Source organism: Simiduia sp., assembly GCF_058345725.1.
In genome coordinates, this window is the sequence record NZ_JBTUOC010000014.1 from 1 (window position 1) to 57,481 (window position 57,481).

General features: G+C 55.6%; 52 protein-coding genes (1 of these 52 cut by a window edge). 33 read left to right on the forward strand and 19 right to left on the reverse strand.

The genetic code is table 11. The annotated features are described in order from the left end of the window. Positions 1–1,426: M3 family metallopeptidase (locus ACW8F6_RS03480; RefSeq protein ID WP_491574452.1), on the reverse strand; the 1,426-nt coding region annotated here is incomplete at its 3' end. 190 nt (positions 1,427–1,616) lie between these two features. Here ACW8F6_RS03480 and ACW8F6_RS03485 point away from each other — a divergent pair. The 3 genes from ACW8F6_RS03485 to ACW8F6_RS03495 are packed head-to-tail and all read left to right on the forward strand — an operon-like array spanning position 1,617 to position 2,474. Beyond that, positions 1,617–2,093, forward strand: a complete 477-nt coding sequence (locus tag ACW8F6_RS03485) for a hypothetical protein (protein ID WP_491574453.1) — start codon at positions 1,617–1,619, stop codon at positions 2,091–2,093. 12 nt (positions 2,094–2,105) lie between these two features. After that, positions 2,106–2,306: a hypothetical protein gene (locus ACW8F6_RS03490; RefSeq protein WP_491574454.1), complete on the forward strand. Its 201-nt coding sequence runs from the start codon at positions 2,106–2,108 to the stop codon at positions 2,304–2,306. Positions 2,307–2,321: 15 nt separating this feature from the next. Next, on the forward strand, positions 2,322–2,474 hold the full coding sequence (locus tag ACW8F6_RS03495; RefSeq protein ID WP_491574455.1) for a hypothetical protein: 153 nt from the start codon (positions 2,322–2,324) through the stop codon (positions 2,472–2,474). An 81-nt stretch (positions 2,475–2,555) separates the two neighbouring features. Here ACW8F6_RS03495 and ACW8F6_RS03500 read toward each other — a convergent pair whose 3' ends face one another. Then, on the reverse strand, positions 2,556–3,734 hold the full coding sequence (locus tag ACW8F6_RS03500; protein WP_491574456.1) for a dipeptidase: 1,179 nt from the start codon (positions 3,732–3,734) through the stop codon (positions 2,556–2,558). Between the two features lie 163 nt (positions 3,735–3,897). On the opposite strand from ACW8F6_RS03500, the gene ACW8F6_RS03505 reads away from it, so the two are divergent. The 4 genes from ACW8F6_RS03505 (at position 3,898) to ACW8F6_RS03520 (ending at position 8,692) form a co-directional block, all read left to right on the forward strand. Then, a complete protein-coding gene (locus tag ACW8F6_RS03505) occupies positions 3,898–5,523 on the forward strand; it encodes a CocE/NonD family hydrolase (protein WP_491574457.1) in 1,626 nt (541 codons plus the stop codon). A 152-nt stretch (positions 5,524–5,675) separates the two neighbouring features. Continuing rightward, on the forward strand, positions 5,676–6,209 hold the full coding sequence (locus ACW8F6_RS03510; RefSeq protein WP_491574458.1) for a GbsR/MarR family transcriptional regulator: 534 nt from the start codon (positions 5,676–5,678) through the stop codon (positions 6,207–6,209). A gap of 132 nt (positions 6,210–6,341) precedes the next feature. Further along, the gene (locus tag ACW8F6_RS03515; protein ID WP_491574542.1) at positions 6,342–7,691 is read left to right on the forward strand and encodes a cytochrome ubiquinol oxidase subunit I; all 1,350 of its coding nucleotides are present in this window, start codon (positions 6,342–6,344) and stop codon (positions 7,689–7,691) included. Next, the gene (locus ACW8F6_RS03520; RefSeq protein ID WP_491574459.1) at positions 7,688–8,692 is read left to right on the forward strand and encodes a cytochrome d ubiquinol oxidase subunit II; all 1,005 of its coding nucleotides are present in this window, start codon (positions 7,688–7,690) and stop codon (positions 8,690–8,692) included. The genes ACW8F6_RS03515 and ACW8F6_RS03520 overlap by 4 nt, the downstream gene beginning before the upstream one ends. Positions 8,693–8,755: 63 nt before the next feature. Here ACW8F6_RS03520 and ACW8F6_RS03525 read toward each other — a convergent pair whose 3' ends face one another. Genes ACW8F6_RS03525 through ACW8F6_RS03545 form a run of 5 tightly spaced genes read right to left on the reverse strand, consistent with a single transcriptional unit; the run spans position 8,756 to position 16,222 of the window. After that, positions 8,756–9,877, reverse strand: a complete 1,122-nt coding sequence (locus tag ACW8F6_RS03525; protein ID WP_491574460.1) for a heparan-alpha-glucosaminide N-acetyltransferase domain-containing protein — start codon at positions 9,875–9,877, stop codon at positions 8,756–8,758. Between the two features lie 45 nt (positions 9,878–9,922). Then, the gene (locus ACW8F6_RS03530) at positions 9,923–10,906 is read right to left on the reverse strand and encodes a hypothetical protein (RefSeq protein ID WP_491574461.1); all 984 of its coding nucleotides are present in this window, start codon (positions 10,904–10,906) and stop codon (positions 9,923–9,925) included. 6 nt (positions 10,907–10,912) lie between these two features. Further along, entirely contained in the window at positions 10,913–13,570 is a 2,658-nt protein-coding gene (locus ACW8F6_RS03535; RefSeq protein ID WP_491574462.1) for a GNAT family N-acetyltransferase, read from the reverse strand. Between the two features lie 19 nt (positions 13,571–13,589). Beyond that, positions 13,590–14,888, reverse strand: a complete 1,299-nt coding sequence (locus ACW8F6_RS03540; RefSeq protein WP_491574463.1) for an MFS transporter — start codon at positions 14,886–14,888, stop codon at positions 13,590–13,592. Beyond that, positions 14,888–16,222, reverse strand: coding sequence for a lysine N(6)-hydroxylase/L-ornithine N(5)-oxygenase family protein (locus ACW8F6_RS03545; RefSeq protein WP_491574464.1), 1,335 nt, complete (start codon positions 16,220–16,222; stop codon positions 14,888–14,890). The genes ACW8F6_RS03540 and ACW8F6_RS03545 overlap by 1 nt, the downstream gene beginning before the upstream one ends. Positions 16,223–16,909: 687 nt before the next feature. Between ACW8F6_RS03545 and ACW8F6_RS03550 the strand changes: the two genes are divergently transcribed. From ACW8F6_RS03550 to ACW8F6_RS03560, 3 genes are all read left to right on the forward strand, one after another. Further along, the gene (locus tag ACW8F6_RS03550) at positions 16,910–19,024 is read left to right on the forward strand and encodes a TonB-dependent siderophore receptor (RefSeq protein WP_491574465.1); all 2,115 of its coding nucleotides are present in this window, start codon (positions 16,910–16,912) and stop codon (positions 19,022–19,024) included. Positions 19,025–19,224: 200 nt separating this feature from the next. Further along, positions 19,225–19,689 carry a hypothetical protein gene (locus tag ACW8F6_RS03555; RefSeq protein WP_491574466.1) on the forward strand — a complete coding sequence of 155 codons (465 nt, stop codon included), beginning with the start codon at positions 19,225–19,227 and terminating at the stop codon, positions 19,687–19,689. Between the two features lie 25 nt (positions 19,690–19,714). After that, positions 19,715–21,169, forward strand: a complete 1,455-nt coding sequence (locus tag ACW8F6_RS03560; RefSeq protein ID WP_491574467.1) for a PepSY-associated TM helix domain-containing protein — start codon at positions 19,715–19,717, stop codon at positions 21,167–21,169. 361 nt (positions 21,170–21,530) lie between these two features. On the opposite strand, the gene ACW8F6_RS03565 is transcribed toward ACW8F6_RS03560, so the two are convergent. The 3 genes from ACW8F6_RS03565 to ilvB all read right to left on the reverse strand — a co-directional run bounded on the left by ACW8F6_RS03565 (position 21,531) and on the right by ilvB (position 26,845). Further along, positions 21,531–22,562 carry a hypothetical protein gene (locus tag ACW8F6_RS03565; protein WP_491574468.1) on the reverse strand — a complete coding sequence of 344 codons (1,032 nt, stop codon included), beginning with the start codon at positions 22,560–22,562 and terminating at the stop codon, positions 21,531–21,533. Between the two features lie 1,310 nt (positions 22,563–23,872). Continuing rightward, positions 23,873–24,655, reverse strand: a complete 783-nt coding sequence (blaOXA, locus tag ACW8F6_RS03570) for a class D beta-lactamase (RefSeq protein ID WP_491574469.1) — start codon at positions 24,653–24,655, stop codon at positions 23,873–23,875. Positions 24,656–24,976: 321 nt separating this feature from the next. Then, positions 24,977–26,845, reverse strand: coding sequence for a biosynthetic-type acetolactate synthase large subunit (gene ilvB, locus ACW8F6_RS03575; protein WP_491574470.1), 1,869 nt, complete (start codon positions 26,843–26,845; stop codon positions 24,977–24,979). A gap of 182 nt (positions 26,846–27,027) precedes the next feature. Here ilvB and ACW8F6_RS03580 point away from each other — a divergent pair, with 182 nt between their 5' ends. The 9 genes from ACW8F6_RS03580 to ACW8F6_RS03620 all read left to right on the forward strand — a co-directional run bounded on the left by ACW8F6_RS03580 (position 27,028) and on the right by ACW8F6_RS03620 (position 34,881). Continuing rightward, positions 27,028–27,699, forward strand: a complete 672-nt coding sequence (locus ACW8F6_RS03580; protein ID WP_491574471.1) for a YEATS-associated helix-containing protein — start codon at positions 27,028–27,030, stop codon at positions 27,697–27,699. A gap of 13 nt (positions 27,700–27,712) precedes the next feature. After that, on the forward strand, positions 27,713–29,728 hold the full coding sequence (locus ACW8F6_RS03585; RefSeq protein ID WP_491574472.1) for a VWA domain-containing protein: 2,016 nt from the start codon (positions 27,713–27,715) through the stop codon (positions 29,726–29,728). A gap of 128 nt (positions 29,729–29,856) precedes the next feature. After that, positions 29,857–30,405: a protein tyrosine phosphatase family protein gene (locus ACW8F6_RS03590; RefSeq protein WP_491574473.1), complete on the forward strand. Its 549-nt coding sequence runs from the start codon at positions 29,857–29,859 to the stop codon at positions 30,403–30,405. Further along, positions 30,392–30,700, forward strand: a complete 309-nt coding sequence (locus ACW8F6_RS03595) for an ArsR/SmtB family transcription factor (RefSeq protein ID WP_491574474.1) — start codon at positions 30,392–30,394, stop codon at positions 30,698–30,700. Before ACW8F6_RS03590 ends, ACW8F6_RS03595 begins: the two co-directional genes overlap by 14 nt. 22 nt (positions 30,701–30,722) lie before the next feature. Next, on the forward strand, positions 30,723–31,235 hold the full coding sequence (locus ACW8F6_RS03600; protein ID WP_491574475.1) for a rhodanese-like domain-containing protein: 513 nt from the start codon (positions 30,723–30,725) through the stop codon (positions 31,233–31,235). After that, positions 31,235–32,068: a sulfite exporter TauE/SafE family protein gene (locus ACW8F6_RS03605; protein WP_491574543.1), complete on the forward strand. Its 834-nt coding sequence runs from the start codon at positions 31,235–31,237 to the stop codon at positions 32,066–32,068. Before ACW8F6_RS03600 ends, ACW8F6_RS03605 begins: the two co-directional genes overlap by 1 nt. A 21-nt stretch (positions 32,069–32,089) precedes the next feature. Then, on the forward strand, positions 32,090–32,776 hold the full coding sequence (locus ACW8F6_RS03610) for an MBL fold metallo-hydrolase (protein ID WP_491574476.1): 687 nt from the start codon (positions 32,090–32,092) through the stop codon (positions 32,774–32,776). Between the two features lie 84 nt (positions 32,777–32,860). Beyond that, positions 32,861–33,706, forward strand: coding sequence for an AAA family ATPase (locus ACW8F6_RS03615; protein ID WP_491574477.1), 846 nt, complete (start codon positions 32,861–32,863; stop codon positions 33,704–33,706). After that, positions 33,706–34,881 (forward strand): vWA domain-containing protein, encoded by a 1,176-nt coding sequence (locus ACW8F6_RS03620; protein WP_491574478.1) that lies wholly within the window; start codon positions 33,706–33,708, stop codon positions 34,879–34,881. Before ACW8F6_RS03615 ends, ACW8F6_RS03620 begins: the two co-directional genes overlap by 1 nt. 45 nt (positions 34,882–34,926) lie before the next feature. On the opposite strand, the gene ACW8F6_RS03625 is transcribed toward ACW8F6_RS03620, so the two are convergent. Together ACW8F6_RS03625 and ACW8F6_RS03630 are read right to left on the reverse strand one after the other, a co-directional pair. After that, the gene (locus ACW8F6_RS03625; RefSeq protein WP_491574544.1) at positions 34,927–35,499 is read right to left on the reverse strand and encodes a substrate-binding domain-containing protein; all 573 of its coding nucleotides are present in this window, start codon (positions 35,497–35,499) and stop codon (positions 34,927–34,929) included. Next, complete coding sequence (locus ACW8F6_RS03630; protein ID WP_491574479.1) at positions 35,466–35,810, reverse strand: LysR family transcriptional regulator; 345 nt, start codon at positions 35,808–35,810, stop codon at positions 35,466–35,468. The genes ACW8F6_RS03625 and ACW8F6_RS03630 overlap by 34 nt, the downstream gene beginning before the upstream one ends. Positions 35,811–35,905: 95 nt before the next feature. On the opposite strand from ACW8F6_RS03630, the gene ACW8F6_RS03635 reads away from it, so the two are divergent. The 8 genes from ACW8F6_RS03635 (at position 35,906) to ACW8F6_RS03670 (ending at position 45,149) form a co-directional block, all read left to right on the forward strand. Next, positions 35,906–36,412, forward strand: coding sequence for a lactoylglutathione lyase family protein (locus ACW8F6_RS03635; protein ID WP_491574480.1), 507 nt, complete (start codon positions 35,906–35,908; stop codon positions 36,410–36,412). Between the two features lie 149 nt (positions 36,413–36,561). Continuing rightward, entirely contained in the window at positions 36,562–40,470 is a 3,909-nt protein-coding gene (hrpA, locus tag ACW8F6_RS03640; protein ID WP_491574481.1) for an ATP-dependent RNA helicase HrpA, read from the forward strand. 183 nt (positions 40,471–40,653) lie between these two features. After that, on the forward strand, positions 40,654–41,034 hold the full coding sequence (locus tag ACW8F6_RS03645) for an HvfA family oxazolone/thioamide-modified RiPP metallophore (RefSeq protein ID WP_491574482.1): 381 nt from the start codon (positions 40,654–40,656) through the stop codon (positions 41,032–41,034). Positions 41,035–41,049: 15 nt separating this feature from the next. Next, a complete protein-coding gene (locus ACW8F6_RS03650; RefSeq protein WP_491574483.1) occupies positions 41,050–41,940 on the forward strand; it encodes an HvfB family MNIO-type RiPP peptide maturase in 891 nt (296 codons plus the stop codon). After that, entirely contained in the window at positions 41,937–42,677 is a 741-nt protein-coding gene (locus tag ACW8F6_RS03655; protein WP_491574484.1) for an HvfC family RiPP maturation protein, read from the forward strand. Before ACW8F6_RS03650 ends, ACW8F6_RS03655 begins: the two co-directional genes overlap by 4 nt. 239 nt (positions 42,678–42,916) lie before the next feature. Then, a complete protein-coding gene (locus ACW8F6_RS03660; RefSeq protein ID WP_491574485.1) occupies positions 42,917–43,834 on the forward strand; it encodes a porin in 918 nt (305 codons plus the stop codon). 65 nt (positions 43,835–43,899) lie between these two features. After that, positions 43,900–44,310: a hypothetical protein gene (locus tag ACW8F6_RS03665; protein ID WP_491574486.1), complete on the forward strand. Its 411-nt coding sequence runs from the start codon at positions 43,900–43,902 to the stop codon at positions 44,308–44,310. A 140-nt stretch (positions 44,311–44,450) separates the two neighbouring features. Next, on the forward strand, positions 44,451–45,149 hold the full coding sequence (locus ACW8F6_RS03670) for an MlaA family lipoprotein (protein WP_491574487.1): 699 nt from the start codon (positions 44,451–44,453) through the stop codon (positions 45,147–45,149). Between the two features lie 56 nt (positions 45,150–45,205). Here the strand turns inward: ACW8F6_RS03670 and ACW8F6_RS03675 are convergent, their stop codons facing one another. Then, a complete protein-coding gene (locus tag ACW8F6_RS03675; RefSeq protein WP_491574488.1) occupies positions 45,206–45,511 on the reverse strand; it encodes a PilZ domain-containing protein in 306 nt (101 codons plus the stop codon). Between the two features lie 285 nt (positions 45,512–45,796). On the opposite strand from ACW8F6_RS03675, the gene ACW8F6_RS03680 reads away from it, so the two are divergent. Then, entirely contained in the window at positions 45,797–46,999 is a 1,203-nt protein-coding gene (locus ACW8F6_RS03680; protein ID WP_491574489.1) for a response regulator, read from the forward strand. Further along, on the forward strand, positions 46,992–47,477 hold the full coding sequence (locus ACW8F6_RS03685; protein ID WP_491574490.1) for an STAS domain-containing protein: 486 nt from the start codon (positions 46,992–46,994) through the stop codon (positions 47,475–47,477). Before ACW8F6_RS03680 ends, ACW8F6_RS03685 begins: the two co-directional genes overlap by 8 nt. Positions 47,478–47,494: 17 nt before the next feature. Here the strand turns inward: ACW8F6_RS03685 and ACW8F6_RS03690 are convergent, their stop codons facing one another. Beyond that, positions 47,495–47,926, reverse strand: a complete 432-nt coding sequence (locus tag ACW8F6_RS03690) for a tellurite resistance TerB family protein (protein WP_491574491.1) — start codon at positions 47,924–47,926, stop codon at positions 47,495–47,497. Continuing rightward, entirely contained in the window at positions 47,923–48,906 is a 984-nt protein-coding gene (gene dusA / locus ACW8F6_RS03695) for a tRNA dihydrouridine(20/20a) synthase DusA (protein ID WP_491574492.1), read from the reverse strand. Before dusA ends, ACW8F6_RS03690 begins: the two co-directional genes overlap by 4 nt. Positions 48,907–49,071: 165 nt before the next feature. Between dusA and ACW8F6_RS03700 the strand changes: the two genes are divergently transcribed. The 4 genes from ACW8F6_RS03700 (at position 49,072) to ACW8F6_RS03715 (ending at position 54,223) form a co-directional block, all read left to right on the forward strand. Further along, positions 49,072–49,560 carry a GNAT family N-acetyltransferase gene (locus ACW8F6_RS03700; protein WP_491574493.1) on the forward strand — a complete coding sequence of 163 codons (489 nt, stop codon included), beginning with the start codon at positions 49,072–49,074 and terminating at the stop codon, positions 49,558–49,560. A gap of 347 nt (positions 49,561–49,907) precedes the next feature. Then, on the forward strand, positions 49,908–52,055 hold the full coding sequence (gene fadB / locus ACW8F6_RS03705) for a fatty acid oxidation complex subunit alpha FadB (protein WP_491574494.1): 2,148 nt from the start codon (positions 49,908–49,910) through the stop codon (positions 52,053–52,055). A 12-nt stretch (positions 52,056–52,067) separates the two neighbouring features. Then, on the forward strand, positions 52,068–53,243 hold the full coding sequence (gene fadA, locus ACW8F6_RS03710; RefSeq protein ID WP_491574495.1) for an acetyl-CoA C-acyltransferase FadA: 1,176 nt from the start codon (positions 52,068–52,070) through the stop codon (positions 53,241–53,243). A gap of 617 nt (positions 53,244–53,860) precedes the next feature. Then, positions 53,861–54,223 (forward strand): hypothetical protein, encoded by a 363-nt coding sequence (locus ACW8F6_RS03715; RefSeq protein ID WP_491574496.1) that lies wholly within the window; start codon positions 53,861–53,863, stop codon positions 54,221–54,223. A 63-nt stretch (positions 54,224–54,286) separates the two neighbouring features. On the opposite strand, the gene ACW8F6_RS03720 is transcribed toward ACW8F6_RS03715, so the two are convergent. The 4 genes from ACW8F6_RS03720 to ACW8F6_RS03735 all read right to left on the reverse strand — a co-directional run. Continuing rightward, a complete protein-coding gene (locus tag ACW8F6_RS03720) occupies positions 54,287–54,883 on the reverse strand; it encodes an HAD family hydrolase (protein WP_491574497.1) in 597 nt (198 codons plus the stop codon). Between the two features lie 54 nt (positions 54,884–54,937). Continuing rightward, positions 54,938–55,321, reverse strand: a complete 384-nt coding sequence (locus ACW8F6_RS03725) for a hypothetical protein (RefSeq protein ID WP_491574498.1) — start codon at positions 55,319–55,321, stop codon at positions 54,938–54,940. Positions 55,322–55,412: 91 nt separating this feature from the next. Then, the gene (locus ACW8F6_RS03730; RefSeq protein ID WP_491574499.1) at positions 55,413–56,726 is read right to left on the reverse strand and encodes an NAD(P)/FAD-dependent oxidoreductase; all 1,314 of its coding nucleotides are present in this window, start codon (positions 56,724–56,726) and stop codon (positions 55,413–55,415) included. Then, positions 56,704–57,481: the 3' portion of a Na+/H+ antiporter NhaC family protein gene (locus ACW8F6_RS03735; RefSeq protein WP_491574500.1), read on the reverse strand. Its footprint extends 1,199 nt past the window's final position; only the last 778 of its 1,977 coding nucleotides appear in the window; its start codon lies off the right edge, out of view — the gene reads right to left on this strand; the stop codon is at positions 56,704–56,706. Before ACW8F6_RS03735 ends, ACW8F6_RS03730 begins: the two co-directional genes overlap by 23 nt.

A 57,481-nucleotide genomic window follows, 5' to 3' on the forward strand; every position in this document is an offset into this window, starting at 1 on the left:
AAACATAGGCATTCATCCAGGCGCCACCGCGCTTGGAGCTGCGCGCGTAGGGGTCGAACAAAAACAGTGCCAGGGTGTCGCCATTTTCTTCGAACACTTCAAAGATGCGCACGTCTGGGTGGTACACAGGCAGGTCTTTGCGCTCTTTAAAGGTAATGCCAAAGAGCCTGGTGGCGGCATAAAAGACGCCGTTTTGCAGCACGTTGTCCAACTCGAAGTAGGGCTTTAGCTGATCGGCATCGAAGTTGTAGCGCTTGGCGCGGACTTTTTCGGCGTAGTAGGCCCAATCCCAAGCGGCCACCTTAAACTTGCCGCCTTCTGCGTCCACCATCTTCTGCAGGTCGGCCTGTTCGCGCTTGGCGTTGGCCACGGCTTTCGGCGTGAGGGTTGCCAGGCGTTTGTTCACCGCTTCGGTGGTCTGCGCCGTTTGGGTTTCCAAACCGTAGGCGGCGTGGTTGGGGTAGCCCAGCAATTGCGCGCGTTCGGCGCGCAGTTTGACGACCTTTGCCAGAACTTCGCGGTTATCGAACTCGCCGCCGCGCGAACCGCGCGCCAGCGAGGCCTTCATGATGCGCTCGCGCACCGCTCGATTGGTCAGCGACGACAGCGGGGGTTGGCCGGAGGTGTTCATCAGGGTGATTACATACTTACCCTCCAGACCGCGCGACTTGGCCTCTTCGGCGGCACTGGCGATGGCGGCTTCAGACAGGCCCGCCAGTTCTTCGGCGGTGTCCACCACGACGGCTGAGTCGTTCACTTCTTTCAGTACGTTCTGGCTGAAGGTGGTGGCCAGGGTAGCTAACTTGCTGTTGTAGTCTTTCAGCTTTTCTTTGTCGGCGTCAGACAGGTTGGCGCCGGCGCGCACGAAATCGCGGTAGTAAATTTCCACCAGGCGCAGCGATTCTGGGTCTAGCTTCAGCTCCTTGCGCTGCTCGTAAATGGCTTTCACGCGCTTGAACAGCTTGGGGTTCAGCAAGATGGCATCGTTGTGGGCCGACAACTTGGGCGCCACGTCGGAGCGTATGGCCTCCAGGGTGTCGTTGGTGTTGGCCGAGGTCATGGCGAAAAAGACGTTGGACACGCGGGTCAGGATGGCGCCGCTGCGCTCCATGGCCACCAGGGTGTTCTCAAAGCTGGGCGCTTCGGGGTTGTTGGCGATGGCTTCCATCTCAGCCAGCTGCTCGGCCATGCCGCGCTCAAAGGCGGGTGCATAGTCTGTGTCTTTAATCTTGTCGAAGGGCGGCAGCTTGAAGTAGAGGCTGCTGTCGGCGAAAAACGGGTTGCTGGCCTCGGCAGTTGCCTGGGCGGACGCTTCGGTTTTGGGCTTGCTCATAGTGTCTTCTGATGTCGGTGCATCCTGTTTGCTACAACCAGCGGCTAATACCGCAATAGCGGTTGCCAATAGCAGGGGAGATCGGGAAATCATGGTCGAGTCCTCATCTGTCTTATTGTGTATGCGTTACCCGGCAATCCTGGCGGGTGTACGGGTGTCTATAGGACGGCTGGCGGCCCCAAAGCCCCAATAGCCGTGCTTCGGTTCAGCGGACTTTACCGGGTGTTGGTCGCAGGACTCAAGTTTGTATGGCCAAGGGCCTACCTCTAAATTGCGCGAGTCAATGAATCAACGAGTTTGTCTGGTATGCCCAAACTTGCTGTGTTTTCTCTATTTTGTGTTGTTGGTTGCCTGTGGTGGCGATGGCTTGTCCGGCCTCGATTTACAGGCGCCTATAACCGTCGACGCCCCGCTCCAGGGTGCGTCAATTAACAATCAAGTCGCACTGACTGTGCAATTTGATGAATCTATAAGTTCCGTCACACTCGGTGGCACCCTGGCTGCAGAGGGCAGCGTGGGTCTGGAAACGACTAGTCAAGATCGCGCTACCCTGGTTATCCGGCCATTAAATGCCTGGCCAGAGGGGCAAGCACAGACCCTGCTGATCACCGTGCTGGATATACACGGCAACCAAGCAGAAACACAGCTGCTGCTGAATGTGGACGCCACTGCGCCGACATTAACGAGCGCGCCCAGCGCGGTGATGGCCGCCGATGGCAGTATTTTGTTGCACTACGATGAAGACCTTGCTGACGGGTAATTGGAGGGCGATTTGGCAACGCAAGCGCAAACCCGCGTGCAGGACGCGCGGTTGCTGGTCATTGAGCCGCTGACGCGCTGGTCGGGTGGCCAGTCGCGTTCGCTGACGGTTACCGTGACCGATGCGGTGGGCAATAGCCGCACTAGCGAGTGGAGCCCGCAAGTGCCGTTGATCTTCGAAAACTTTCAGCCTGCCGATGTGGTGTTGGGGTAAAAAGACATGACGCTCATGGCGGCAAACGATGATGATGGCGACGGTATTGAGGATGCCAACCCCAGCGCGCGCATGCTTGCCAATCCGGGCGGCTATTATTTTGCCGACAATAAACTCATTGTTTCCAAAATCATTAACGGCCGTGTGCTGATCTTTAACGCCCTTTAATCGTATGCGTTTGTCCGGCGGGATTGCCCGCCGGTATCCTGCCTTTAAGTCTTCGGTCTGGTTTACGTCTGGCGCTCCATCTTAGGCGTCTGGCAGATTGTCCATTAAAAAGCGCAATTGGTTGCCCCCCATAACCTTGGTAATGACCGCCGGCGACATGCCTTCGTTGAGCAGTGCCTGGGTTAGCTGCACCAGTTGGCCCGCATGAATAGCTGTAGTCACCGCACCGTCAAAATCCGAACCCAGTGCCACGGCGTCTTCCCCCACCAGATCCACAGCGGCAATTAAGGCGCGCGCAATTCCGGTTGGGCTGGCATCGCAAATGGCACCGGCCCAGAAACCTATGGCGATAAGGCCGCCGCGCTCGGCGATGGCGCGCATTAGCTCATCGGGTAAGTTGCGCGGGCTTTGGCAGTGGTTGTGGGTGCCGGTATGGCTCACAACCAGTGGCGTTTGGCTGAGCGTTAAAACCTCGCGCACCACCGCCGGCGAGGAGTGAGAAACATCGATGACTACGCCCGCGCGGTTCATGGCCGCCACCGCCGCGCGGCCAAAATCGGTGAGCCCGGCCTTATGGCTGCCGTGCAAGGAGCCGCCTAGGGCGTTGTCGAAAAAATGGTGCAGACTCATCATGCGAAAGCCCGCGTCGACCAGGCGCTGGATGTTGGCCAAATCGCCGGCTAGCGCGTGTGAGCCCTCGGTGCCGAGCAGTGCGCCCACTTTTTTGTGTCCTTGTGCTCTGGCAGCCAAGAGTTGGCGCAGATCAGCTTGGCTTTTGATCAGTGTGAGTTGCTCTGGCGCTGTGGCCGCTAGTGTGTGCAGCTTGTGGGCCTGATAGAGCGCGCGCTCGGTAAGATCAGACCAGGTGCGCAGCGGCCAGGCTTGGGCCATGGCCAGCAAGGTGATGTTGTCGCGGCTGTCGGCGTTATTGCTGTGGTAATTCAAACCGGCTGGCGTTTTGGTGACGGTAGTAAACACCTGTAGGGCCACGTTGCCGGCTTGCAGGCGCGGCAAGTCGACATGGCCGCGATTGCTGGCGGCTAAAAGATCGCGATTCCACAGCAGCGAGTCGGCATGCCAGTCGGCAACGAACAACTGTTGGTGCAGCGTCTGTGCGGCCGGCGAGATGGTCAGTAGTCCAGCAGGTTGTACGCGATTCATCTGTCGCTCTGCGAGCGCCGGCCCCAGGGTCAATGCAACGGTTACAAGGGCGGTGATGCCAATGGCTGTGGCCAACAATATTCTGAATGATTTTTTCATCGTTATTTTTCTCGTGTATTACTGACTGGAACGTCAGTGTCTGACTCTTCAGTCAAAGCTGTAAATTGCCGGTTTCTTTTGGTGATTTGGGCGCAAGCGGCTAGCTTTAGCAGTGCGAAGCAGTCCCATCGCAATAAAAATAATAACCTTAGAGGGCAATACAATGAAAACGCTCCTGCGTATTTGGCAGTTGCTGGCAATGGTCAGCGCGCTGTTGTTTTCCATGCAATCACTGGCACAGCTTTGCTTTAATGTGCCACTGCCTACCAACCCACACTACCATTACGACGGCGACCTAGTCATCGCCTCTGCCGATAGTACCGCCATTGCCGCCAATGTGTTTACGCCTAAAAGCACACCGCCGGCGGCGGGTTTCCCTGCGATCATTTTTGTGAACTCCTGGGTGTTGGATGAACACGAATACCTGCTGCAGGCGGCGCGCTTGGCGAAAAAGGGGTATGTGGTGCTGAGCTATAGCGCGCGCGGCTGGGGTTGCAGCGGCGGCGAGGTGTCGGTGTTGTCGGATGGCGACATGGCGGATGTTACCGCTGTGGTGGATTACCTGCAGGCGCGTAACGACGTAGACATCGGAAATATTGGCATCAGCGGTATTTCCTATGGCTCGGGTATCAGTTTGAAAGGCCTGGCGCACGAGCCGCGCATAAAAACGGCGGTGGCCATGAGTACCTGGGGCGACTTGGCCGAAGCGCTGTACGGCAACGACACGCCGCGCTTTTTTTGGGGCAGTTTTCTTACGCTCAGTGGCTTAATTACCGCCAACTTGAGTGACGAAGTGCCACAAAACTATGGCGATCTACTGGCACACCGCAATATTGATCAGGTGCTGGATTGGGCGGCTCACCGCTCGCCCACGACATTTATCGAACAGATCAATGCCCGTCAGGCGCCGGTTTACATTGCCAATAATTTTGGCGACAACCTGTTTCAACCAAATAACATCCTGCGTTTCTTTAGTGCGCTCACCGGCCCCAAACGTATTGATCTGAACCAGGGTACCCACGCCAGCGCCGAGGGGTTTGGCCTGATTGGCTTAGACAACGAAACCTGGGATAACACCCTCGACTGGTTCGATTATTGGCTCAAAGGTATCGACACCGGCATTATGCACAAACCGGTGGTGAACCTGCGCACCGATCTCAACTACTCTGCCGAGGGCTACGAGCAATGGCCGCCGGCAGAGGCGCACACGCAAGTTTATTACTTGGGCCGGCGCGGATTGATCGGGCAGGGTAAATTGCGCGAGTCGCCCTACCAGCCCTGGTGGCCCAATAGCGATACCATTGTTTCCGGCTTGGACTCGGGTGCCTCCACCGGTATTCCTGCAATTTCCGCGCTGTTGGATGGCCACACCGGGTTGCCAGTGCTTTGGCCGCTGAGCTTGACCAATCGCCTGCACGGCATCGTATTTGAGTCAGAACGCCGACTTTGGCCGCTGAAAATTCGCGGCACGCCACGCTTGTCGCTCGAGCTCACCCCGTCGCGCTCGCGCATGCAATTGGTGGCCTATTTGTACGATGTGGACGCCTGGGGCGTGGGCAAGCTCATCACCCACGGACCTGTAACGCTGCACAATGCCGAGCCGGGCAAGCGTCAGACGGTGGCCTTTGAGTTGGTCACCGCCGCTTACGACCTGCCGGCGGGTCACCGGTTGGCGGTGGCGCTCGATACTTTCGATTTGCTTTATGCCGTGCCAACGCTGCAGCTATACAGCGTGACCTTTAACTACGCTGCCAGTTATCGCTCCACCTTGCAGATTCCCCATTTGTAACCGCGAGTGTTATCAGGGCACCCCGCACCTGCCGGCGGCGGGGTGTTGTGCCCTACCTTTGTTCGCCAGATTAATTGCTCTCGTGTTATTGCCTTAACGTCCGTTGTATTTTAAACTTTCAGAAAATACTGAAACTTTAAAAGGTTATACCCATGGCGCAGGCGCAATGGCAAGACTGTGTATTGCATTTTGGCGAGATGGCCAGCCGCTGGGGGTTTAACCGCTCGGTGGGGCAGGTGCTGGCACTGATCGTATTCAGTGAGGCGCCTTTGTGTGCCGACGATATTAGCGAATCGCTGGGTATCTCCCGAGGCAACGTCAGCATGGCGGCCAAAGAACTGCAAAGTTGGCGCTTGATTCGCGTGGTGCGCGAGCCGGGCGACCGCAAAGATTACTACGGGCCGAATGGCAGCCTGTGGGACATGGCGCAGCAGGTGCTCAGCGAGCGCCGCAAGCGCGAGGTCGACCCCACACTCAGCGTATTGCGCAGCCAGTTGATGCAACGCGACGGCCAAGCGCCAGACTATGCCACCGAGCGCATGCAGGAAATTCACGACTTACTGGAGCTCTTTACCCACTGGCTGGACGACGTCCAGCGCTTAAAACCGGAGCAACTGCAGGCGTTGCTAAAACTTGGCGCTGGGGTGGGCAAGGTGCTGGAGCTTAAAAATAAACTGATGGGCTAGCGGGCAGGTTTTTCACTCGGCGCTTTGGTTAAAAAAATAATAACGTCTCTTACGATATTTGGGTGCAACCCTTTCTGCACCCAGGGGGTGGCTTTGCCCTAAATTTAACCAGGAGAGGTTATGGAACCGGAATTGCTAACCACCTTGTTGCTGTCGCGCATCCAGTTTGCGCTGAATATCAGCTTTCACATTTTATTTCCGTCTATCACCATTGCATTGGCGTGGTTGCTGTTTTATTTCAAATTGCGCTTTCAGCTATCGGGCCACCCGGTGTGGATGCGTATTTACCGTTTCTGGGTCAAGCTATTTGCGCTTACTTTTGCGCTCGGCGTGGTGACGGGCATTACTATGAGTTTTCAGTTCGGCACCAATTGGCCGGGCTTTATGGAAACCGTGGGCAATGTGGCGGGCCCTTTGCTGGGCTATGAAGTGCTCACAGCCTTTTTTCTCGAAGCGACTTTCCTGGGTATTATGCTATTTGGTATGCACCGGGTGCCGGCGTGGTTGCACACACTGGCGACATTGCTGGTGGCCGTGGGCACCAGTCTATCCGCGTTCTGGATTATCGCCCTGAACTCCTGGATGCAAACACCGGCGGGATTTGTGATGGAGCAGGGGGTGGCCATGCCGGTGGATTGGTGGGCCATTGTGTTTAATCCCTCCATGCCGTATCGGCTCGCCCACGTGATGCTGGCTTCGGCACTGATGGCTTGTTTTTTTGTGGCGGGTATTTCCGCCTACCGCCTGCGCAAAGGCGATCAAAAACAGGCGCCGCGCAAAGCCCTGCGGGTGACGTTGCTCGCCGCCGCCGTCATCGTGCCACTGCAGATATTGGCCGGCGATTTACACGGATTAAACACGCTGGCGCATCAGCCGCAAAAAATCGCCGCAATGGAGGGGGTGTGGCACACCGAGCGAGGTGTTTCCCTGTTGCTCTTTGCCTGGCCCGATGAAACCACGCAAACCAACCACTTTGCCGTGGGCGTTCCGAAGTTGGCGAGCTTGATTTTAACCCACGACGTCAACGGCGAAATTCAGGGCTTGAATGAATTTGAACTGCATCCGCCGGTAAGACCGGTGTTCTTTGGTTTTCGGGTAATGGTTGGCGTGGGCCTGCTCATGTTGTTGGTGGCGTGGGCCGGCGTGTGGCTGGGTCGCAATCAGCGCACCCTGCCTAGCTGGTTCACCGGTGTGCTGGTGGCCATGACATTTTCCGGTTGGGTGGCCACGCTCGCGGGTTGGTATGTGACAGAAATCGGCCGCCAGCCCTGGTTGGTGTCGGGCGTGTTAAAAACCGCCGACGCGGTCACCGGTTTGGCGCCGGGCAATGTGTCGATTTCGCTCACCGTGTATGCGCTGATTTATGCAGGTTTGCTGGTGGCCTATCTACACACGGTGTTTTACATGGCCCGCAAAGCCGTGGCGGTTGAAGAATATGAAACAGACGATACCGCACTGCCGGTACAGGGAGCCATGCAATGAATTTAGAGATCACAACGCTGGCGTACATTTTCTGGGGGCTGCTGGGCGTATCGGTCTTTGTGTATGCCCTGCTCGACGGTTACGATCTGGGGGTGGGCATGTTGCTCTCGGGCAGTGAGGCCGAGCGCGATCGCATGGTGGCCTCTATTGGCCCATTTTGGGATGCCAATGAAACCTGGCTGGTGTTGGCCGTGGGTATTTTGTTAATTGCCTTTCCCGCAGCCCACAGTTTGATTTTGCGGGAGCTGTACCTGCCGGCGCTGTTGTTGTTGGTCGGTTTAATTCTGCGCGGTGTCTCGTTTGATTTTCGCGCCAAGGCCATCTCGCCATTGCGCCCCTTGTGGGACAGTTGTTTTCGCATCGGCTCCGGCTTGGCGGCGCTGGCGCAGGGGTATATGTTGGGTCGGTATGTCACAGGCTTTGCGGGCGGACTGCCCGCTTTGGCGTTCGCTTGCTTGAGTGCTTTATGCGTGGCAGCGGCTTATGTGTATATCGGCAGCGCCTGGTTGGTGATGAAAACCGAAGGAGCGCTGCAAAGCCGGTCGCTGCGTTGGTTGCGACTATCGGGTGCGCTCACGCTTTTGGGTTTGCTGTTTATTACGGCATTTAATTTGGTGGGCCGGCCAGAAGTGGCACAGCGGTGGTTATCGGGTGCTGGTTTGTGGCTGCTGATCCTGCTGCCGCTGTTGGGCATGATGTGCCTCTGGTGGATTGAACGCGCCCTGCAACAGCTGTACGACACGCCCGATTGCCACGCTACGGCGCGGCGCCCATTTACGGGTGTGGTAGGTCTGTTTTTACTGGCCTTTTCAGCCTTGGGTTATAGTTACTTTCCCTATGTGGTTCCCGGTCAGCTACTGGCCACCGAAGCCGCCAGCGCGGCGGCTTCGCTCACGTTTATTCTGTGGGGCGTCATTTTTGTGTTGCCCATGATTGTGGCTTATACACTGTTTTCCTACCGCGTATTCTGGGGCAAAAGTGAAGACCTGCGGTATTACTAGTAGGTAGAGATTGTAGGCTGTCTGGCCATTCGCCACGGTAGCGTGGCGATGGTCGAGCAGGTATTAACTCTCCGCAATAGCGGCGGCTTGGCGGTTGCCGTGAAAGGATCGGCCTAAATCAATCACGCGTTGCACGGCAAAGGTTGTTGCCAGGGTGCACACCATGGCCAATAGGGTTTGTGTGCTGTTGAGGGTTTGGTAACCCACCAGTGCCATGCCCCAACAAATGAGTGTCCACTGAATGATGTAAAGGCTCGTGACCCGGCGGCTGCAATAGTTCAACAAGCGGGTTACTGATGTGGGCTTTTTCAGCAGGCTGTGAATGGCCCACAGCAATAGCAAGTTGATACCCAGTAAATAGAAGACACCTCCCGGCCCCAAGTGGAAAAAGTCGCCAAAGTGATAGGCAAAGTCTGCGTAACACAGTGTGCCGCCAACGATTAACAGGGGTACAGCGAGCAAAGGCAGGCGGGCGAGTATTCTGGCACCTGGACCGTATTCATTAATGAGCTTGCCCATAAACATGCCAAATAAGATGAAACTCATCCACGGAAACACCGGAAAGTACACCTGCCAACTATCGGCAAACAGCAGCCGCAACAGGTAATCAAGACCGGCAATGCCCAACTGCGCGCCCGCAAAGAGTTTCGCGCACACGGCCAGCATTAGGCCCAGTGTTAGTATGTATCGCTTTTTGGTGAGCAGTGGGTGGGCCAGTGCCAAAAGCAATAGCGATATACCGGCCAATTGCAAAATATCGCCAGTGAGCAACAGATATTGGTATTGCGCGAGGGAGAGCGGCCCCTGCCAGCCATAGGCCTGAATAAATGCCTCTGGCATAACACCTGCGGCGATGGGCAGTACGAATTTCAAACTGTTCAGCATAAAGCCCAGGGTAAGTATGAATAGCCCGCGCAGGGCGCGGTAGCTGGCGGACTGATTGCGCGCCATGACCAGCGATACACCCATACAAATTAAAAACGCAGCGCTGCCCTTGCCAATTACGTGCACCACTGTACCGAGCCACGATTGCGTTTGGGTGCTGTGATCTGCGTACATCCAGAGTGTGTGAACCAGCACCATGAGCAAAACCGCGAGACCCCGGCCCGCGTCTATGGCTTGAATGCGCCCGGCTGTGAGCGCTTGTGCGGAGGGCGATTGGTCAGTGTGTGTTGGTCTTGTCATAGGTGCAATCAGTGTCATCGATGGGCCCCGAATGGCATGGTAAAGTTAAGTGGCCGGGCGATAAAAATGCTCAGCCGTGGATGAGTGCGAAAAAGGCGAGGTTTGCAGGCCCTTCGCAGTAGAATTATTGAGCGGGCAGCTGGCACAGGTGTCGCCGCTTACTAGAAAATCTTTGCAGCAGGCGCGGCGCAATAAATTACCGCTGAGCACTGGCGGCACTGAAGTGTGTGTGCTGTTGCGCCTATTTGAAAAATCTGAGCAGGCTTTTCGCGGTTGCCAAAAACTTAAGGGGTTGCCTTTTCGATCAGTTAGCCCTGCAGCTAGGCACCAATTGCGGCCGGTTTTGGCGAGCCAGTGATCATCTAAGCCTCTGGCCTCGGCAAAGGCTTTTAGGCCGAAGATGAAGGTGTCGGCAACCAGGCCGCGGCTATTGGGTTTGTTAATCCTTGGGATTCTTACTGAATCTTTTTCCTGGTCTATGTTCGACTCAGTTCTGATTGTGTTGTATCCCCGTGTTTGAGGGCGTTGACTTTTTTCATACTCAATAAACGCCTGCAATAGTTGGTCAACAAAAGGCGCGAAGGAGGCTGCAGTAATCGCCAGTGCGCGGCAATCGGGCTGCATCGCATAGGCGCTGGACGGGCTTGCCAGAATGCGCAGGCTACTGTCTGTCAACAGTTTGAACGCCATGCGCTCAACCGGCAGGGCGGTATCAAGCCCGTGCACTGCTGCAATAGCCATGTAGACAGGTTGCCAAATCATTTGCCGCCAAACGGCGGTGGGCCAATAGTCGGCCCGCGCGTTTGGGCAGCGGGTTTTCACTTGCGCAAACATTGCGTCTAGAAGGCAATGCAGTAGCGCGTGCTCGCCTTCAATGATGTGGTGCAAGGGCAGCCGCAGATTAACCGCGGCATTGCTATCCGCCAATTGAAGGCCGCCGTGCATGGCCTGTGCAACAAGGTTCAGTTGGTTGCGCCAGCGCGCCGGCCTGGTTTGCCCGAGCGGGTGACTGGCGAAATGCGGACTCATGGGCAGTCAGGCCGGAATTGTTGTGTTGTCTGGCGTTTTGGCTGAAGTGCTTGAGGCTGTCGCGGCTGTTGGGTCTGTGCGCATTTCAATGGCGCTGCGTCTGCGAAAAGCAGCCAGCGGGTTGGTCAGGCGCCCGTGCAGCGTGAGGCTTTCGGCTGGATTTTCCAGATTCACCATTTGCAAGTTGTTTTTCAGTTGCAGGCGGTTTAAGCACGACAGTGAAAAATCATCGGCAAAGAGATCGTAGTGTTGAAAGCGCTGTGCCAATGCCGGGTGATCGTCTTGATATTGGTAAACGCTTTCAGCCACCAACTGCCAGAAGTCCCGGTGGCTGAGCTCGGTATGCTCGTCCACTATGGCGGCCAGGAAACGGAAGTAGCAATCGAAAACATCGGTAAAAATAGCCAGCAGCTCCATGTCTTCTGGTAGCGTAATGGCAATGCGCGATACAGATTCCGGTAGTGCCATGTCGCTGTTCTGCAGGCAAATTTCTTCGCCAATGTCTTTCATAAAGACGCCCGTAGGACGGTGGTTTTCCAATACTAAAATGAGATTTTCGCCGTGGGGCATGAACACCAGTTTGTATTGGTAAAAACAGTGCAAGAGTGGCGTGAGGTAGGCGCGCAGGTAGTCGGCTAGCCAAGCTTGGGTGGAAAGCCCCGAGGCTTTTATCAACGAGGGTAGCAAGGCCTGGTTGTGTTCATCTACGTGCAGCAAAGCTGCCATGGTCATTAGGCGTTGGTTTGGCTGCAAACGCGTGGTGGGATTTTCCCGCCAGAGTGCGGCCAGCATACGGCGATAGGGGTTATCGCCCACCAGCGCGCGATCGTAATAGGGTAGCTCGTAGCCGACGGAAGCCACTTCGCGCAGCATATCGAAGCCGAGTGATTGCAGGTAGCTGTCGCCATCCACCAGCTCGCGCAACCACTGATTAATGGCGGGCGTGGCGCGCATGTAGTACGCGGATAAGCCGCGCATAAAGCCCATGTTCAGTATCGACAGTGCCGTTTTCACATAGCGCTTGTGCGGCTGGCTGGCATTAAAAAAAGTACGTATGGATTGCTGGGCAAAATAGGCGTCGTCGCCGTAACCCAGCATAATGAGTTTACGGCTGGCAAGTTCCGGCGCGTAGACACTGGCAAGTTTGTTAAACCACTGCCAGGGGTGCACGGGCATAAGCCAATAATCACCGGGGTTGAGGCCCTGCGCGAGCAATTGGTTGTCGAACAGTTCGCGGGTACTGAGATCCAGCTCCTGTTCAAAAAGTGTTGTGGCATCTAAATCCGGGGTGCAGGCAAAATGTGCGCGCGATTTGTGCGCAGCCAGCCACAGCAGTGTAATGGGGGCGCCGGTTTCCGGTGCGAAGGCGCGGTAGTCTGCGGCATCGAAGCCGATGCGGCCATTGTTGGCAATAAAGCAAGGGTGGCCCTCGGTCATTGCTGCCTCGATGGTTTGGAAGTCCGCTAGCGCCAAGTCATCTGCGTTCATGTGCGGCCTGTGCAGTTTGAAGGCTGCGCTGCACAGGGTGCTGGTAATTTCCTCGAGATATATTGGAAAGCGCTCTTTGGCGATACCCAGATAACCGCGAATTTCCAAAATAAAAGCGATGGCATCCAGCGGCTGTGGTTCATTGTTAATAAAGCGGCTGATGGAGGCTGCCTCTATGTGCCAGTGATCGAGCGATAAGCGCCGGGCCTGGAAGCGGTAATACACGGTGGCTTGTGCGCACTGTACTTCGGTGGTTGCGCTCTTTGTGCTGCCGGATAAATTAGTTGGCAAGGGCGTGAACTGGTACCAGTGTAGGTCTTCGGCATGGATTTGCTCTGTGGTGCCGGACTCTGTACCTGCAGCTGGCATACGCTCCGGCTCAAGGATGCGTTCGTGTGAAAGCTCCGACAGCGCCTTGCGGATAAGGTTGCGATTCACCTGGGCCCAGATTTCCGGTGTTAGCGATTCGCCCGCAAGCGCCGGTGTATCTAACATGGCTTGTGGTCCTTGGCGCAGATTATCCGCCTTGTGTACCAGTACGTCTGGGGCCGCAATGCGCTCGGCTACCGTCAGGGCGGCGGAAAACTGAGCGCGAGTGCAGTGGGCGAGGTAGGCGGTCTTTTCGCCCAATTGAATGCGCTGACTGTGAAAAAATCCCACGCGCTTATTGAGCCTATGGATTTTGTGATTGCGAAAATCCGGCTCTACCACCACGCGCTGGATTGAGGCGTCAGAAAAAAGAAAGGCCATCACACTCTGCATCACTGCCAGAGAGAAACCGTGCTGCGGCGTGTCGGTCGGCGCTAGCAACAGGTGCATACCGATGTCGCCCGCTTGTGGTGTGTAGCAATCGGCAATCGGGTCTTGGTCAACGCTATAGCGCTCCACTAAAAACAGCGGAGGGCCATTGTCGCAGTCCATGTCGCAGCCTAAAAACACCGCGCGGCCGGGTTCTGCCAACATCGCCTGATAACTTGCCTGTACCTGGGCTTGTGAAAAGTGCTGCATACCCCAGTAGCTGGCATAGGGTTGGCTCACCCAGCTGTGTATCAGTGCACTATCGGTTTCTGGATTAAGCGCGCGAAATCTAAATTGCTTACGCTGATAACTGCCACTGGCAATTGGGTTGGATACACCGGCGGTTTGTGGGTGTGTGAAAGTTACCATGTGATTCATAGTGGCCTCCTGCATGTGTTTATTGGGGGGTGGCTTGAGGGCTTGCCTCAAGTGGCGACGGCGAAGGCTCAGTGGCCGGGGTTGTAGATGATTTACTGTGCGTTTGTGTACCGGTATTGGCGGCTTGAATCTGCCTAAAAAACAGCCCATAAAACAGCCCCAGCGCGATTGCAAAACCGATAAAGGCCGCGCCAAAGGTGTACACCAGACCGAGTGAGTCCACGACCAGCCCCACGCTAAAGCTCGCGCCTATAACGCCCAAGTTTTGAAAGAAATGCACTTTGCTGAAGTCGGCCGCATATTGTTCGGGCTGGCTGCGTTCAAACAGAATGACTTCCAGGCGCACCATGAATTGGTAGAGCCCGTAGCCGAACAAGCAGCGGCCAATTACAATCAGGCTACTATCGCCGCTGCCCTGTAGCACTAAGCCCACCATGGCCACCACCGTGCCCAACAATATTTTTTGAAAATGCCTGTGCGCGCCTTGAAAGAAATGGCTATAGGTGAGGCAGCCGAGCGCAATCCAGGCGGGAATGCTATAAACCAGCGCACTTAACAGTTTGTGATTGATGCCGCTAATGTGCTCCCAGTAGAGTGAGAAGTAGGGTCGCGCCATAAACGCGCTGAAGTAGAACAGCGCAGAGACCATGCACACCTTGAGTACCCAGCTATTAAAGCCTAAGCGCTGGTAGAAGGATGTGGGTAGCGCTTTGTACGGTGAGCCAGTTTCAGGTTCCAGTGAGGCAGTGGCAGCGGTTTTTTTCCAGGTCAGTTTAAGGCGCGCAATTAGCCACAGGCAAATGAGTACTTGCACAGCATCGGAAGTGGCCATTACGTAGTACACCGACTGTGCGGCGAAGTATTGAATAATCCAGCCGCCCACCAAGGCACCGCCAATGGCGCCAAAGTGCACTAGTACTGAAAACAGCCCAGCCACATTTAGATGTTGATCTTTTTCTTCCAGGCGCAGCACATAGGGGTAGATCAATAGGTAGCTGGCTTTAAAAACCAGCATCAATTGCGATGCAATCCAAAAGCCCACGAGTGAATCGGTTTGAGCGCAGTAAAGGCCGAGGGTGCCGGCGGCAATTTGGGTCCCAACCCATAGGTGCACTTCATCCACCCAGCGGGCCAGCCGCGCCCACAGGGGAAAGGCCGTCATCACCGTAAAGCAGCAGGCAGCGATATAGGCGCCTACATGGGCGGCGGAAGTTTCTGCAAATGCCTCGGCAAAAAATTGCGGGTAAAACGGCAGTAGCAGTGTGTCGGCCACAACCGATATTAGCGTCAGCGCAATGAGCGTGTACTTTAGCGACATCAGGCACGCACCTCTTGGCCGGCCGGTGCGTAGCTAAATGCCGTGTTGGTTTCTGGGTTGGCAGAAAATGTTTGAAAGGCGATGCGCTCTTCGATGGGGTAGGGCGCGTAGCCGAGAATTTCTCGTAGAATGCAGCTATTGCGGTAGCAGGCCATGCCTAAGTCTGGCGTGGCAAAGCCGTGGCTGTGTAGCTCGGCGTTTTGCACAAACAGGGTTTTTCGATCATCGATACTGTAGTGGCGATCTACCGAAAAGCGGCCCGGTGCCTCCCAATTAATGTGGTTTTGAATACCGCGAATAAATTCTGGCAGTCGGTATTTATAGCCAGTAGCCATCACCACAAACTGGGTGTCGATCTCGAAGGATTGCCCTTGCTCTTCCTGTAAAAACGTCAGACTCAGTGCGCCGGGCTGATCGCGTACCCGTTGTAGCGAAGCATTGGTGGTAATGCGGGCATCGAGGGGGCCATTAAGCCGTTTGATATACATCAAATCGTAAATGGCATTGATCAGTTCGCTATTGATGCCTTTGTAGAGTCCATGTTGTTGTGTGAGCAGCTTGGCGCGAGTTGCCGCCGGTAGCTCGTAGAAGTAATCCACATAGTCGGGCGAGGTCATCTCCAAGGTGATCTTGGTGTACTCCAGCGGGAAAATGCGTGGCGAGCGGGTGATCCAATTCAGTTGGTAGCCTTTACCGTCGATGTCCTGTAGTAGGTCGTAAAAAATTTCGGCGGCACTTTGGCCGCTGCCCACCAAGGTGATGCTCCGTTGCTTTTGCAATTCATGTTTTTTAAACAGGTAGTCCTGGCTGTGCATAACGCGCTCTCGTGGGCGAGCACAGGGGGCGGGCAAGTTGGGCACTGGACCAGTACCAAACACCAAGCGGCGGGCGAAGTACTCAGTAGTTTTTTGAGTGGTTGGGTGTTGCGCCAGTACCCGGTAGCACTGCTGCTGATCTTCCCAGCTGATGTCTAGGGCCTGTTGGTTGTACACCACGTTGTTCAGCTGTGCGGCGGCCCATTGGCAGTACTGATTGAATTCTCGGCGCATCAGGAAAAAGTTTTCCCGAATGTAAAACGCGTACAGGCGCCCTTGTTGCTTGATGTAATTCAGAAAGCTCAGCGGGTGGGTTGGATCTGCCATGGTCACCAAATCTGCCATGAACGGGGTTTGCAGGTGGGCGGCTTCCAACATTAGGCCGGGGTGCCAACTGAACTCCGGCTTGCGCTCCAAAAACAGGCAGTCCAATTCCTTGAGGGTAGATGACAAGCAGGCCAACCCCAGATTAAAGGGCCCGAGCCCAATTCCGATAAAGTCATGCACGCGCGGCTGCATTGGATCTACCTCCTGATAGTGAATGGCCATCTGAGTGGCGGCAATGTCCTGGTGGTGACGCGAGTGCCACCGGGCACATCAGAGCGATGCGCAGTAAGATGCGTATAGTAATGATAATAATAATGATTCTCAATAAATAATATTAAGTTGGCGTTAAAACCGTCCCGTTGGCACAGGCGAAAGTGTCTGGGCGGTAGGGAGGGTGCACGCTTTATGATTGGCCGGTACGCAGGTTCCAAGATCTCAGGTTGATGCTTTCGCGGCGGCCGTAATCGAGGGGCAGAGGCATCAGTGTTGCATCCGTTGGTGGTGCCAGTAGGGCGTCGAGTGGTCTCAGTCTTGGCGCTAGCGCCGCGTCCAATAGTGGGCGTGGCAGATGGCTACCGTGAGTGCTCTCGATTATCCTCAGGTTGGATCGCAGGCGGTGTCGGTTTCAGCGCAACAAGTGGTGTGGTTGTTGGAACCGTTGGTGTTGCGCTGTTGTAAGCCGGTTAGCGCGCCTATGTTTTGTGGTTCGACTTCACAAGCCTATGTTGTGTCATACACCTTTCAATCCCCTGGGCTGGCCATCGGTAAGCTGGCGCATATATCTCTCATCAGACATTGAAATCTCCCTGCGGATATTGTGGTAATTAAATTCGAATGTATAATGCGAATCATTATTATTACCAATACATCGGGAAGATCATGAATCGTCGTTTGCTTGCATTGGCCGTTAGCGCCTTTACTTTGAGTTCTGCCACTGCTATGGCCCAGGCCAAGGACAGCGGTCAGGAATTGGAAACCGTGAGCGTCATTGCGACTCAGTCGCGCTTTGGCGCTACTAAGTCGGATACGCCCATTATGGAGTCGGCGCGCTCTATTTCTGTGGAAACGGCGGCCATGCTGGCCGATAAAGGCGCCCTGAATCTTTCTCAGGCCACCACTTACATGGCTGGCGTAACTGGTGAAACCTACGGCTTTGCCACCCGGGGCGACTGGGTGCGTTCGCGCGGTTTGGATGTGCCGCGCTACCGCGATTCCATTCAGGAATTGTTTGGCAGCTATAACAGTACTCGCGCCGAAGTGTTTACTATGGAACAGGTGGAAGTGCTGAAAGGACCGGCCTCTGTGTTATACGGGCAGGGCTCGCCCGGCGGCATAGTGAACTATGTCTCGAAAACCCCTAAAGCGGAAGCTGCGGGTGAGTTGAGTGTGGATTTTGGCAATTACGATCGCAAGCAGCTACAGGCCGACTTTACCGGCGCACTCAGTGAATCTGGCGATTGGTTGTACCGCGTGGTGGCGCTGGCCCGCGAAAGTGACTCGCAAGTGGAGTATGTGGACGACAACACCCGCGTGCTGATGCCCTCCATTACCTACACGCCAACAGATGACAGCAGTTATACGCTCATTGGCATGATGCAAGATACCGATAGCGACACCGCCTCGCAGTTTATTCCCATTCAGGGCACCCTGGAGCCCTTGGCAGACGGTAGCTATCTCGATCAGGATGTGTATGTAGGCGAACCCGCTTTTAACCGCTACAACACGCGCGCCAACCAACTGACCTTTTTGATGAACCAAGCCCTAACCGATGCATTAACGCTTGAAGGTACGCTTTTGTGGCGTGAGGGCGAAGCCGATTACCACCAGGCCTGGGCGGTGTTTACCGGCGCGGGCAACAGCCGTTACTTAAACGATTTGGTGGGGGCGCCCGTGGCCACCAGCACCACCGTGGCGCGCAGTTTTTATCAGGCTGACAACACCTTCGATCAAGCCGCCGTCGACGCGCGGTTACGCGGCGACTTCAGCACCGGTGAATTTAACCACGAGCTGATGCTGGGCGTGCAATATCAAACGGTAACCACCGATACCAATCGCGCCTATTACTACGGAGGCGGTGCCCTGCAAGGCGACTTCTCTTTGGCGTTGGACTTGGCCAATCCCGTGTATGGCAATGTGCCCGACCAATCAGCGCTGGATGCCCTGTATGTAGACCAACCCGAACAACAGGTAAAAGATGCAGGCGTTTACCTGAACGATTACATCAGCTGGCACAATTGGCGCATCACCTTGGGCGTGCGTCAGGATGAAGTAAAAAATGACGTAAGTAATACCACCCAAACCGATCGCGCCACATCCTTTGGCACGGGTGTGTTGTACGCGTTCGACAATGGCCTCTCGCCCTATGTGAGCTACGCCGAATCCTTTAATCCGGTGATTGGTGTTGATAGCAATGGCGATCAGTTAAACCCTGAAGAAAGTCGCCAGTACGAAGCCGGTGTGAAGTACGAGCCCGAAGGCGTGCCCGCACTGATAACACTTGCGTATTTCGATATTGAAATTTCCAACCTGCCAAACCCCAACAGTTTGCCCGCAACGGCGGGTCAACAGCAGGGCATTTCAACTTTGAAGGGCCTGGAGCTAGAGGCGCGCGCACGGCTGGGCGAGTTTTATGTGCAGGCGGCGCTGTCGTCATTGGACGCCAAAGATCCAAACGGTTTTGCCCTGGCCGCCACGCCGGAAAGCCAGGCCGCGCTGTGGGTAGACTATCAGCCAGAGCGTATTTCCGGCGTGAAAGTGGGTGCCGGTGTGCGTCATGTAGGTGCCAGTATTTCTGAAAACGACAGCTTGCGTTACAAAACCCCGGCCTACACCTTGTACGATGCCATGATCGGCTATCAAGTGAATCACTGGGCCTTCAGCTTGAATGCGCGCAATCTTACCGATGAGCAGTACCTCACCAGTTGCCTTACGCGCGGCGACTGCTTCCCGGGCCTGCGCCGTTCTTTGGTGGCCAAGGCCAGCTATAATTTCTGATGGCCTGCGCCGAGGACAGCCCGCAGTGAATGCGGGCTGCATGTTTTATGGAAAGCGTTTTGTTGTTAGCTGCCCTGATGCTCACGCTAGTCGGTGTTGGGCTTTTATATTGGAGTTGGCAGCAGCCCCGAAATCTGCCTGGGCTTGTCACAGTGGCTTGGGTGTTACTGCTTCTAAGTAGCTGGCCATGGACTGCCGCAGTGGGTGTTGAGTTCGGCGTCATTTTCACACTCTTTAGCGTGCCCCTGTGTGTGTGGCTCATACTCGCGCCGCAATGGCAGGGCAGCAAAAATACTCACTACCGTCTGAAAGCTCGCGCGCGCTTTCGGGCATCGGTTGATCGGACGGCTGTTGATCAAGGCAGCTATTCATTAACGCAAGACGCGCAAGTTGTACCCGCAAGGCGGGCCTGGAAGCTTGTGTTGCGCGCGCTGGCCCTGCTGTTATTTACCGCGCTTGCCAGCACGCTGGTGTCGGTGGCATTGGTACAGCTATTGCCAGTGAGTCACCTTGCGCGCCTTATTTGGGCGCTGGGGCTCCAAACGCTATTTTGGGGTGGCCTGGCCATTTGGTTGTGTGGTGCGGCGCGGCTGCGCACACCGGTGGCCTGGTCTGCCGGTGCGGCTATATGCTCGTCGGTTTTTTTGTGGATATTGGCGCTTTGAATCTGTGGGTGTTGGCACGTTGATTATGTTGAAAGAAAAGCTATTGGGCTGGGTAAAGCCGGCCCTTGCCGGTCACCGTTGGGTAGGGATTTTTCTAGGCGCGCTGTTGTACGCCATTTGCCTATCGGGCACGCTGGCGGTGTTTTACGAAGAGATTGAGCGCTGGGAGCAGCCGCTGGCTGAGCCTTATAAAACCGTCGATCCCGCAGCTGCCGAGCGCGGGTTTAACCGCTGGTTTGGCGCCATGAGTGAGCCGGAAGATCACCTCTACCTGGTATTTCCCTCAGAAGCTCTGCCTATGATGAAGGTGGCCGACAGTCAAGCCGGTTACTACCTCACCGCCAACGGCGAACAGGGGCCCCGTGCCTATGATGATTTCTCCCATTTAATTACCGGCTTGCACATTAACCTCCATCTGCCGCAGCGCATTGGCATGATTGTGGTAAGTGCGGCCGGTGCCCTGTTGGTGGGTTTGATCATCTCGGGTTTTTTGTCGCACCCCAGCATCTTGCGCGATGCGTTTCGATTGCGTGTGAATAAAAGCTACCAACTCAGGCAAGTGGATTTGCACAACCGATTAAGTGTGTGGGGCAGTCCCTTTTACTTGATGATTGCCGTAACCGGCGCCTATTTTGGTGGTGCCCTGTTGGTGATGAGTGTGTATGCACAGGTATTTTACGGCGGCGATCAGGAAAAAATTATTGAACAGGCCTTTGGCGCAGAACCCCAAGTCACACAAACCATAGCGGTACCAGAGATTGCCAAGGCTTATACCCAATTGGCGGCATTGTCGCCCGGGGGCAAACCGCTGTTTATGATTTTGCACGACGCCGGTACAGAAAGCGCCTTCATGGAATTTTTTGTACAGCAACCCGGCCGGCTGATTTACTCGGAAAATTTCTCGTTCGATTTGGCGGGCAACTTTATCCAGCGCGATGGATTCTCAGACGGCCCGGCGGCCAAGCAAGTGATCTACTCGGTTTATCGCTTGCACTTTGGCCACTTTGGCGGCTTGTGGGTAAAAGTGCTGTATGTGGTGCTGGGGTTGGGCCTAACGGTGGTGTCGGTATCCGGCATTAACATCTGGCTTGCCAAACGCGGGCGCGCCGACGGGCTGGATCGTCTATGGGCTGGTTTTGTGTGGGGGCTGCCACTGGCGTTGGCACTGAGTGCGCCGGTGCAGGTGTTATTGCACGGGCCAGGTGTGTGGGTATTCTGGTCGAGTTTGGTGGCGTTGTGCGCAGCCACCTGGTACCAGCGCGACGCGCTGACTATCAAGCGCCGCTACCAAGTTGCAATCGGCTGGGTGTTGCTGGCATTGCTGGCGGGCTATAGCGCGCGCTTTGGCAGTGCAGCCTTTGCGGGCGTGGCATTAGCGGTGAATGGCGTACTGCTGCTACTGGCTTTGTGGTGTTTGTGGCGGCGTTTGCCCGCTGGCCCTGCGGAAATATCGACAGTCGTCGCCAAGTCGGAAGCCTAGGTCGAGGGGGATGATGTAATAAAACCGCATTGCGCGGTTTGGTTCAGGTTGGCTAAGGCATTTAATCCAGAAAGTGTGTCCAATGTTGAATCATTATTGGCATTCTATGCCTCAGATTAATAGGTGGATGCAGCATTTACCATTGCAGCGTTAACGACCGCCGACTAGTGAAGTAGGGCTAAGCGCTGTGTAAAAAAGATAACTTCTGCGCGCAAGACGCCGGCGGTGGATCGCTTGACGGGTAGTCGTGCTTTAATCGCTAACGAAAATATCAGAACAAATGCGAGCCATATTGGACAACGCGTGGCCTTAGCTATTTTGTCAAACCACGCATTACATGTCCCGGTTTTAGGGCAATCGCTTAAGCCAATACGTTTGGTGCGGCGGACCAGCCCGCGCTGCCATCAACCGGCCCTGCGGGGAGTGGGTGGTAGACGTGCGGCCCATGGGTGTGCCTGTCAGCTCTGACGATCCACCAGCGGGTAATGCAATCTCTTGGGATCGTCAAAAACACACTTTCGCGGTGCGCAGGCGTATTTAGCACTTCCACACCCGTTCTCGCGCCCACGTTGAGTTCGTAGACATAACCCCTGGGTGCATTGTTGCCCGTGAAATTAGCAAATCCCGGTGGTACTGGGCCCACGGGATTGCCGAGCGCGCGTGCGGCGGGGCCTGCCTGTATGGCCAGTGCTTGGTCGTTGGTTGTTGAAATGGTATCGGTGTTGGCGTTGCCGTCAAACCAGGGTTGGTAATTGGAAAAATGGCCAATGTGCTGGGCGCCAAAACCGGCGCAGTTTGGTACCGCTAGCAATTGTTCAGGGCTGCGAGTATCGCCACGCAGTAGCGGTGCAGCGCCAACGCCGGCGGGCTGTGCGCGGTGAGTGAATATTGCGCCATTTGGAAACTCGTACCAATTGCCGTTGGCGCTATTGGGGAGTGCGATCTCGAGGGCTGACGTCGTATTAACTAGGCCGTTGTGGACTATGGTTGCGCAGGCGTCTTCAGCATAGTGGGCGGAACAGTAGCTCCAGGCTACTTTCCAGTAGAGGGTGCGTACCGCCGGCGCGCGTTGAATGGCTCCACCGCGAGAATGACCGGCATCTAGCCAAGCCCTGCTAGCCCTCAGGACTGCTTCCACGTGAGGGTCAACATTCATCCAAACGGGAAAGGCACCCGCCGTAGCAACGGGCCAAGATTGGCGCAAATTGGCTACGGCCGCATCTAAAGTGCGAATACCCGCCAAGCGGCGACTGGCGCCAGGAACCGCTGAAAAAGTCATAAAGTCGGTCAGAATTTGCTGCATTCCCTCAGAGGAGCACTGGGTTCGCGCATTCGTTGGCTGTACGCGTGCCCGTTCGCGGGCGAGGTTCAATACAGTTTGATTAACGGGCATGGTCACTGTTCCTTGTCGGTAGTTAAAACACCGTAGTGCGGTGTTTTCTGTGGCTAGGTTGAGAGCCGTGTAATGGTGGATGTTGCAGTTCGGTAAATAAGGTGTTGATGTTGTAAATTGGCTATACGTGTCACGCGGTTCTGCGTAGGCGCGCTCGAATCGCCAGCATGCCAATCAACAACCGGGATCTCCATTACCTAGGGCGCCAATTTGAGGGCTTGGGTGCCAGGGTAAGTCTATTGTCTGCTGTACCCATTGACCTCGCGCTCGTGGCTACTAGAGCCCATTTATCTTAGTTGAAAAAATGTGCTCTATAGCAAGATCCTCAGTGAGAGTTGGCTGAATGGCGATGTGTGGTGTGCTTAGTAAAAAATAATGAGCGCGAGAACTACGCTCATGCTTTTACATGTTTACAGCCCTGTTGACCAGCGCTGCGAACACATGCGTTGTATGCCGACACTTTTCCACCACTGACCGAAAATCGGTGCACTCGGGGTCAAGAAGTAGGCATCGTGGGTGCTGGTTAGAATCTGGAGGGTTATACCGCAGGTTCTTGGGGAAGTTTGCAATCGTCGCACCGGTGAACGGGCGGCGCCATGCTTGGTAGAGTCAAATGGAAATGCGCACAGTAGGGAGTTTAGTGTTGTACAGTGTGGTGCTGTTGCTCGGCATCGCTATGTTGTTCAGAGCTTGGCCAACGGATACGGCTTACAAAGTGACATTCCCCCGAGGCGAAATCTCCCCCGTTGTTCGGCTTGCATTAGACAGCATGTATGGCGCAACCGTGGCGAGACAATCTGACAGGGCTAGAGCAGATAACCCCGGTGTTGACGGCTTGCTGAAAATTGTAGAGCGCCCTAAAGTTGAATAGCGTTAACTCGGTGTATCTAATTACCCCGCTTGGCTCGGGCGACAATTTAATGACCATCAGCTTTACGGCCTAAAATATAGGTTGTAATTCCTAGGGGCTCAGTGTGTATTTCATGATTTAACTCTGCGGCAAGTGCGTTAACATTCATTTTTTCGGGTTAAGCCAAAAATCTAAAGCATTTCCAGTAATGCGCCAATGATTTTAACTGGGGCGTTTAATTGAATAATGATATTCCTGGATCTATCGCTGCCTGTTGTCACCTCAATTTTCTCATTGTGTATCGCGACATCGCAGCAAGCACTTAATTTGATGCATGTGAATAGTGTTATAAAAGAAAACCCTTCATGATAATTAATGCCGGATTTGGTCGATGGCTTGGAAGTCAATGCAGTGGGGAATAAAGCGTCTGGATTAATGCGGTTGCTGGATGTGATATCGACTAGAGTACACCGAGTGCCATTAGACTTTCCTTGCCGAGTTGTACGCGAATGCCTGCGTCGGACGCCTTCAAGATGTCTATGTTCATTGCAAAAGTATACGTTTGGCCATCCTTTTGTACCCAGCCAACCCACCATCCGACGCCTGGATCTGGCGCATTCTCCCAGCCAGTTTTTCCATGCAGTTGCCAGTTGTCACCCTGTTCGAGTAGTACAATGTCTCGTACAGTCTGTTGAATGTCTTCGGCTACTGGCAGCTTGCTTTGGGCTAATCTGGCCAGAAATTGTGTTTGTTCGATTGCGCTAATTTGCAAAGGGCCCTGCAGCCAAAAGGTGTCGACGGATGTACCGATATCCTTGTTGCCATAGTCAAGCTTGGCAACAAATTCGTGCATTTTTTCGTGGCCGATACGGCGGGCTAGCGCCTGATAAATCGTCGCGTTTGACAGCGCGATGGCTTCGCGCAGTGCCATGTCTTTTTCCCAGCTTGCGAAGGGTTGTGGTTTGCCGCCGTAGGGCAGCACTTCGTCAACACTCTTTACGGCTCCGACGGACAGGCCAATCAAACTATTCGGAATCTTAAATGTAGAGGCGGGCACGTAGCGCACCGAAGCGCGAGCCTGGTTGTAACCCGAAAACTCTCCGGATTCGACATCATAGAGTACGAAGGTCCCTGTTATACCAGCGCTTTTGAATAGATCGCCAACCTCTGGGCTGTCCTCCCAGCTGGATGCGCAACCTTGCAGAGTAAACAGTGTGACTAGCACAGTTAATAATAACTTCATGGCGTTTACGATTTCACAGTTAATCTAGTCGGTAGGCTGGCGCCGTACCCGCGGGCAGAGTGAGAAATTTGAGCGCATTGTAGGGCAGAAGTTCCAAGATATCACTTACTGTTAAATTTGCGGTAAGTTGAGATTTATGCAGGAGAAAGAGGTGGTCTGCAAGTGGTCGAGACCCTTAGCGAGCCAGCGGGTCATGCATTAATTCTAAACAAAGCGCTGGCTGATTTTAGTGTTGCGAGTGGCGTAACAAAGGGCTTGGACAGTTCGGCTGCACGTCACGGCACACCTACTCCCAAGCCCTTGGACAACAGCGTGAGACCCTTAAATGTTGCTCCCCTGTTGCTCGCGCTTAACGGATTTCAAATCCGCATCCGACATTAAAATATCTTTGTAGGTGCCACCGGCCGGGATCATTGGGTAGACATTTTCCTCGCGGGCAACAATCACATCCAGCAGATAGGGTTGGTCGGGATCGGCTAGCATGCGCTCGAAGGCGGCGGGCAGGTCTTCTTTGCGCACCACCCGCTCGGCGGTAATGCGGTAGCCATCGGCAATGGCTAAAAAGTTCGGGTAGATATCCATATCGTTTTCAGCTTTCACGCGTGTTATTGGGTCTGCCAATGAAGAGCCTGCGCGATTTTTGTTGTAAATCATGTCTTGCCACTGGCGCACCATGCCCAGCCATTGGTTGTTGATGACCACCACTTTGACGCCCAGTTTAAAACGGTGGCAAGTGGCCAGTTCGTGCACGGTCATGTTTAGCGAGCCGTCGCCGTCGATGTCGATGACGGTGCGCGCTGGGTAGGCGGCTTTAGCACCGATGGCGGCGGGCAGGCCGTAGCCCATGGTGCCGAAGCCAGAGCTACTTAAAAACGAACGTGTGCGGGTGCTTTGATAGTGCTGCATGGCCCACATCTGGTGTTGGCCCACACCCAAACTCACAATGGCCTCGCCCTTGGTCATTTCAGAAAGCAAGTGAATGGCGTGTTGGGGGCTGATGGCATCGGATTCTGGCATGGGATAGGGCCAGGCTTTTTTCCACTGTTGTACTTGTGTCACCCAGGGTCGGTTAGTGACTGACGGGCAGTGCGCGAGTAATTGCTCCAGTGCCAGTTTGATGTCGGCGCATACCGGCAGGGTAACGTCTTTGTTTTTGTTGAGTTCATCGCGGTCGATGTCGATGTGAATGATGCGACCCTGCTTAATGAACTCGCTCACCTTGCCGGTAACGCGGTCGTCAAAGCGCACGCCGGCGGCGATGACCAGGTCGGCTTCGTTGATGGCCACGTTGGCGTATTTGGCGCCGTGCATGCCCAAAGTGTGCAGTGCCAGTGGGTGGCCAGGCGGGAAACAGCCGTGCCCCATTAAGGTGGTGGTGACCGGAATTTGTGCGCGACTTGCCAGCTGCAGGAGTTCATCGTGGGCGCCGGCGGCCACGATACCCCCGCCTGCGTAAATGACGGGGCGCTCGGCTTCGCGAATCAGGCGTACAGCCTGTTCCAATTGATTGTCGGTCATACCGGTGGCGGCGGGTTCCGGTGGCTCGATGACCGCAGGCACCCGCGGCGGCGTATAGTTGCCCTCGGGGTCGCGCGGATAGTGCTGTTGGATATCTTTGGGAATGTCGATCAGCACCGGACCAGGACGGCGGCCACCGGCGAGTGCAAAACTTTCGCGTACCACTTCGGGGATGTCGGTGACTTTACCAACCAAGTAGTTCTTTTTAGTGATGGGTTTGGTGACCCCGACAATATCCACTTCCTGAAAGGCATTTTTACCCAACAGGTGCGAGGGTACATTGCCGGTGATGCAGACAATGCCGATGGAATCGCTCATGGCATCGGCAATGCCGGTCACCAGATTGGTGGCGCCGGGGCCAGAGGTGGCCAGGCACACGCCCACGCGGCCTGTGGCACGGGCGTAGCCTTGGGCGGCGTGCACGGCGCCCTGTTCGTGCTCGGTGCGAATACAGCGGATGCCAAACTCGTCCAGAACATCAAAAATTTCCAAGTTGGCACCACCCGGGTAGCCAAACAGCAGCTCGACGCCTTCGGCCCGCAGGGCCTTAGCTAGCAGCTGGGCGCCCCGCAACGCCCCGGCCCGCTGGCAGGCAATAATGTCGGTAATCGCGCCGCCCGATACTGTGCCTTTATTCGCGTAGGTGACGTTATCGACGGGGTGATTACTCATGACATCTGCTCCTTATAAGGTAGAGGGGTGGGGCGGCCGGCCCGACCTGGGAGGCCTTTGCTGCATCTTCTCAAAATTGCGCATAAGGCGATAGCTGCTATAACTAAAGTGACTAACTGCTGCCTTTGGGGTCGACTGTTCGGCAGGGCAAGCGGCTGGCATTACTTTTCAGGGAGAGCGTCATGGCCAACCACATTTTTATTTTGGCATTTGTCATGTTGTTCGCAGGGGTATTCGGCGGACTGATTAATTACTACCAGATGAATCAAAGCGATGATGATCCGGCCAGCTTGCCGCGCTGCATTGTCATGGGCGTGGGTGCTGCGTTTTTGGTGCCGGTTATCCTGAATCTGGTCAACAGCGATTTAATATTGCAGATTCAAGGCGACCCGTCGCGGCTGTTGATCTACACCGGCTACTGTCTGATTGCCGCCGTGGCCTCGCGTCTGGTGATCGTCAATATGGGCGAACGGATTCTGCGCGAAGCAGCCCAGGCCCGCGCTATTTCCGATAACGTGCACCACGATTTGCGGATGATGCAAGAAGAGCTGATGCCGCTAATCGCCACGGAAACTGAGCAGGACCCGGAAGCCGATGGCAATCAGGGGCCGCTGGAATCTGAAATCGAACTGGATGTTACTTCCGCCAAAGTCTTAAAAACCCTAGGGCGTGGGCGCTACATCTTCCGCTCAATGGCGGGCCTGTGCCACGAGGCCAGCGCCGATGAAACTACCATGGCCAAAACCCTGAATGTACTGGTGGCACGCAATTTGGCGGGCAAGGTGAGCGGGTCTAAGGGGGTGCGTTGGTACGTCACCGAAAAAGGCCGCCGCGTGATGGATTTGATTGTTTAATCGAGCGCTCACTATGAAGTTACTGCCGGTATTTGCTGTACTTGGGGCGTTAGTGTTGTCGCCTTGGGCATGGGCGCAAGTGGACAATCAAAAGGCCGATGTGCGCGTCATTATCGACATCTCTGGCAGCATGAAGCAAAACGACCCGGAAAACCTCCGGCGCCCCGCCCTCGACCTGTTGATTAAGATGATTCCGACCGGCAGCAAAGCCGGCGTATGGACCTTTGGCCAATACGTCAACATGCTGGTACCGCACCGAGAGGTGGATCAGCAATGGCGAGAGGCGGCTTCGGCCAAGGTTAACGACGTCAACTCGGTGGGACTGTTTACCAATATTGGCGGTGCGCTGGAGCGGGCCACAAAGGACGGTGGGCCGCCAGAACCCGGTTACACCACCAATGTGATTCTGCTCACCGACGGTATGGTAGATGTGTCGCGCGACCCGAGCGAGAATGCTAAAGAGTGGCGCCGTATTGTGGATAGGGTATTGCCGTCCTTGCAGGGTGCCGACATCCGAGTACACACGGTGGCGCTGTCTGACAACGCCGATCGCGAATTAATGAACGCACTGTCTCTCGGCACCGATGGCATCGCCGCGGTGGCTAATAACGCCAGCGAACTCACCAAAATTTTTATGCGGGCCTTGGCGCAGTCGGCGCCGGCCGATGAGGTGGCACTGGCGGAGAATAAATTTTTAGTGGACTCCAGTATTGAAGAGTTTACTGCGCTGATATTCCGAGCCGTGCCCGAGCAGCAAACGCAATTGTTGTCGCCGGATCAAAAGTTTTATCAGGCGGATACCCAAGACCCCTATATTTCGTGGTTTAGGGCCAGCGACCACGACTTGGTAACGATTAAGCAGCCTATCGAGGGCGAGTGGCTGGTGCGCGCAGACCTGGACCCAGACAGCAAAATTACCATTGTGACCAACTTAAAACTGTTGGTGAAGCCCATGGCCAACAACCTGTTTGAAAGCGAGCAGGTGGCGCTGCAGTTCTTGTTGCAGGACACGGGTAAAACCCTGGCCGATGCGCGCTTTCTGCGGCTGTTGAACATCGAGGCTGAGTTGTTTAAAGACGGCGACGTGATTTGGGCAGAGAAACTTTCCGACGCTTTGCCGCCGGGCGACGGGGTCTACCGCAGGGAGTTGGATAAATTTAATGAAGCCGGTCGCTACCTTTTGCGCTTGCAGGTAGATGGTAAAAGCTTTAGTCGAGAATTTACCCACCACTTTGCCGTGCGCGCGCCGTTTTCAATTGTGCGCGAGCGGCAAGCCAACGGCGATCAGCGCATTCGTGTGAGTGCCAATGGCCAGGCGCTAGACCGCGAGCGCACGGTAGTGGTGGCCAAAGTACGCGAACCCGGCGGCCGGGCCAGCATTCAGCCGCTGGTATTAACGCCCGCCGACAGTTGGGAGCTGACAATCTCGCCAGAGGCCGAGGGGGAGTACGATGTGGACTTGCGCATCAGCGCCGTCGACACCGATGGCGTGAATTTTGACCACCACCCGGAGTCCCTCAGCTTTCAGCATCCGGAGGGGGCCGACCCCTTTGGCGGCGGCCAGCCCGAGCCCACTGTTACGCCGACAGCTGAACCAAGTGCGGCCCCCGAGCCCGCCGACACCCCAGCTGTTGTAGCGGCTGCCCCAGCGGCCGAGTCCAGTGGCAACATGAAAAAATGGCTGCTGTACGGTGCCTTGGCGCTGGGTAATCTGATGATCTTAGGTCTGGCCTATTTCGCTTACCGCACAGTGATGGGTGGCAAAAAATCGGTGGAAGAGGATCTGGATGAGGTGGACGAGCAGGCCTTGGAAGAAGAGCTGGCAGCTGAGTTCACCGATCCACCGCCGCTAGAGGACCTAGGCGGTGATGAAGAGCCGGCGGCCGTGGATCTGGAAAGTGAGTCGGCGGTCGACGATCTGGCAGAAGCGGAAATCCCACCGGAGTTCTCACTGGATGATCTGGCGCCGGGTAAAGACCTGGATGACGACTTGGCCGACGCGCCCGACGATACCCCTCCAAAGGCCTAGCGCCAGTTTTACTCGTGTTTGATCCGGGCCGCTCGCGGTCCCGGGTTGGTGTAGCTATAAATATTAGATTTGACTAAATTAATTAAATCTAATTTAATGGGTAAATGATTGATATTGGCGGAGGCGAGATGACACGCAAAATTCGGTGGGTTAGCGCAATGGGGCAGCCGATAAGGGTGCTGGTATTGAGTCTGCTCTGGGCTGCTTCTAGTTGGGCAGAGCCGGTGGCGGGCGTGACGAACTTTTACCAATACAGCGACCAGCTGGCCACCGGTGGTTTAGTGGCTCCGGCGGCGCTGACTCAACTCAAGGCGCAGGGCTATACCCAGATCATTGATTTGCGCCAGCCCGAAGAGGGCACGGCCAGCGAGGAGGAGGCCGCCAGATCGCTGGGATTGGCGTGGCATGGGCTGCCCACTGGTAGTGAGCTACCCAGTGTCGAACAGTTGGTCAAGCTGGGTGATTTGCTGCAAAACGGCAAAACCTTGGTGCATTGCCGCTCTGGCAATCGGGTAGGTATGAGCTGGGCACTTTTGCGTGCGTCGCAGGGTGTCGCGCTGGAAACTGCTTTAGCGGAAGGGCGCGCCATGGGCATGAAAGCGGCCACCGAAGCGCGAGTTAGGGCAGAGTTGAGTGTGGCGGAAACCCCAGCCGAGGTTGGCGATGATCGAGACTGAGAACGATCTGGCCGCCTTGGCAGAGCACGCAGGTGCCGCCGCGGCACTGCTGAAACAGCTCGCCAATCCCCACCGATTAATGATTTTGTGCACCCTGATAGAGGGCGAGTTGTCGGTGGGCGAGCTCAACCAGCGGGTTCCCCTGAGTCAGTCGGCCCTGTCGCAACATTTGGCGGGCCTGCGCGACGCCGCACTGGTGGCCACTCGCAAAGAGCGACAGTCCGTGTATTACCGATTGCAAGGCGATGAGGCAGTGCGGGTAATCGAAGTACTTAAGCAGTTGTACTGCAATTAACAATGTGTAACGAGGTGTTCCAATGAAACGTATGAGCGCGAGTGAGTTTTCACAAAAGTGGGCCGCCGATCCGTCGCTGGCCGTTGTGGATGTGCGTACCCCCGCAGAATTTAACACTGTGTATCTGCCGGGCAGTACCAATGTACCGGTGAGCGACATTACCGCCGACGCCGTGCACGCAGCCGCCAGCGAGGGCCCTGTGTATCTGATGTGTCGCACGCAAAAGCGCGCCGAAATGGCCTGCGAGAAACTGGGTGATCAGGTGAACTGCGAATTGGTGGTGATTGAGGGAGGGATAGAAAACGTCGATCCCAAGCTGTTGAAACACGGCGAGCGTAAAACCATTGCGCTGGATCGCCAGATGCGCATCACCGCTGGATTAATGGTGCTCATTGGTGTGCTAGGCGGTTTCTTTATTCATCCGGCCTGGTTTGGCCTAAGCGGCTTTGTAGGGGCGGGGCTGATGTTTTCTGGTATTACCGATGCTTGCCCAATGCTCATGGTGCTGGCGCGCATGCCCTGGAATAAGGCTTGATGTTCACGCCCCTCATTATTGGCGCTGCGGTGGGCTTGGTGCTGGGCTTGACCGGTGCTGGCGGCTCGCTATTTGCGGTGCCTTTGCTGATGCTGGGCCTTGGTTTGGCCACCGGCGAGGCCACGGGCTTGGCCCTGGGCGCGGTGGCAGTCAGCGCACTTTGGGGGGTGGTCAGCCGATTGCCTCGGGGCGACATTGTGTGGTTGCCGGCGCTGGTGTTGTCGATTAGCGGCGCCCTATTGGCGCCGGCTGGCCGCCTGCTGGCGGTGCAGTTGCCCGATCAGGTGTTAATGGGTGGTTTTGTGGTGCTGGTATTGTGGGTTGCCGCACGTATGTGGCGCCAGGCTCAGCGCGAACCCGCTGCCGCCAGTGTTACTCGCGCAAGCGCGGGCGCCAAAGTGTCCGAAGCGGAACAACCCCTGTGTCGGTTCAGTCCCAGCGGTCGATTGGAAATGCGGCCCAGTTGCCTCATGGGCATTCTGTTGGGTGGCGCCATCACTGGATTGCTCTCCGGCTTGTTCGGGGTAGGGGGCGGCTTTGTGATAGTGCCGCTGCTGGTGTTGCTGACGGGGCTGAGCATGGGCGCTGCGGTGGCCACGTCGCTGGCGGTGATTGCGGTGGTCAGTACCAGCGGCTTTGCCAGTTACCTGTGGTTGGGCGAGTCGATGAATTACGGGTTGCTGGCGTGGTTGTCGGGCGGCGGTGTGCTGGGCATGATTGCCGGTTCGCTGCTGGCACTTCGATTGGCGGGCCCGCGCCTACAGCGGTTGTTTGTGATCATGATGTTAATCGTTACCGCCGGTGCGCTTTGGTTGCAATGGCGCACGGCGTAAATACACATACGAGGTATTTCCATGATTTTTCGCCAGTTATTTGAGCGTGAAAGCTCGACCTATACCTACTTATTGGCCGATGCTCAAAGTCGCGAGGCATTGCTGATAGATCCGGTGCTGGAGCAGACCGATGGCTATTTGCAGTTGTTGAGCGATCTCAAATTGACCTTGAAATACGCCGTGGATACCCATGTCCACGCAGATCATGTGACCGCTCTGGGGCGTCTGCGCGAGCGCACCGGCGCCAAGACCCTGATGGGTAAGCAGAGCGATGTGGCCTGCGCGTCGGACTGGTTCAGCGAGGGCGATGTGTTGACTGTGGGCGGGCTCAAGGTGCACACATTATTTACACCGGGCCACACAGATGATTCCTACTGCTTCTATATACCCGAGCATAAAATGCTGTTCACTGGCGATACACTGCTCATTCGCGGCACGGGTCGCACGGATTTTCAAAATGGCAATGCCCGCGCCCAGTACCAAAGTTTGCAGCGCCTGCTTGCTCTACCCGGCGACACACAGGTGTGGCCGGCCCACGATTACAAAGGCTGGACCACCAGCACCCTGGCCGAGGAGCAGGCCCACAACCCGCGCCTGCAGGTGGCCGATGTGGAGGCCTACGTGGAACTCATGCACAACCTAAAGTTGCCTAATCCCAAAATGATGGATGTGGCGGTGCCCGCTAACAAGGGCTGCGGCAGGGCCTGACCCGCGAGTCCGGCGGCGGCGTACACAGCGGCGCCGTCCATTGTTACACTGGGCGTTTTACGACGTTAACGCTTGGAGTAAGGCATGGCCTTTAAAGGTACTGATCAATACGTTGCCACCGATGACTTGCGCATGGCGGTCGATGCCGCCGTAACCTTGCAGCGCCCGCTGCTGGTAAAGGGTGAGCCCGGCACGGGCAAAACCATGCTGGCCGAGCAGGTGGCGCAAAGCCTGGGATTGAAGTTGATCCAGTGGCATATTAAGTCCACCACCAAGGCGCAGCAGGGCTTGTACGAATACGACGCGGTATCGCGATTGCGGGATTCGCAGCTAGGCGATGACCGCGTGCACGATATCAAGAATTACATCAAAAAAGGCAAGCTCTGGGAGGCCTTTGATTCCGACGAGCAGCTGGTGCTCTTGATCGACGAAATTGATAAGGCCGATATCGAATTTCCCAACGACCTGTTGGTGGAAATCGACAAGATGGAATTCTTTGTGTACGAAACCGGCGAAACCATCAAAGCCAAGCACCGCCCCATCGTGATTATTACCAGTAACAATGAAAAAGAGCTGCCCGACGCGTTTTTGCGCCGCTGCTTTTTTCACTACATCACCTTTCCCGACCGGGAAACCATGCAGAAAATCATCGACGTCCATTTTCCAAATATCAAGCAGGCATTGGTTAAAGACGCCATGGATATTTTCTTCGATGTGCGCAAGGTGCCGGGCCTGAAGAAAAAGCCCTCGACCAGCGAGCTAGTAGACTGGCTGAAATTGTTGATGGCCGATGATATTCCCGATGAGATTCTGAAAAATCGCGATACCACCAAGGCGATCCCGCCGCTGTACGGCGCGCTCCTGAAAAATGAACAGGATGTGCACATGCTGGAGCGTCTAGCCTTTATGAGTCGCCGGGAAAGCCGCTAATGCTACTTAACTTTTTCAGTGGGTTGCGCGCGCACAATGTGCCTGTGTCACTCAAAGAGTTGTTGGTGTTGCTAGAGGCCTTGCAGCACCGGCTGGCATTTGGCTCGCTTGACGATTTTTATCTACTATCGCGCACGGTGCTGATTAAAGACGAAAAGTATTACGACCGCTTTGATCGAGCCTTTGGCGCCTACTTTAAGGGCTTGGAAAGTATTGAAGATATTTTTCAGGCACTCATACCTGATGACTGGATTCGTAGCGAGTTTCTAAAGCAGCTATCTGAAGAAGAGAAAGCCAAGATTGAATCAATGGGCGGCTTGGAAAAGCTCATTGAAGAATTTAAAAAGCGCCTAGAGGAACAGCAAAAACGCCATCAGGGGGGTAACCGCTGGATTGGTACCGGCGGCACCTCGCCCTTTGGCAACAGCGGCTACAATCCAGAAGGTATTCGCGTGGGTGGCGAGTCGCGCAATAAAAGTGCCGTGAAAGTCTGGGATAAGCGCGAGTTTAAGAACCTGGACGACAGCGTAGAGCTAGGCACGCGCAATATCAAAATGGCCTTGCGTAAACTGCGCAAATTCGCGCGCTCGGGGGCTGCCGATGAGTTGGATTTAACCGACACTATCCGATCCACGGCGCGCAATGCCGGTCTGCTGGATATAAAAATGGTCCCCGAGCGCCACAATGCGGTAAAGGTACTGTTATTTTTAGACGTGGGCGGCTCCATGGACCCCTACATATCGCTTTGTGAAGAACTCTTTTCCGCCTGTAAAACCGAGTTTAAACACCTGGAATATTTCTATTTTCACAACTTTATTTACGAGCGCGTATGGAAGGACAATCAGCGTCGGCACCAGGAAACGACGCCGCTGTTTGATGTGATGCACAAGTATTCCAGCGATTACCGGGTCATTTTTGTGGGCGATGCCTCCATGGCACCCTATGAAATTGCCAGCCAGTACGGCAGTGTTGAGCATATGAATGAAGAGCCGGGCTACAAGTGGATGCAGCGCTTAACCGACACGTTCGACAAGGTAATCTGGCTCAATCCCGTGGCAGAAAAATACTGGGATTACACACAGTCTATTGGAATGACTCGCGAATTAATCGACGACAAAATGTTCCCACTGACTCTGGAAGGGTTAGATAGGGGGATTAAATACCTCGCGAAATAGTATAACGCTTGGCGACAAGCTGTCCTGTAACAAGCAATTAGGTGTCTAGCAACTAGATGTCTTGGGAGCGGGCGCCAAGCACTGGGTGATTTCTTGCAACACCGTCTCCACCCGTCGAGGTATTTCCCGCAGTGGATGGGTCACAAGATACAGGGTTTCGTGAACACTGTGGGTGAGCCTGTGCGCGGTGATTGCCGCTTGGTCGCCAAAAGCATCGACCGCGTATTGGGGCAGTACGCTAAAGCCCAAGCCTCTGGCCACAGGCTCCAGAATTAAACTAATTTGGTTGGAAAAGCCGGACTGGGGCAGCTGGCTGATGTGTTTGAATTGGGGATAGTTTTTCGCCAGCAGCAGATTGGCGTGGTAGTGCCCGTCCGGGTGGTTAATAAATCCTAGCTCGCACAGTGCCGCCCAGCTGGGCGTGGCTGTGCTTTTTGGCGTTACTAACAATAGTGCCTCAGTGGCGAGGGCCTTGGTGGTGACTTCGCCCGCAACCGTCGCCTGGGTAATGAGGCCAATGTCGATTCGATCTTCGGTTATCCACTGGGCGATATCGGCATTGGGCGCAAAGCGGTAGTCGATGGTTAGCTTATTGTGCTGGCGCTGAAGTTCGAGCAGCCGGGGGTAAAGCTCCCCGGCGAGGCAATGCGCACATTCCCCTCAAAGGCTGGATCTTCGCCGAGCCTTTGTTCGAGGGCACTGAGCGACTGGAGTATGCGCTGGCCGTCTTGGTATAGCTGCTTGCCGGCGTCGCTTAGCGTGAATGTTTTGCCCTGCCTGATCAGCAGTGCCTGATCCAGTTGCGCCTCTAACTTGTGAATGTGCTGGCTGACGCCGGACTGGGTCATGTGCAGCAGGGCGGCAGTTTGGGTGAAATGCTTGTGCTCGGCCAACGCGCAGAAGGTGCGCAGCCATTGCAGATTTATCATTACAAAATATTCTCATATCCATGAAGATAGATAATTTTACATAATTAATATCGGTTTGTAATCTGGCGCCCTACACCCATCAGGAGGACCCAGTTATGAACAAGGTATATCCCCGCAATTTTTCCCACATTGGTATTTCCGTGCCGGATCTTAAGGCCGCCGTGGCGTTCTACACGGAGGTGATGGGCTGGTACCTGATCATGCCTCCCACTGAAATCGTGGAGGATGATAGTGCCATCGGGCAGATGTGCACCGATGTGTTTGGGCGCGACTGGCGGCGATTTAAAATCGCACACCTATCGACCGGTGATCGCGTGGGCGTGGAACTGTTTGAATTTCCGAACCAGCAAAATCCCGACAACAATTTCGAGTACTGGAAGACCGGTATTTTTCACTTCTGCGTGCAAGACCCGGACGTGGAGGGGCTGGCCGATAAAATAGTCGCGGCGGGAGGAAAGCGGCGCATGGCCGAGCCACGCTACTATTACCCTGGCGAAAAACCCTACCGCATGATTTACATGGAAGACCCCTTTGGCAATATCCTGGAAATTTACAGTCACAGCTATGAGTTAATTTATAGCGACGGCGCCTACAGCCGATAGTCTCTTTTACCCGAGGACACTCTGGCCAACCAGGGCGCAACCCCGTCCGCCGGTGGGCGGAGTGGCCGACGGAGTAAGTCCGTGAGGGTTTCTGTACCCGCATCACTAAGGGGCCTATAATCCGCCCCTTTCACTTGTTGGCTGGAAAGATGTCTGCACCGGATTTATCGCCCCTTTATGCCCAGCTCGATCACTTAATGGTTGAGGATGCCTTGGCGCTGCGCAAGCGGTTACGCAGTTTGCGCGGGCGTATAGCTCGCAAGCAACCGGTGGATAAAATGCTGGCCGGCATTGAGCAAGCGGTGTCTGCGGCCCAGGCAAAGCGCGCGGTGCGGGCCCAATTAGTGCCCGACATTGTACTGCCCGAACAGTTACCGGTGAGCCAGCGCGCCGATGAAATTGCGGCGCTGGTAGCCAAGCATCAAGTGGTGATTCTGGCCGGTGAGACCGGCTCTGGGAAAACCACGCAACTGCCGAAAATCTGTTTGCAATTGGGGCGCGGTCAGCGCGGATTGATCGGCCACACCCAGCCGCGCAGATTGGCGGCCCGCACGGTGGCGGCGCGCATCGCGGAAGAATTGAATACCCGCCTGGGCGACCGAGTTGGCTACCAGGTGCGCTTTAACGACCAGAGCAGTGAAAATACACTTATCAAACTGATGACCGACGGCATTTTGCTGGCGGAAATTCAGCAAGACCCACTGCTCAGTCGCTACGACACCCTGATTATTGACGAGGCCCACGAGCGCTCGCTCAACATCGATTTTCTGTTGGGTTACCTCAAGCAATTGCTACCCAAGCGGCCCGACCTCAAGCTGATTATTACCTCGGCCACCATCGACTTGGCGCGCTTTTCCGAACACTTTGACGGCGCGCCTATTATTGAGGTGTCTGGTCGTACCTTCCCGGTGGAGATTCGCTACCGGCCCGCGGCTGACGAAGACGGCGATTTGGCCGAGCAGATTACCGAGGCCGTCAATGAATTATTGGTTGCCGAGCGGGGTACGGGCCGGCGCGGCGGCGACATACTGGTGTTTTTAGCCGGCGAGCGCGAAATTCGGGAAACCGCGCAGGCGTTGCGCAAGGCGAATTTACCGCACATTGAAGTGTTGCCACTCTACGCGCGCTTGAGTCTGGCGGAGCAAACGCGCGTGTTCGCACCCCACACAGGGCGGCGCATCGTGTTGGCCACCAATGTGGCGGAGACCTCCATTACGGTGCCGGGCATCCGCTATGTGATAGACCCGGGCCTGGCGCGCATCAGCCGCTATTCCTATCGCACCAAAATCCAGCGCCTGCCCATCGAGCCGGTATCACAAGCCAGTGCCAACCAGCGCGCGGGCCGCTGTGGTCGCGTGAGTGAGGGCATCTGTATTCGGCTCTACAGCGAAGCGGATTTTCAAAGCCGGCCGGCGTTTACCGACGCCGAAATACTGCGCACTAATTTGGCAGCGGTCATATTGCAGATGTTGTCCATGCGCATGGGCGATATCGAAGCCTTTCCCTTTGTGGATGCGCCCGATTCGCGCCTGATTAACGACGGCATGCGTCTGCTGGAAGAACTCCAGGCGATCGACGGACAGCGCAACCTCACCGCAATGGGACGGCAGTTAGCCAAACTACCGGTAGACCCCACACTCGGCCGTATGCTGATTGCCGCCGCTGCGGCCAATGCGCTCGACGAAGTGCTGATTATTGTGTCGGGCTTGTCGGTCCAAGACCCGCGCGAACGACCGGCCGACAAGCAACAGGCCGCCGACGAAAAACACCGGCGCTTTCGCGACGAACAGTCCGACTTTGTGGCTTGGGTCAACCTGTGGCGCTACCTGGAAGAGCAGCGCCAGGCGCTGTCTAGCAGCCAGTTCGCCAAACTGTGCAAGCGCGAATTTTTATCCTGGTTGCGAGTAAAGGAGTGGCGCGACATTCACCTGCAATTACGTCTGGCCCTGCGCGATTTAAAACTACCGCTCAATACCGCACCGGCGACTTACGAGGCGATACACAAGTCGCTGCTGCCGGGATTGTTGAATAACATTGGCAGCAAAGCGGAGGACCGCGAATATCTGGGGGCGCGCTCACGTAAATTTCAGATTTTCCCGGGCTCAGGACTTTATAAAAAATCGCCCAAATGGCTGGTGGCAGCGGAACTGCTCGAAACCTCAAAACTGTTTGCGCACACGGTGGCAAAGATCGAGCCCGAGTGGGTGTTGGACGTTGCCGCTCATCTGGTAAAACGCGAGCACTTTGAGCCCCACTACCATGTGAAAAGCGGCCAGGTGATGGCCTTTGAGAAAATCAGTTTGTACGGCTTGGTGCTGATTGAACGCAAGCGCGTAGCCTACGGCAAAATCGACCCGACTATCGCGCGCGAGGTGTTTATCCGCAGCGCTCTGGTCGAAGGCCACTACCGCGGCAAGGGAGCGTTTTTTAAGGCCAATCTCAAATTGATCGAAAGCCTGGGCGAGTTGGAGGCCAAGTCGCGTCGGCGCGATATTCTAGTGGACGACGAAGCCCTGTATCGCTTCTTTGCGGCGCGAGTACCGGAGGACATAGTCAATTTGGCGGGCTTTGAGCAGTGGCGTAAAACCGCCGAACAAACCACGCCTGAATTGTTGTATCTCACCCGCGACTATTTAATGCAACACGATGCCAGTGCAGTGACGGAAGCGCAATTTCCCGATTACTTGGCCTGCAACGGCATGGAATTACCGCTGCAATACCACTTTGAGCCCAACCATGCTGACGACGGTGTCAGTGTTTTGGTGCCGGTGAGTATTCTGCATCAAGTGCCCGAGCATCGGTTGGAGTGGCTGGTGCCTGGTATTTTGAAGGAAAAGTGCGTGGCACTGGTAAAGGCTCTGCCCAAGCAGGCCCGCAAGCAGTTTGTTCCTGTGCCCGAATATGTGGACAAGGCGCTGGCGCGCATGACACCCGCCAATGAGCCGTTGGCACAAACACTAGGCGAGCAGCTTTTTCGCACATCGGGCAATCGCATCGACCCAGCCTTGTGGCAGGCTGTGCAGCTTGATGACTACTACCGCATGAATATCATCGTGCTGGACGAACAGGGCAAGCGGCTCGACAGCGGTCGCAACCTAAATCAGTTGCGCGAGCGCTACCGCGACCGACTGCAGGCCAGCATAGAATCGGCGGGCCCCGATCTGGAACAAACGGGCATCACTCAGTGGACGCTCGGCGATATTCCCGAGCAAACCCAATTCAAACGAGGCGGAATTGCCATCCGCGTGTACCCGGCGCTGGTGGATGAGGGCGATTCAGTAGCGCTGCGCATGCAGGACAACCCAGAGGCGGCGCGGTGGTTGCACCGTGCGGGTGTGGCGCGGTTAGCGCTCTTGCAGCTGGGCGAGACCACTCGCTATCTGCAAAAAGAGTTGTTGCGCGGTAAGGATATTGGCTTAAGCATGGCGAGCTTGGGGAGTCGCGAACAGGTGGCCGGGGATCTGTCCATGGCGGCCATGGTGCAACTCATCGGCGAGCAGTACCCCGACTTTAATCTGCGCAGCCAAGTTGCCTTCGAGGCTTTGATCGATTCGGTGCGCAGCGCCCTGGTACCTCGAGCCACCGACTTGGCCGAGCAGCTATACCAGGCACTGGTGCTACTCGTCGAAGTGCGCAAAGTTTTAAAAAGCCAGCGCAATGCCCTGATGCTTGCCTTTACCTTGTCGGATATTAAACAGCAATTGGACCAGCTGTTCGGCAAAGGCGTATTGATACATATGCCCGCGGACACGCTGCGGCACTACCAGCGCTATCTCAAGGCCATATTATTGCGCCTGGAAAAAGCACCCCAGAACGTGCAGCGCGATAAGCTGGCCATGGCTGAGTGGCAAGCGGTGGCCGACCAGTGGCAGGCACTCTGCACGCAGGCCGGCGAATTTCGCGCGCAGCTGACGCCAACCTTGAGCGATATGCGTTGGCAATTGGAAGAATTTCGCATATCGCTGTTTGCGCAAACCATTAAAACGCTTACCCCCGTGTCTGCCAAGCGGCTCTCCAAGCAAATCCAGGAGGCCAAGCAGGCACTGGGGCTGCACTAGCCTGTGCAACTAGCCGACAAAAGGGCTCCATTGGTCGCAGCTGTGAACAATGCCCCGAAAAAACTTGTGTCTATACTGTAACGTCGATGAGTGGCAGGGCTCTAAGTCACTGATTACACACGGGCGGCACCCACAGGCGTTGCCCACAATAAAAGCAAGTAAGGGCTCGTTAAGGAGAATCCTATGTCTAAATCAATGAAAACCCCTTTCGCAACGGCAATTGGTGCTGCAGTACTGGCATCGGCAGCAATGTCTGGTTCCGCGTTTGCGGCTGATAACCCTTTTTCGGCGCAGGAGCTGAGCTCGGGTTACAACCTGGCAGACAACCATGCAGAAGGTAAGTGTGGTGAAGGCAAGTGCGGTGACAAAGCCAAGAAAGACGGCAAGTGTGGCGAAGGTAAGTGCGGCGGCGACAAAGCCAAGCGAGATGGAAAGTGCGGCGAAGGTAAATGCGGCGGCGACAAAGCCAAGAAAGATGGCAAGTGCGGCGAAGGTAAATGCGGCGGCGACAAAGCCAAAAAAGACGGCAAGTGCGGCGAGGGTAAGTGCGGCGGTGCCGCTTAAGCGGAATCCGTTTTAATGACCTTGTTTTATCCTAGTGAAGTCACCCAACCGGCGCTTGGCGCCGGTTTGGGTTTACGGCGCAGCGAAATGCAGGCCTTTCAGGTCTTGACGCCCGATCAGATTGATTTTATGGAAGTGGCGCCTGAAAATTGGATTGGCGTAGGTGGCCGCTATGGCGAGCAGTTGCGCGAGTACACGCGGCGCTTTCCGCTGTTTTGCCACGGACTGTCTTTGTCCATTGGTAGTCCCGCTCCCTTAGATGTCGAGCTGATTGCTCAGACTAAACGGTTTCTGGATGCACATCAGGTGCAGGCCTATAGCGAACATTTAAGCTACTGCAGCGACGATGGCCACCTGTACGACCTATTGCCTATTCCCTTTACCGAGGAGGCTGTGCACTATGTGGCCGGCCGCGTGCGGGAGGTACAGGACCGGTTGGAGCGCCGCATTGCATTGGAAAATGTGTCCTACTACCTAACTGCCGCCCAAGATTTAACCGAAAGCGAATTTATCAATGCGGTGTTATCCGAAGCCGACTGCGATTTACTGTTAGACGTCAATAATATTTATGTCAACAGCGTGAATCACGGCTACGACCCCAAGGCTTTTTTACAGGCCTTACCGGGAGCGCGCACCGCTTACTACCATGTGGCCGGCCACTACGACGAAGCGGCAGATCTTAAGGTGGACACCCATGGCGCCAATGTGATCGACCCGGTTTGGCAATTGCTAGCCGAGGCCTACCAATTATATGGCGTTGGCCCAACACTTTTGGAGCGCGACTTTAATATTCCGCCGGTGCCAGAGCTAATGCAGGAAGTGAATACCATTAAGCGCATTCAGCAGCAGGCGCTCGCCGCCGGTGCGCGCGATCGTCGCACTCGGGTACTGGAGTTGACACTGTGACACCGTCAACTACGCAGGCGCTGCAATTTTCCCTGACCCGCTACTTGCGCGACCCTGACCAGGCGTCGGCGCCCGCGAATGCCGATCTGCATCGGCTCAAGGTTTATCGGGAGTTAATCTTCAACAACATCGAAGGCTTTTTGAGCAGCGGCTTCCCCATATTGCGGCAGCTGCATGCCGAGCCCGAATGGTTGGCGTTGGTGCGCGCCTTTGTACGGGACTATCGGGCGCAAACGCCGTATTTTCTGGAAATTGGCCAGGCGTTTCTGGATTTCGTTCAGCAGCGCCCCGACTTACCGTTACCGCCCTTTGCCGCGGAGTTAATGCACTATGAATGGGTCGAGCTGGCACTGGACGTGGCGCCCGAGCAGCTGCCCGCACCGGGAGCTGAGTTGAACGATAGCGCCGAGCTAAAGCTGTCGCCCCTGGCCTGGCCGCTGGCGTATCAATACCCGGTGCACCGAATAGGCCCAGATTTCCAACCCGAAACCCCGCCGGCGCAACCCACGTTCTTGGTGGTGTACCGCGATCGCGTGCACAAGGTGCGTTTTATGGCGCTCAGTGCCATGAGTTATGCGCTATTAGATACCTGCGCAGTAGACGCGGGTGTTTGCCTGCGTGATTTGCGCAATACCTTTACGCGGCAGTTCCATCAAGCAGACAACCCCCAGTTTGCCGAGCAGCTACAGGTAATGGTGCAGCAATTTGCCGACCAAGATATTCTCCTGATTTGCTAACACCGCCAGCCTGACTATGCTTGCTTTTTGACAGTTTTGTGTCAGAAATCGGGCATTATCGGGAATGTTGGTTATTAATTAATCAAAAATGCTTATTAGTAGGGTGTTTTTAATTCCAAGTCCTTATTTTGTCGATATATCTGTCATTTTTCTGCAATATTCAGCCGCCAGAATGCTGCGCATCCGGTGAAGCGTTCACCCGATGAAAAGACATGCCTATAAAGCCAAGGGGACAATCCATGAATACACCTATGAAAAAGTTGCTGCCGTTCGCCATAGCAGCCGTTTTACCTATCGCCGCGCACGCAGAAGGTCCGATTGATGGCACTGTGTACGGCAAAGTGAATGTAACGGTTGAAAACCAGGACGACGGCACTGATTCCGTTGTAGCGCTGGAAAGCAATGCGTCGCGCTTGGGCTTCAAAGGCAAGACCAAGCTCAACGACTCGCTGTATGCCATCTACCAGCTGGAATACGAAGTGGCCGCCGATGATGGCAGCGACGTGTTTAAACAGCGCAACATTTACGTGGGCTTGGCGGGTGATTTTGGTGCGGCCATTGCCGGTAAGCACGACACTCCCACTAAACTTCTGCAGAACAAAATCGACCTGTTCAACGACCTGAAAGGCGATATTAAAAATGTCATTTCAGCGAGCGAAACGCGCGCCAGCAATATCGTGATGTACTCCACGCCCGAGATGGGTGGCTTCTTTGCCCAGGGTGCCTACATCATGAGCGAAGATGCCGAAGAAGACGATGCCTTCTCTATGGCGGCGGGCTGGTCTAACGACGTAATATACGCGGGCCTGGCCTACGATGATGCCGTGCGTGCGGAAGACTCCAATGTGTTGCGCGGCGTAGTGCAGGCCAATCTGGGCGATTTCCAGTTGGGTGCACTTTACGAAACTGACGACACCAACGGCGACACCAACGACGGCTGGGTATTGAGTGGTCAGTACAAGGTAGGTAACTGGGCTTTGAAGGCTCAGGTAGGCCAGTCGGATATCAAAGCCGAGGGTGGTGAAACCTACTCGGTGGGCGCCGATTACAAATTGGCCAAGAGCACTAAGGTATTTGCATTTTATACCGACAGCGCTGCAGACAATGATGTAATTGAAGGCAGCTACCTGGGTTTGGGCATGGAACACAAGTTCTAAAACTCAGATACGGGTTGTTAAGGGTGCTTCGGCACCCTTTTTTGTTTTTGATGTAGGAGACATTCGTGCGAACTTTTATCATTTTGTGGAGTCTAGTTTGCTGTGCCGCGTGGGCAGAGCAACGCACTGACAGCGACGGCAAGCCCTGTGAAGATCTAGTGGACTTGTCGGAGAGCGGCCAGTTTCACCGGTTGCATTTTGAGTGCGAGCCAGACACCGATCCGGTAACCACTTATACCAGTGAGGCCCGGCCCGTAGTTGCCGCACCCGATCGGGTTGAGACACCGCCGGCCGGCACTGAATTTCTAGTGCGTGCACACTGGCATGCGGATCAACCCGTTACGGGCGCATTGGCTAGCTTGTATCAGCAAATGCGCAAACACTGCCCAGTTGGTTGGGATAAGCAGGCGGAGTGGGTCGAGCCCGAGGCACTCCAATGGTTTGTCCATGCACGTATTCGCTGCCGCGGGGCTTAAACGGCTGCGATTTTCACCCTTGGCAGTACGTCTGTGCTGACGTGCGTGCAGGGGAGTCGTACAATGGCCGCCTTTTTATCAGTTCGGCAAGTCGCAGGGGAGCGAGGATGTTCAGAAATTCACCGTTGAGGGGTGGCCTGATGGGTCTGCTACTGGCCGTTACGCTGCCCGTACAGGCCCAAACTGCCAGCGAGGTAGACCCATGGGAAGGGTTCAATCGCAAAATGTTTGCCTTTAATTCCACCTTTGACGATTACCTGCTGCGCCCGTTGGCGAAAGGCTACCGCGCGGTGCTGCCCGATCCGGTGGAAACTGGCGTGGATAACGCCTTTCTCAACCTGCGTGAAATCACCAATGTTTTCAACGATGTGCTGCAATGGAAGTGGGACGCAGCGGCCAACGATACAGCGCGTTTTCTGATCAATAGCACCGTAGGTGTGGCGGGTATTTTTGATGTGGCCGGCCATTTTGGCCTGCGCCGCAGTGACGGCGAAGATTTTGGTCAGACCTTGGCCGTGTGGGGCGTGCCAGAGGGGCCCTACATGGTGCTACCCTTCCTGGGGCCGTCAACCGTCACTCGAACCCTCTCCATCCCCATGGACTTGGACTCGCTACCCATTGCGCAAATCGACGACGTGGCCACCCGCAACAGCGTACTGGCTATTCGACTGGTGGCGCTGCGCGCGCAGCTATTGCCGTTTGAAAAGTCCATCTCGGGCGATCGCTATGTGTTTATCCGTTCGGCCTACCTGCAAAATCGCCAATTCCTGATAAATGATGGTCAGGTGGAAGACGATTTTGGTGGCGAAGCCGACGACTATGGCGATTACGACTACTAAGCGTCGCCGCCGTCGATGATCTACCAACAGAAAAAAACCCGCAAAAGCGGGTTTTTTTAATTGAGTAGTTCGTCTATTTCCAGCCCCAGGGTGCAGCGTTCGTTGGGGCCGGCGGATACCCGAGCCACTCGGGCCTTGGCGCGCAACATCGGGTTGTGGCCGTGGCTAGAGCTCAGGCTAAGGGTGAGCTGCGTACCCACGGGCAGCGCGCGATCCACTTCCACCGACATGCCGCCGCCGCTGAGATCGCAGCAGATGCCCGTCAGGGTTTGGTCGGCATCCAGCTCAATGTCTACTGGAGAGTCGATACGCATGCGGATGAAATTACGCTTTTCACTGTAGGCGCGATTGGCAAGACTCATAACGTGCTTCCTGTGTTGAGTGTGCAGCGCAAACCGGGGGTTTGGGCTTAGTTATTATCTTCGAGCGGCACTGCGGCCGGTCGATGCAGGTACGTGAGTGTCTGGCAGGCGCCCAGCGAGAAAGCCTGTGCGCCAAGTGCATAAACTATGCAACTTGGACATAAAAGATACGCCATAAACAGCGCTTTGAACAGCTTGCAGCGGTAAGTTTATGGGAGTAGGGTAAGCGGTTTACAGGCTGGGTTTGATCGGGGCAGGTTGCAGAGTGGTTTTCTGACAGTGGACATGCAAAGTGCCAATAGCCGACGCCGGCTTCTTATCATCGACGACGACACCATCGTTCGCCAAAGCATTGTGGTGTACCTGGCCGACAGCGGCTTTGAGGTACTGGAAGCCGGCAACGGTCAGCAGGGCTTGGATCTCTTCTTTCGCGAAAAACCCGATATTGTTCTCACAGACCTGCGTATGCCGGGGATCGACGGTTTGCAGGTGCTGCGTAAGATCCACGAGGAGTGCCCCGAAACGCCGGTGATGGTGATTTCCGGCGCCGGCGTGGTAGCGGATGTGGTCGAGGCTCTGCGCCTGGGCGCCAGCGACTATATGATCAAGCCCGTGGTCGATATGGAAATGCTGGTGCATTCCATCGATAAGTCCCTCGAACGCCAGGCGCTTCTGGCCGATAACAAGCGCTATCGTCAGGAGTTGGAATCCGTTAATCGCAATCTGCGCGAACACTTGCGGGTACTCGAGCGCGATCAGCAGGCGGGCCGACAGGTGCAGCGCCGGCTACTGCCCCAGTTCCCACAAACGCGGGGCGACTACCATATCGCCCATCACATAGAGCCCTCGCTGTTCTTGAGTGGCGATTTTATTGACTACGCCTATTTGGGGCACCGCTATTTGGCGTTTTACTTGGCCGATGTATCTGGTCACGGCGCCAGCTCGGCATTTGTGACCGTATGGCTCAAACACCTGGTGACCCGGTTGGTGCGCGAGGAAGACCTGTTTGCCGATCAAAGTTCCTTCGAGCAGGGCCCGGCCTACTTGCTGGAGGTCATTAACCGCGAGTTACTGGATACTGACTTGGGGCATCATTTAACGCTGTTTACCGGTGTGATTGACACTCAAACCCACCAATTGCGCTACAGCGTTGCGGGTCATCTGCCGATGCCCGTCATGATTACAGAGCAGGGCGCAGAATTTATGCCGGGCGAAGGCAAGGCCGTGGGTATTTTCAAAGATGCCAGCTGGCAGGTGTGGTCGCAGTCACTGCCCGCCAAATTCAGCCTGTTTGCCTTCTCCGACGGCGTGCTTGAGGTATTGGCGGCGGATAATTTAGCGAACAAAGAGGTTGAATTGCTCTCAAGGCTCGGTAATATGCCGCGCACTATCGAGGCCGTGTGTCAGGCTTTGGCGCTGGATCGTATAGAGGAGGCACCCGATGACATTGCCGTTTTATCGATATCCCGAGGGCTTGTGAGTGCGTGAAGGGCAAATCCTGGTGGCCGAACACCAGGGGGTTTACGTCATTAAATTGCAAGGTGATGTACGCCTGACGCTGTGCATCTCTTTTGATTCGTTCATCGATAAGATGTTTGCGGATGAAAACTTCCTTTCGGTGGTCTTTGATCTCACCGGTGCCGATGCGATTGATTCCACGACTTTAGGGCTAATGGCAAAAATTTCGCTGCTTGCCCAAGAGCGCCACGGTCTGGTGCCGACGCTGGTAAGCAATAACCCCGGCATTGATCGCATTCTGCAAACCATGGGTTTCTCTGAAATTTTCTGCATTGTGAAAGACGGCCAAACGGATGTGCCCGATGCCCAGGCACTATGTGCCGACTGCGCCGATGAAGGTGATGTCAAAGCCCGGGTGCTGGAAGCTCACCGCATTCTGGTTGGCCTGAACGCCGCCAATCGCGACGCCTTTGAGGACCTCATCGCCACGCTGGAAAACGACTGCTAATTCGGGCCGCAGCGCGGTTATTGGCGCGCTGACAACTTGGCCCGAATGAAGTCGCTGTGCGATACGTGAATGAGATCCGCCAGTTTGCGGATAGTGTGTTCTTCGTACTTGTCTACATTGCCGTCGGCGTAGGCCACCGCCCACATGGCCAGCACCAGGTCATACTTTTGTTGCGCGCTAAATTCATCGTTGATCACCCGGGTAAACTCGTAGAGCGAGGTGGCCTGATTTTGCTGTGATTCGGCTTGCTGCACCAGGTGCTCAACCTCGCGCGCAGACAGGCTATGGCTCTTTTCAAGGGCCGCTGTCAGTGCGGCGCGCTCTTGATCGTCCAAGTGGCCGTCGGCCATGGCTACCTCTACCAAGAGTGCAATGCCCGCCAACTGATGGCTTGGTCGGGCCTCCACAGTGGGGGCCTCAAAGAGGTTTCTCAGTAATTCAACAATCACATGCGACTCCTGATTTCGTCCAGCGCTCGATCGACTAGGTGGACATCGGCACTGGGTTTGTGGGCCTCGGCGCTAATAACCCGACGAAATTGCCGGCCGCCCGGCTGGCCGTGAAACAACCCCAGCAGGTGCCGGGTGATGTGGTGCAAGCGCATGCCCTGACTAAGCTGTTCATCAATATACCCCAGCATCTGCTGCATAATGGCCAAGCGATCGCGTGTCTGCGCCGGTTCGCCGTAAATGGCGCTATCTACCTCTGTGAGCATCCAGGGGTTGTGGTAGGCCTCGCGCCCCACCATAACGCCGTCGACCTGCTTCAGTTGCGATTGGCACTCTGCCAGGGTGGTTAGCCCGCCGTTGATAATAATCTCCAGCGCCGGGTGTTCGCGTTTGAGCTTGTGTACGCGAGCGTAATTGAGCGGCGGTACCTCGCGGTTTTCCTTAGGGCTCAGACCCTGCAGCCAGGCCTTGCGTGCGTGCACGATGAAGGTGAGACAGCCGGTGGCGGCAATGGGTTCCACAAAGGCCGCCAGTCCCGCGTCGTCATCCATGTCGTCGATGCCGATTCGGTGTTTGACCGTTACCGGGATGGAGACTGCATCTTGCATGGCCTTGATACAGTCGGCCACCAGGGCAGGGTGGGCCATCAGACAGGCTCCGATCATGCCGCTTTGCACCCTGTCTGACGGGCAGCCGCAGTTAAGGTTCACCTCGTCGTAGCCCCAGCTTTCGGCCATTTTAGCGCAGGCCGCCAGTTCGGCTGGGTTGCTGCCGCCCACCTGCAGCGCCACCGGGTGCTCCTCGGTGTTGAAGTTTAAAAAGCGCGCCCGGTCGCCGTGTATCAGGGCGCCCGTCGTCACCATTTCGGTATATAAAAATGCCCGCTTACTCAATAAACGCCAGAAATACCGGCAGTGGCGGTCTGACCAATCCATCATAGGGGCCAGGCTAAAGCGGCGGGGGGAGACTGAAGGTGGCAAATTGGTACTCCTTAAAAGTGCGCCATTTTAGCGACATTGTCGTCAAAAATCTGAAATAGTACGAAAGGCCGTTTTATTCGGGCAACGAGTCTGGGTACACTGAGGGATTGAAGCAGTTAACTCTAGTTCCCCTGTCTTATGATTCAACGCGCTGTAAGCCAATCTATGCCTGTATCTGCGAAGCCGAAAGTTATCAACCATCGCGCCAGTAAAACGGCGGAGCAATTGTACTTTCTGTTTCAAAATGCCTACCGCCAAGAGGCCAAGATTATTGGCTCGGCGGCGATGAGTTATTTTTTACCGCTGCAGCGCGATGCCGCCAAAATTCGTCTGGCGCCCAGCCGCATGCTGGGCATAGAAACCCCGAAGGGCGACGTGCTGGCGGCCATTGAGCTGATCGAGCCCAGTAGCTCTCAGGCCTGGTGCCAGATAGACAGCCTGTGCGTCGATCCCGCAGCGCAGCGCCTGGGCTACGCCAGCCTGCTACTGCAGACTGCCATAGCGCTTTATGTCAAAAAAGGGATAGCGTTACGGGTTCAAGTGGCCAAGGCTAACGCGCCTGCTTTGGCGTTGTACGACCGCTTCCAATTTCAATCTGTCTCTAGCCTGACGCTGCACGGCGTGGCGCTTTACGTGCTGGAGCGCAAGCCCTGACCGGGCAGTCGTGGTACAGGCATTTACAACGCGAGTACCTTTTGGCTGGAAACCGAACGGCCACCCACGCTTTCTTAGCCAATGCATTGGCGGTTAGCCGTCCCGCCAGCCGCCGCCCATAGGGCGGAAGCGTCCCTTCTGGTCATATTTGCAAGCAAATGTGGTTTGTTTTGCTATTGAGCGCGCGGCGGCTTTGCTGGAGTCTATAGTAAGTCTGGGCTTTGCTGCCCAGCGCTGTGTCGCCCGGCAATTGACCGTCAACCAATGGCGGTTGTTTTGGCTGGCACAGGCTAAAAGCACAAATAACGAAATACCCGCCATTGGCTGGCGTCCAACGAGGAACCCCCATGATTTATTCAGGAAAGGCGATCACTGTTCGCGCGTTGGATCAGGGCATAGCTGAGCTGTGTTTTGACCTGACCGACGACTCTGTAAACAAATTTAATCAGCTGACACTTAACGAACTGAAAGAGGCGACTGCCGCCATTTCGGCCAACGGTCAGGTGAAAGGCCTGTTGGTTACCAGCGGCAAAGATGGCTTCATTGTCGGTGCAGACATCACGGAATTTGGTGCGAACTTTAGCCGCAGTGAAGTAGAAATCGCAGCCGGCGTATTTGAGACGAACAAAATTTTTAACGCCGTTGAAGACCTGCCCATGCCAACCGTATCGGCGATCAACGGTGTCGCCCTGGGCGGTGGCTTGGAAATGGCCCTGGCAACCGACTATCGCGTGATGGCCGACGGCGCCAAAATTGGCCTGCCCGAAGTGAAGCTGGGCATCATGCCGGGCTTTGGCGGCACTGTGCGCCTACCTCGCGTGGCCGGTGCGGACAATGCCATCGAGTGGATTGCCGCCGGTAAAGAACAACGCGCCGATAAAGCGCTGGCCGACGGTGTTGTCGATGCGGTGGTGAGCGCGGACAAATTGCGCGACGCCGGCTTGGATTTGTTGGCCCGCTGCATCAGCGGTGAGTTGGATTACAAAGCTAAGCGCCAGGAAAAGCTCGAAAAACTGAAAATTAACGACATCGAATCTTTGATGGTTTTTGAAACCGCCAAGGGCTTCGTGGCTGGTCAAGCGGGCAAACATTACCCAGCGCCGGTGACTGCCGTTAAATCCATGCAGAAAAACAGCACCCTAGGTCGCGACGAAGCGCTGAAGATAGAAGCCGCTGGCATTGCCAAATTGGCAAAGACCCCAGTGGCCGCTAATTTGGTCAGCCTGTTTTTAGGCGATCAAATGCTCATGAAAAAGGGCAAGACTCAAGCCAAAGCCGCTAAGAAAGTTGAGAAGGGTGCGGTGCTGGGTGCCGGCATTATGGGCGGCGGTATTGCCTATCAATCGGCCTACAAAGGTACGCCGATCATGATGAAGGACATCGCGCAGGCGGGTCTGGATCTGGGTATGGGTGAAGCGGCAAAATTGCTGTCCAAATTGGTTGATCGCAAGCGCATGACCGCCGGTGAAATGGCCAATGTGCTAACTAACATTACCCCCACACTTTCCTACGAGGGCATCGACAGCGCCGACGTGATTGTTGAAGCTGTGGTTGAAAACCCCAAAGTTAAGCACGCAGTGTTGGCTGAGGTGGAAGGCAAGATGCGCGAAGACGCCATTCTGACTTCTAACACCTCGACTATCTCCATCGATTACCTGGCGCAGCCTCTAAAGCGCCCAGAAAATTTCTGTGGTATGCACTTCTTTAACCCAGTGCACAAGATGCCGCTGGTCGAAGTAATTCGCGGTGCCAAAACGTCAGATACGGCCGTGGCCGCCACCGTCGGTTACGCCTTGGCCATGGGTAAAAAACCCGTGGTTGTGCGCGACTGCCCCGGCTTTTTGGTAAACCGTATTCTGTCGCCCTATATGGGTTGCTTCATGCAAATGGTGCACGAAGGCGCAGACTTTGCCGCAATTGATAAGGTTATGGAAAAATTCGGCTGGCCCATGGGGCCGGCCTACTTGTGCGACGTAGTCGGTATCGACACCGGCGTACACGCCGGTGCGGTCATGAGCGAAGGCTTCCCTGAGCGCATGTCTTACGACTACAAAACGGCCAGTGAAGTGCTCTATGAAGCCAAGCGCCTGGGCCAGAAAAACGGTAAAGGTTACTACAGCTATGAGACCGACAAGCGCGGTCGCCTGCAAAAAGTGGCCGACGATAGCGTATGGACTTTGCTGAAGGACCATGTTGCCGATCGCAAAGAATTCTCTGAAGAAGAGATCATCGAGCGTTTAATGGTGTCGTTGTGCTTAGAGTCGGTGCGTTGTCTGGAAGATAACATCGTCGATTCTGCCACCGAATTGGATATGGCGCTTATTTACGGCATTGGTTTCCCTCCCTTCCACGGCGGTGCAATCCGTTACATGGAAAGCCTGGGCCTGGCCAATTTCGTGGCCATCGCCGATAAATACGCGCACCTTGGCGGCTTGTACAAGGTGACCGATCAATTGCGCGCCAAGGCGGAAGCCGGCCAATCTTATTTCGCCTAAGGGGTAGTGAACATGAAACTTAATCCAAGAGATGCAGTTATTGTCGATTGTGGCCGCACGGCCATGGGTCGCTCCAAGGGTGGCGTATTTCGCAATACCCGCGCCGAAGATTTGTCGGCCGATTTAGTCAACAGCCTGTTTGCTCGCAATCCAAAGTTGGATGCAGCAGAAGTTGAAGACGTGATTTGGGGCTGTGTGAACCAGACCAAAGAACAGGGCTGGAACATTGCTCGCATGATGAGCCTGATGACTGTGGTACCGCACTCGGCCGGCGGTCAAACTGTGAGTCGTTTGTGTGGTTCTTCTATGAGTGCGCTGCACACCGCGGCCCAGGCGATCATGACCAACAACGGCGATATGTTTGTTGTGGGCGGTGTTGAGCATATGGGTCACTTGCCGATGGATCACGGCGTCGATCCGAACCCGCGTTTGTCTAAGCACGCGGCCAAAGCGGCCGGCATGATGGGCCTGACAGCGGAATTTTTGGCGCTGATGCACGGTATCACCCGCGAGCAACAAGATGCCTTTGGCGAGCGTTCACACCGTCTGGCGCACAAGGCCACGGTTGAGGGTAAATTTGCCAATGAAATTTTGGCCCGCGAAGGTCACGACGCCAACGGTTTCAAAATCATGGTGTCTCAGGACGAAACCATTCGTCCAGAGACAACGGTTGAAGGCTTGTCGCAATTAAAACCCGCTTTTAATCCCAAAGGCGGCACCGTAACGGCCGGCACCTCTTCACAAATTTCCGATGGCGCCAGCGCCATGATCGTGATGAGCGCCGAGCGCGCCCAGGCCTTGGGCGTGACACCCATCGCGAAAATTCGCGCCATGGCGGTAGCCGGCGTCGATCCTTCGATCATGGGTTACGGTCCCGTGCCATCAACCCAGAAGGCGCTGCAGCGTGCAGGCCTGACCATGGCCGACGTCAATTACCTGGAATTGAACGAAGCCTTCGCAGCTCAAGCCCTGCCTGTGTTAAAAGATTTGGGCCTGCTCGATAAAATGGATGAAATGGTAAACCTCTACGGCGGCGCCATCGCCCTCGGTCACCCATTTGGCTGCTCCGGTACGCGCATCACAACAACCATGCTCAATGTGATGCAGCAAAAGGACTTTGCCATTGGCGTATCTACCATGTGTGTGGGTTTAGGCCAGGGTATTTCCACAGTGATTGAGCGTATTTAGTTTTCCATGCTTTAACCCCGGTTGTATTCCAACCGTCTTGTCACGCCGGCGCCCTAACAAGCGCCGGTTTTTTTTGCCTACAGGATGTAGGTACATCCCGTAAGGCAGGACGCCGAAAGGGAGTGCCAAAGGATGTAGGTACATCCCGCAAGGCAGGACGCCGGAAGGGAGTGCCAAAGGATGTAGGCACATCCCGTAAGGCAGGACGCCGAAAAGGAGTGCCAAAGGATGTAGGAACATCGTAAGGCAGGACGCCGGAAGGGGTGCCAAAGATGTAGGAGCATCGTAAGGCAGGATGCCGGAAGGGAGTGCCAAAGGATGTAGGAACATCGTAAGGCAGGACGCCGGAAGGGAGTGCTAAAGATGTAGGAACATCGCAAGGCAGGACGCCGGAAGGGAGTGCCAAAGATGTAGGAACATCGCAAGGCAGGACGCCGGCAGGGAGTGTCACAGGATGTAGGAACTTCGCTCGGTGGGACGTCGCAAGTATGTCCTGGCGCACGGTTCAATACTTGAAACAGTTGAATGCCATAAAAGAAGTTGTTCAGCTTTAGCGCCAGCTCAATTCTTGGAACAGACATTGCACTATCATCTACTTTTAGAGGTGAGGCGTTGCCATGAGTGTTGTCTTTGATCGAGCCATGATTGAGCTGGTCCGCGAAATTCGTCGACGGGTCCCAAGCCATATTAAGCCGGACATTAAATTGGCGAATCCGTATTTGCTGAGCTGTTTACAGGTTCAATACGGCGCGTCGTCCGATGTGGTATTAAAAACCTTGATTCAAGGGCTATTTGAGCGAGCGGGCGGCGGTTGGCAAGCTCGCCTGACGGGGCCCGTCGAAGTAGAAAATCCAGCACAGGTGGCGCGGGTATATCGTGGTCAGGTGTCGCACACAGAGAGGGTGCCATCAGGGCCGCTAGACGATGTGCCTTGCAAGCCCAAGGCGCAGCGCATTTATCGCGGCCAACCCGTGCTTTAAGGGCATTAAGATGATGTAAATTGGTGCGAGACAGTGAGTCTTGCGCCCTGTCCGTGCAATACGCTAACGGTGGCGACTGGCGAGTAAGCGCTGGGCCACCTGATCGAACTGGTTAAATACCGCGTCGGCCATTACTTCAAATGCTTCGTTGTGGGCATTGCGCCATAGCCAGGCCTGCATACCCGCGCGCCGCGCCGCCATCAGGTCAAATTTAAAATCGCCTAAATAGGCCAGTTTTGCGGGCGGCAGTTGCCATTGCTCAGCTACCCGCAACAATCCCTCAGGGTGGGGTTTGAACTCGGTGCAGTCTTCGCGGGTGATGATATGTTCGATGGGGATGTTCAGTTTTTGCACCATCAAATCGGTGGCCTCGCGCATATTGCGCGTGACAATGGCCATAGGAATGCCCGCGTGCTTAAGCGATTTCAGGGCGGCTTCGGCACCCTCTATCCAGGTGGCTGCGCGAGCGCCTTCGAGCTCGTGTCGCTCGATAACGGCCTGACTGTACTGGCGCAGCGGTTCGTCGGTGAGCCCGGCCAAATACTCCAGCAGTGGTGTTCCATCGGCTAGCCCTAATTCGGCACGCATGGCATTAAAATCGAGCCGGGAATCGACCAGGGTATTGTCCAAATCAAAAATGATGCCTTGCAAAGTGGTCACCGAGAATTACTCATGAGGGGCGGTTACGGCAGCGCCCGCGCGCTGGCTAAGCGCTCAGTAGTGTAACTGCTCCCGGCATTCGATGCTGTGGTCGTCCACATGAATTTGCAGGCGCTTGCCCCACTCACCGTGTGTGACATTACCGCATTCGACAGTCACTGGCTCACCATGGCGCTGTAAGCTGATGCGATAGACTCCATCGGCCTGGTCGGCATCATAAAACACCCGCGCCTCGCGGCTGGGAGGAATAGCATCTAGTGAAAGGTGGTTGGACGGCAGCGTAATACTGATCTGGTCGATGGTCCACTGGCTGTGATTAAACACGGTGACCGACGGGGTAAGCCCGCACAATAGCAGGAAGGCCATCGCACAGGCACAGGCGATTAAGCCGGTAGCCAGCGCGATATAGAGAAGCCATCGAGTTACCTGTTGTGCCATTGCGTATTTACTACCTGTTACCTGTGCATCATTGGTTGGCTAGCGGTGTATCGCCGGTTGCGTCGTGTCTCTCGGCCGTCGCGCTAGCTGCTCAATCCAGCCAGCGATAAAGGCCATAGGCGGCGGCCAAATAGAAGGGCCTGAGCGATGCCAGCGGAAATCGCCGGGGCGGCTGTTGCATAAATTCCGGCAGCTCGTGATTGGCTTTGAGCATCAATTTGATGGCTTGTTGACCGCTCCAGCTGCCCATTGCAATGCCATTGCCATGGTATGCGAGCGCACAGTACAAGCCGTTTGCCAATTTGGCCACATGCGGTGTCTGCCGCGCGCTTAGGGCTACTCGGCCCCTCCAGAAATAGTCTATGCCAAGGCCGTGGGCCGCGGGGAACAGGCGCAAGAAGTCTGCCGTGTGCTGCGCCCGTCTCGCCGCAAAACTCGTCGCAGACTCGGAAATTCCGCCGCGACCCCCAAAGAGCAGACGCCCGTCGGGCAGCAGACGGAAGTAGTAGAGTAGATGTCGGGTGTCGTAGGCGGGTGTTTGGTGCTGCCAGCCCATGGCCGCCAGCGTGCTGACAGGTAGCGGTTGGGTGACCAGAATATTGGACTGCGCCGGCAGTAACCGACCCTTGAGCGGGCGCACTAGGCTGTCTTGGGTGTAGCCATTTGTGGCCACGAGCACCCGGCGCGCACGCAGGCTGAAATCGGCTCCGCTCACTTGCCAGCCGCTGGAGTTGGATTTTAGCTGGGTCACTGGCGCGGGCATGTGAAATTGGGCGCCGAGTCGCTGGGCCGCATCTACTAAGCCGAACAGGTATTTGAGCGGGTGCAGGCCAAAGCCCGCTGGGTTCCACAGCGCCTGTAAACCGTAGGGGTTGCGGTTGCCGGCACTGTCGAGCTGGGCGGTGGGTCTCAGCTGAGCTTGCCGGCCATAAAAATAGGCGAGTTCGCGCTGCGTGTGCAGCAGTTGATCGCGACCGCGGTGGTGGTGCGCCAGAATCCACTCGCCCGCGCCGCTGCGATCGGCATCGATAGCGTGGTCAGTGCATAGCGCGGCTACCAGGTCGATGGCTGCAAGTTGACCGCGAGCGTAACACTTGGCTTCTTGTTCGCCGAACTTGCGGGCAATTGTCGAAATACCGAGCCCATCGCCGCCTAAACAGCAAAAGCCTCCATTGCGGCCGCTGGCTCCCCAGCCAGGGTAGTGGGCATCTAAAACTAGTACTTGCATGCCCGCTTCGGCGGCGGTGAGTGCGGCATTGAGGCCGGTAAATCCGGCACCTATGACTACCAAGTCATAGGTGGTTTGGAGTGCAACCGGCGCCAATACGGGTGCCGGTGCTGTGTCGGTCCAATAGCACTCAGGCGCGCTTGGACCTAGCAAATCAGGCGTTTTCGGTGGCTCCATGGGGCGCGCTGGCCTCCGAGGTGAGTGGGGTGTCTTCTGCGCGGCGTCCAAAGTACTGCACAATCAGCCACAGCAATACGGCGCCTACAAGCATACACAGCCACCAGGGCAGACCGAGGCCCGCAGGCAGGGTGCCAATCAGCATGCCGACGGCGCCCACCACCAAGCAGTAAAGCATCTGGCTACGCACGTGGTCGATGAGATCGCAGCCCGAGGCCATGGCGGATAACAGGGTGGACTCGGCGAGGGGCGAGCAGTGATCGCCCCAGATTGCACCTGCTAAAACACCGGATACCGAAGAGTAAAACAGGTGTAGATGCTCTGTGCCGGTCATGTCGTTGTGAACCAACACCGCCCAGGCCAGCGGCACCACCATGGGCATCATAATACCCATGACGCCCCAGCTGGAACCGGTGGCAAAGGCCATGAAGGCCGCCAGCACAAAAATCACCAACGGCATTAAATTCGGGTTCAGGGTGTCGCCCAGCGCCGAGATCAGGAAGTCTGAGGTGTGCAATTCTGTGTTTACGGCGGACAGCGACCAGGCCAGGGTCAAGACGAAAATCACCAGCATCACCGCCTTTGCGCCCCCGAACCAGGCATCGGTGATTTCGTGCACGCTGAGCAAGCGCTGAGCCAAGGTCATCGCAAATGACACAATACAGCCGGCCACTGAGCCGTACATCATCGAGGCAAAGGAGTTGGCATTGCCGATAATCTCCCGCAGCGAGTCGTCGGCGCGGTCGGGGCTGGCC

Excerpts from the sequence above, each read along its gene's own strand:
- ACW8F6_RS03700 (WP_491574493.1), top strand. The coding sequence starts at position 49,072 with ATGCCTGTATCTGCGAAGCCGAAAGTTATCAACCATCGCGCCAGTAAA.
- ilvB (WP_491574470.1), bottom strand. The coding sequence starts at position 26,845 with ATGAGTAATCACCCCGTCGATAACGTCACCTACGCGAATAAAGGCACA.
- ACW8F6_RS03590 (WP_491574473.1), top strand. The coding sequence starts at position 29,857 with ATGACACGCAAAATTCGGTGGGTTAGCGCAATGGGGCAGCCGATAAGG.
- ACW8F6_RS03725 (WP_491574498.1), bottom strand. The coding sequence starts at position 55,321 with ATGGCACAACAGGTAACTCGATGGCTTCTCTATATCGCGCTGGCTACC.
- ACW8F6_RS03545 (WP_491574464.1), bottom strand. The coding sequence starts at position 16,222 with ATGCAGCCGCGCGTGCATGACTTTATCGGAATTGGGCTCGGGCCCTTT.
- ACW8F6_RS03565 (WP_491574468.1), bottom strand. The coding sequence starts at position 22,562 with ATGCCCGTTAATCAAACTGTATTGAACCTCGCCCGCGAACGGGCACGC.
- ACW8F6_RS03620 (WP_491574478.1), top strand. The coding sequence starts at position 33,706 with ATGCTACTTAACTTTTTCAGTGGGTTGCGCGCGCACAATGTGCCTGTG.
- ACW8F6_RS03650 (WP_491574483.1), top strand. The coding sequence starts at position 41,050 with ATGACCTTGTTTTATCCTAGTGAAGTCACCCAACCGGCGCTTGGCGCC.
- ACW8F6_RS03600 (WP_491574475.1), top strand. The coding sequence starts at position 30,723 with ATGAAACGTATGAGCGCGAGTGAGTTTTCACAAAAGTGGGCCGCCGAT.
- hrpA (WP_491574481.1), top strand. The coding sequence starts at position 36,562 with ATGTCTGCACCGGATTTATCGCCCCTTTATGCCCAGCTCGATCACTTA.
- ACW8F6_RS03495 (WP_491574455.1), top strand. The coding sequence starts at position 2,322 with ATGGCGGCAAACGATGATGATGGCGACGGTATTGAGGATGCCAACCCC.
- ACW8F6_RS03630 (WP_491574479.1), bottom strand. The coding sequence starts at position 35,810 with ATGATAAATCTGCAATGGCTGCGCACCTTCTGCGCGTTGGCCGAGCAC.
- ACW8F6_RS03615 (WP_491574477.1), top strand. The coding sequence starts at position 32,861 with ATGGCCTTTAAAGGTACTGATCAATACGTTGCCACCGATGACTTGCGC.
- ACW8F6_RS03610 (WP_491574476.1), top strand. The coding sequence starts at position 32,090 with ATGATTTTTCGCCAGTTATTTGAGCGTGAAAGCTCGACCTATACCTAC.
- ACW8F6_RS03635 (WP_491574480.1), top strand. The coding sequence starts at position 35,906 with ATGAACAAGGTATATCCCCGCAATTTTTCCCACATTGGTATTTCCGTG.
- ACW8F6_RS03485 (WP_491574453.1), top strand. The coding sequence starts at position 1,617 with ATGAATCAACGAGTTTGTCTGGTATGCCCAAACTTGCTGTGTTTTCTC.
- ACW8F6_RS03560 (WP_491574467.1), top strand. The coding sequence starts at position 19,715 with ATGTTGAAAGAAAAGCTATTGGGCTGGGTAAAGCCGGCCCTTGCCGGT.
- ACW8F6_RS03660 (WP_491574485.1), top strand. The coding sequence starts at position 42,917 with ATGAATACACCTATGAAAAAGTTGCTGCCGTTCGCCATAGCAGCCGTT.
- ACW8F6_RS03510 (WP_491574458.1), top strand. The coding sequence starts at position 5,676 with ATGGCGCAGGCGCAATGGCAAGACTGTGTATTGCATTTTGGCGAGATG.
- ACW8F6_RS03680 (WP_491574489.1), top strand. The coding sequence starts at position 45,797 with ATGCAAAGTGCCAATAGCCGACGCCGGCTTCTTATCATCGACGACGAC.
- fadA (WP_491574495.1), top strand. The coding sequence starts at position 52,068 with ATGAAACTTAATCCAAGAGATGCAGTTATTGTCGATTGTGGCCGCACG.
- ACW8F6_RS03595 (WP_491574474.1), top strand. The coding sequence starts at position 30,392 with ATGATCGAGACTGAGAACGATCTGGCCGCCTTGGCAGAGCACGCAGGT.
- ACW8F6_RS03580 (WP_491574471.1), top strand. The coding sequence starts at position 27,028 with ATGGCCAACCACATTTTTATTTTGGCATTTGTCATGTTGTTCGCAGGG.
- ACW8F6_RS03670 (WP_491574487.1), top strand. The coding sequence starts at position 44,451 with ATGGGTCTGCTACTGGCCGTTACGCTGCCCGTACAGGCCCAAACTGCC.
- ACW8F6_RS03535 (WP_491574462.1), bottom strand. The coding sequence starts at position 13,570 with ATGAATCACATGGTAACTTTCACACACCCACAAACCGCCGGTGTATCC.
- blaOXA (WP_491574469.1), bottom strand. The coding sequence starts at position 24,655 with ATGAAGTTATTATTAACTGTGCTAGTCACACTGTTTACTCTGCAAGGT.
- ACW8F6_RS03500 (WP_491574456.1), bottom strand. The coding sequence starts at position 3,734 with ATGAAAAAATCATTCAGAATATTGTTGGCCACAGCCATTGGCATCACC.
- ACW8F6_RS03715 (WP_491574496.1), top strand. The coding sequence starts at position 53,861 with ATGAGTGTTGTCTTTGATCGAGCCATGATTGAGCTGGTCCGCGAAATT.
- ACW8F6_RS03540 (WP_491574463.1), bottom strand. The coding sequence starts at position 14,888 with ATGTCGCTAAAGTACACGCTCATTGCGCTGACGCTAATATCGGTTGTG.
- ACW8F6_RS03605 (WP_491574543.1), top strand. The coding sequence starts at position 31,235 with ATGTTCACGCCCCTCATTATTGGCGCTGCGGTGGGCTTGGTGCTGGGC.
- ACW8F6_RS03520 (WP_491574459.1), top strand. The coding sequence starts at position 7,688 with ATGAATTTAGAGATCACAACGCTGGCGTACATTTTCTGGGGGCTGCTG.
- ACW8F6_RS03530 (WP_491574461.1), bottom strand. The coding sequence starts at position 10,906 with ATGAGTCCGCATTTCGCCAGTCACCCGCTCGGGCAAACCAGGCCGGCG.
- ACW8F6_RS03505 (WP_491574457.1), top strand. The coding sequence starts at position 3,898 with ATGAAAACGCTCCTGCGTATTTGGCAGTTGCTGGCAATGGTCAGCGCG.
- ACW8F6_RS03550 (WP_491574465.1), top strand. The coding sequence starts at position 16,910 with ATGAATCGTCGTTTGCTTGCATTGGCCGTTAGCGCCTTTACTTTGAGT.
- ACW8F6_RS03675 (WP_491574488.1), bottom strand. The coding sequence starts at position 45,511 with ATGAGTCTTGCCAATCGCGCCTACAGTGAAAAGCGTAATTTCATCCGC.
- fadB (WP_491574494.1), top strand. The coding sequence starts at position 49,908 with ATGATTTATTCAGGAAAGGCGATCACTGTTCGCGCGTTGGATCAGGGC.
- ACW8F6_RS03585 (WP_491574472.1), top strand. The coding sequence starts at position 27,713 with ATGAAGTTACTGCCGGTATTTGCTGTACTTGGGGCGTTAGTGTTGTCG.
- ACW8F6_RS03730 (WP_491574499.1), bottom strand. The coding sequence starts at position 56,726 with ATGGAGCCACCGAAAACGCCTGATTTGCTAGGTCCAAGCGCGCCTGAG.
- ACW8F6_RS03645 (WP_491574482.1), top strand. The coding sequence starts at position 40,654 with ATGTCTAAATCAATGAAAACCCCTTTCGCAACGGCAATTGGTGCTGCA.
- ACW8F6_RS03525 (WP_491574460.1), bottom strand. The coding sequence starts at position 9,877 with ATGACAAGACCAACACACACTGACCAATCGCCCTCCGCACAAGCGCTC.